The organism is Bacteroidota bacterium (assembly GCA_018692315.1).
Classification (GTDB): domain Bacteria; phylum Bacteroidota; class Bacteroidia; order Bacteroidales; family JABHKC01; genus JABHKC01.
The window spans coordinates 1-57671 of record JABHKC010000028.1 but is presented as its reverse complement, the minus strand read 5'-3'; the positions used below and the strand labels follow the sequence as shown (position 1 = coordinate 57671).

53 protein-coding genes (1 of these 53 running past the window's edge) are annotated in these 57671 nt (G+C 31.5%); 26 read left to right on the top strand and 27 right to left on the bottom strand.

All coding sequences use genetic code 11. The features are described from left to right. From HN894_02555 to HN894_02455, 21 genes are all read right to left on the bottom strand, one after another. Positions 1–975, bottom strand: partial view of a DUF2062 domain-containing protein gene (locus tag HN894_02555; protein MBT7142192.1) — the 5' portion only. The gene continues 198 nt to the left of window position 1, outside the view; only the first 975 of its 1173 coding nucleotides appear in the window; the start codon lies at positions 973–975; the stop codon falls past the left edge of the window. A gap of 1 nt (position 976) precedes the next feature. After that, on the bottom strand, positions 977–1339 hold the full coding sequence (locus tag HN894_02550; protein ID MBT7142191.1) for a 3-hydroxyacyl-ACP dehydratase: 363 nt from the start codon (positions 1337–1339) through the stop codon (positions 977–979). A gap of 5 nt (positions 1340–1344) precedes the next feature. Then, on the bottom strand, positions 1345–1977 hold the full coding sequence (locus tag HN894_02545) for a hypothetical protein (protein MBT7142190.1): 633 nt from the start codon (positions 1975–1977) through the stop codon (positions 1345–1347). Continuing rightward, positions 1940–2575 carry an outer membrane lipoprotein carrier protein LolA gene (locus tag HN894_02540; protein ID MBT7142189.1) on the bottom strand — a complete coding sequence of 212 codons (636 nt, stop codon included), beginning with the start codon at positions 2573–2575 and terminating at the stop codon, positions 1940–1942. Before HN894_02540 ends, HN894_02545 begins: the two co-directional genes overlap by 38 nt. A 58-nt stretch (positions 2576–2633) precedes the next feature. After that, entirely contained in the window at positions 2634–3392 is a 759-nt protein-coding gene (locus HN894_02535) for a polysaccharide deacetylase family protein (GenBank protein MBT7142188.1), read from the bottom strand. Beyond that, positions 3386–4435, bottom strand: coding sequence for a 3-oxoacyl-ACP synthase (locus tag HN894_02530; GenBank protein ID MBT7142187.1), 1050 nt, complete (start codon positions 4433–4435; stop codon positions 3386–3388). The genes HN894_02535 and HN894_02530 overlap by 7 nt, the downstream gene beginning before the upstream one ends. A gap of 5 nt (positions 4436–4440) precedes the next feature. Continuing rightward, complete coding sequence (locus HN894_02525; protein MBT7142186.1) at positions 4441–5634, bottom strand: beta-ketoacyl-[acyl-carrier-protein] synthase family protein; 1194 nt, start codon at positions 5632–5634, stop codon at positions 4441–4443. Positions 5635–5654: 20 nt separating this feature from the next. Then, positions 5655–5915 (bottom strand): acyl carrier protein, encoded by a 261-nt coding sequence (locus HN894_02520; GenBank protein ID MBT7142185.1) that lies wholly within the window; start codon positions 5913–5915, stop codon positions 5655–5657. Next, positions 5912–6523 (bottom strand): 3-oxoacyl-ACP synthase, encoded by a 612-nt coding sequence (locus tag HN894_02515; GenBank protein ID MBT7142184.1) that lies wholly within the window; start codon positions 6521–6523, stop codon positions 5912–5914. Before HN894_02515 ends, HN894_02520 begins: the two co-directional genes overlap by 4 nt. Further along, positions 6516–7640: a beta-ketoacyl synthase gene (locus HN894_02510; GenBank protein ID MBT7142183.1), complete on the bottom strand. Its 1125-nt coding sequence runs from the start codon at positions 7638–7640 to the stop codon at positions 6516–6518. Before HN894_02510 ends, HN894_02515 begins: the two co-directional genes overlap by 8 nt. 95 nt (positions 7641–7735) lie before the next feature. After that, the gene (locus HN894_02505) at positions 7736–8167 is read right to left on the bottom strand and encodes an acyl-CoA thioesterase (GenBank protein ID MBT7142182.1); all 432 of its coding nucleotides are present in this window, start codon (positions 8165–8167) and stop codon (positions 7736–7738) included. Positions 8168–8205: 38 nt separating this feature from the next. After that, the gene (locus tag HN894_02500; GenBank protein MBT7142181.1) at positions 8206–8850 is read right to left on the bottom strand and encodes a hypothetical protein; all 645 of its coding nucleotides are present in this window, start codon (positions 8848–8850) and stop codon (positions 8206–8208) included. Then, positions 8847–9410, bottom strand: coding sequence for a hypothetical protein (locus HN894_02495; protein ID MBT7142180.1), 564 nt, complete (start codon positions 9408–9410; stop codon positions 8847–8849). Before HN894_02495 ends, HN894_02500 begins: the two co-directional genes overlap by 4 nt. A gap of 217 nt (positions 9411–9627) precedes the next feature. Continuing rightward, positions 9628–9957 carry a 3-hydroxyacyl-ACP dehydratase gene (locus HN894_02490; protein ID MBT7142179.1) on the bottom strand — a complete coding sequence of 110 codons (330 nt, stop codon included), beginning with the start codon at positions 9955–9957 and terminating at the stop codon, positions 9628–9630. An 83-nt stretch (positions 9958–10040) separates the two neighbouring features. Further along, the gene (locus HN894_02485) at positions 10041–11108 is read right to left on the bottom strand and encodes an SAM-dependent methyltransferase (protein MBT7142178.1); all 1068 of its coding nucleotides are present in this window, start codon (positions 11106–11108) and stop codon (positions 10041–10043) included. Next, positions 11108–12007, bottom strand: coding sequence for a lipid A biosynthesis acyltransferase (locus HN894_02480; protein ID MBT7142177.1), 900 nt, complete (start codon positions 12005–12007; stop codon positions 11108–11110). The genes HN894_02485 and HN894_02480 overlap by 1 nt, the downstream gene beginning before the upstream one ends. 13 nt (positions 12008–12020) lie before the next feature. After that, complete coding sequence (locus HN894_02475; GenBank protein ID MBT7142176.1) at positions 12021–12263, bottom strand: acyl carrier protein; 243 nt, start codon at positions 12261–12263, stop codon at positions 12021–12023. A 12-nt stretch (positions 12264–12275) separates the two neighbouring features. After that, complete coding sequence (locus tag HN894_02470; protein ID MBT7142175.1) at positions 12276–13493, bottom strand: beta-ketoacyl-[acyl-carrier-protein] synthase family protein; 1218 nt, start codon at positions 13491–13493, stop codon at positions 12276–12278. Positions 13494–13503: 10 nt separating this feature from the next. Further along, a complete protein-coding gene (gene fabG / locus HN894_02465) occupies positions 13504–14232 on the bottom strand; it encodes a 3-oxoacyl-ACP reductase FabG (protein ID MBT7142174.1) in 729 nt (242 codons plus the stop codon). Positions 14233–14238: 6 nt separating this feature from the next. Continuing rightward, positions 14239–15783 carry an aromatic amino acid lyase gene (locus tag HN894_02460; protein ID MBT7142173.1) on the bottom strand — a complete coding sequence of 515 codons (1545 nt, stop codon included), beginning with the start codon at positions 15781–15783 and terminating at the stop codon, positions 14239–14241. A gap of 436 nt (positions 15784–16219) precedes the next feature. Next, complete coding sequence (locus HN894_02455) at positions 16220–20389, bottom strand: T9SS type A sorting domain-containing protein (protein ID MBT7142172.1); 4170 nt, start codon at positions 20387–20389, stop codon at positions 16220–16222. 251 nt (positions 20390–20640) lie between these two features. On the opposite strand from HN894_02455, the gene HN894_02450 reads away from it, so the two are divergent. Both HN894_02450 and HN894_02445 read left to right on the top strand, forming a co-directional pair. Further along, a complete protein-coding gene (locus HN894_02450; GenBank protein ID MBT7142171.1) occupies positions 20641–22548 on the top strand; it encodes a RecQ family ATP-dependent DNA helicase in 1908 nt (635 codons plus the stop codon). 34 nt (positions 22549–22582) lie between these two features. Then, positions 22583–22957: an endonuclease gene (locus tag HN894_02445; GenBank protein ID MBT7142170.1), complete on the top strand. Its 375-nt coding sequence runs from the start codon at positions 22583–22585 to the stop codon at positions 22955–22957. A gap of 51 nt (positions 22958–23008) precedes the next feature. Here the strand turns inward: HN894_02445 and recJ are convergent, their stop codons facing one another. Further along, positions 23009–24730, bottom strand: a complete 1722-nt coding sequence (gene recJ / locus HN894_02440; protein ID MBT7142169.1) for a single-stranded-DNA-specific exonuclease RecJ — start codon at positions 24728–24730, stop codon at positions 23009–23011. Between the two features lie 237 nt (positions 24731–24967). Continuing rightward, entirely contained in the window at positions 24968–26662 is a 1695-nt protein-coding gene (locus HN894_02435; GenBank protein MBT7142168.1) for an ABC transporter ATP-binding protein, read from the bottom strand. Between the two features lie 124 nt (positions 26663–26786). Here HN894_02435 and HN894_02430 point away from each other — a divergent pair, with 124 nt between their 5' ends. From HN894_02430 to HN894_02420, 3 genes are all read left to right on the top strand, one after another. Continuing rightward, complete coding sequence (locus HN894_02430) at positions 26787–27035, top strand: DUF4160 domain-containing protein (GenBank protein ID MBT7142167.1); 249 nt, start codon at positions 26787–26789, stop codon at positions 27033–27035. A gap of 2 nt (positions 27036–27037) precedes the next feature. Then, positions 27038–27265 carry a DUF2442 domain-containing protein gene (locus HN894_02425; protein MBT7142166.1) on the top strand — a complete coding sequence of 76 codons (228 nt, stop codon included), beginning with the start codon at positions 27038–27040 and terminating at the stop codon, positions 27263–27265. Between the two features lie 146 nt (positions 27266–27411). Then, positions 27412–28026 (top strand): ribonuclease HII, encoded by a 615-nt coding sequence (locus tag HN894_02420; GenBank protein ID MBT7142165.1) that lies wholly within the window; start codon positions 27412–27414, stop codon positions 28024–28026. A 42-nt stretch (positions 28027–28068) separates the two neighbouring features. Here HN894_02420 and HN894_02415 read toward each other — a convergent pair whose 3' ends face one another. Further along, a complete protein-coding gene (locus HN894_02415) occupies positions 28069–28548 on the bottom strand; it encodes a hypothetical protein (GenBank protein ID MBT7142164.1) in 480 nt (159 codons plus the stop codon). After that, on the bottom strand, positions 28545–32240 hold the full coding sequence (locus HN894_02410) for a GHKL domain-containing protein (GenBank protein ID MBT7142163.1): 3696 nt from the start codon (positions 32238–32240) through the stop codon (positions 28545–28547). Before HN894_02410 ends, HN894_02415 begins: the two co-directional genes overlap by 4 nt. An 86-nt stretch (positions 32241–32326) precedes the next feature. Between HN894_02410 and HN894_02405 the strand changes: the two genes are divergently transcribed. The 16 genes from HN894_02405 (at position 32327) to HN894_02330 (ending at position 48613) form a co-directional block, all read left to right on the top strand. Then, the gene (locus HN894_02405; GenBank protein ID MBT7142162.1) at positions 32327–33712 is read left to right on the top strand and encodes a hypothetical protein; all 1386 of its coding nucleotides are present in this window, start codon (positions 32327–32329) and stop codon (positions 33710–33712) included. 175 nt (positions 33713–33887) lie between these two features. Beyond that, positions 33888–34595, top strand: a complete 708-nt coding sequence (locus tag HN894_02400) for a hypothetical protein (GenBank protein MBT7142161.1) — start codon at positions 33888–33890, stop codon at positions 34593–34595. A 46-nt stretch (positions 34596–34641) separates the two neighbouring features. Continuing rightward, positions 34642–35739 (top strand): restriction endonuclease, encoded by a 1098-nt coding sequence (locus HN894_02395; GenBank protein MBT7142160.1) that lies wholly within the window; start codon positions 34642–34644, stop codon positions 35737–35739. 102 nt (positions 35740–35841) lie between these two features. Next, positions 35842–36579: an isoprenyl transferase gene (locus HN894_02390; protein MBT7142159.1), complete on the top strand. Its 738-nt coding sequence runs from the start codon at positions 35842–35844 to the stop codon at positions 36577–36579. Positions 36580–36618: 39 nt separating this feature from the next. Further along, complete coding sequence (locus HN894_02385) at positions 36619–37023, top strand: DUF4923 family protein (GenBank protein MBT7142158.1); 405 nt, start codon at positions 36619–36621, stop codon at positions 37021–37023. Positions 37024–37057: 34 nt separating this feature from the next. Beyond that, positions 37058–39526, top strand: coding sequence for an outer membrane protein assembly factor BamA (gene bamA, locus HN894_02380; protein MBT7142157.1), 2469 nt, complete (start codon positions 37058–37060; stop codon positions 39524–39526). A gap of 66 nt (positions 39527–39592) precedes the next feature. Then, entirely contained in the window at positions 39593–40111 is a 519-nt protein-coding gene (locus HN894_02375) for an OmpH family outer membrane protein (GenBank protein MBT7142156.1), read from the top strand. A gap of 43 nt (positions 40112–40154) precedes the next feature. Beyond that, positions 40155–40685 carry an OmpH family outer membrane protein gene (locus HN894_02370; GenBank protein MBT7142155.1) on the top strand — a complete coding sequence of 177 codons (531 nt, stop codon included), beginning with the start codon at positions 40155–40157 and terminating at the stop codon, positions 40683–40685. A gap of 63 nt (positions 40686–40748) precedes the next feature. Then, entirely contained in the window at positions 40749–41561 is an 813-nt protein-coding gene (murI, locus tag HN894_02365) for a glutamate racemase (protein MBT7142154.1), read from the top strand. A gap of 81 nt (positions 41562–41642) precedes the next feature. Continuing rightward, the gene (rsfS, locus tag HN894_02360; GenBank protein ID MBT7142153.1) at positions 41643–42005 is read left to right on the top strand and encodes a ribosome silencing factor; all 363 of its coding nucleotides are present in this window, start codon (positions 41643–41645) and stop codon (positions 42003–42005) included. A 77-nt stretch (positions 42006–42082) separates the two neighbouring features. Continuing rightward, positions 42083–44371: an ATP-dependent zinc metalloprotease FtsH gene (gene hflB / locus HN894_02355; protein ID MBT7142152.1), complete on the top strand. Its 2289-nt coding sequence runs from the start codon at positions 42083–42085 to the stop codon at positions 44369–44371. Between the two features lie 30 nt (positions 44372–44401). Continuing rightward, entirely contained in the window at positions 44402–45028 is a 627-nt protein-coding gene (locus HN894_02350; protein ID MBT7142151.1) for an LUD domain-containing protein, read from the top strand. An 11-nt stretch (positions 45029–45039) separates the two neighbouring features. Further along, entirely contained in the window at positions 45040–45240 is a 201-nt protein-coding gene (locus HN894_02345) for a DUF2007 domain-containing protein (protein ID MBT7142150.1), read from the top strand. Positions 45241–45242: 2 nt separating this feature from the next. Beyond that, on the top strand, positions 45243–46088 hold the full coding sequence (locus HN894_02340; protein MBT7142149.1) for a phosphatidate cytidylyltransferase: 846 nt from the start codon (positions 45243–45245) through the stop codon (positions 46086–46088). Between the two features lie 40 nt (positions 46089–46128). Continuing rightward, the gene (locus HN894_02335; GenBank protein MBT7142148.1) at positions 46129–46791 is read left to right on the top strand and encodes a phosphatidylserine decarboxylase family protein; all 663 of its coding nucleotides are present in this window, start codon (positions 46129–46131) and stop codon (positions 46789–46791) included. A 115-nt stretch (positions 46792–46906) separates the two neighbouring features. Then, entirely contained in the window at positions 46907–48613 is a 1707-nt protein-coding gene (locus HN894_02330) for a M3 family oligoendopeptidase (GenBank protein MBT7142147.1), read from the top strand. A 12-nt stretch (positions 48614–48625) separates the two neighbouring features. Here HN894_02330 and HN894_02325 read toward each other — a convergent pair whose 3' ends face one another. Further along, on the bottom strand, positions 48626–49189 hold the full coding sequence (locus HN894_02325; GenBank protein ID MBT7142146.1) for a rhomboid family intramembrane serine protease: 564 nt from the start codon (positions 49187–49189) through the stop codon (positions 48626–48628). Continuing rightward, the gene (locus HN894_02320; GenBank protein MBT7142145.1) at positions 49167–49469 is read right to left on the bottom strand and encodes a spermidine synthase; all 303 of its coding nucleotides are present in this window, start codon (positions 49467–49469) and stop codon (positions 49167–49169) included. Before HN894_02320 ends, HN894_02325 begins: the two co-directional genes overlap by 23 nt. An 18-nt stretch (positions 49470–49487) precedes the next feature. Between HN894_02320 and HN894_02315 the strand changes: the two genes are divergently transcribed. From HN894_02315 to HN894_02295, 5 genes are all read left to right on the top strand, one after another. Then, positions 49488–50582: a 4Fe-4S binding protein gene (locus tag HN894_02315; protein MBT7142144.1), complete on the top strand. Its 1095-nt coding sequence runs from the start codon at positions 49488–49490 to the stop codon at positions 50580–50582. A 104-nt stretch (positions 50583–50686) separates the two neighbouring features. Further along, positions 50687–51460 (top strand): AMP nucleosidase, encoded by a 774-nt coding sequence (locus tag HN894_02310; protein ID MBT7142143.1) that lies wholly within the window; start codon positions 50687–50689, stop codon positions 51458–51460. 175 nt (positions 51461–51635) lie between these two features. Then, positions 51636–54911, top strand: a complete 3276-nt coding sequence (locus tag HN894_02305; GenBank protein MBT7142142.1) for a helicase — start codon at positions 51636–51638, stop codon at positions 54909–54911. A gap of 9 nt (positions 54912–54920) precedes the next feature. Next, positions 54921–56381 (top strand): hypothetical protein, encoded by a 1461-nt coding sequence (locus HN894_02300; protein ID MBT7142141.1) that lies wholly within the window; start codon positions 54921–54923, stop codon positions 56379–56381. A 176-nt stretch (positions 56382–56557) separates the two neighbouring features. Further along, positions 56558–57583, top strand: a complete 1026-nt coding sequence (locus tag HN894_02295; GenBank protein MBT7142140.1) for a hypothetical protein — start codon at positions 56558–56560, stop codon at positions 57581–57583. The last annotated feature ends 88 nt before the right edge of the window (positions 57584–57671 follow it).

Sequence of the window (57671 nt, the reverse complement as noted above, 5' to 3'; positions counted from 1 at the left end):
CAAAATAAAAGGAATCATTGGAGGAAGGCTGATATTTGCAAAAACAAAAAATATGCTTTTATTCAATTTGAAAACATGTGCTAATGAAAATCCAACTGCCAATTGATAACCCCAGATTGGTACAATTCCCATAAAAACGCCGAATCCTATTGAAATTGCTATTTTGTGAATAGGAGAGTTTCCACCCAAAATATCCTCTTTGATTATTTGTTTCAGTTTTTTGTTTTTGTATTTACGTACCATGTTTTTTGGCAAAAAGTAAAGTAATCCCAAAAAAACAAGAACTGTATTAAGTACACTTATTCTAAAAAAATCTTTAAATGGTCTGAAATGAGAAACCCGTTTGTCTCTAGTAGGATAAAAAACGTCTATTGGCACTGAACGAACTTTATATCCTTTCCACGAAAGTCGTACAATAATTTCAATTTCGAATTCGTATTTTTTGCTAAAAAACTTCCTTTTATAGATTGGAGATAATGGATACAATCTATAACCTGATTGTGTATCGGGCAAAGAAATACCGGTTTCTATCTTGAACCAAAAGTTTGAAAATTTGTTTGCAAAATTGCTTCCTTTTGACAGATTTTTTTGATTCAACTTCCTTGCTCCAATTAAAATGGCTTCTTTTTCTTCTTTTAGTTTTTCGAGAAAAACGGGCAAATCGCTTGCAAAATGTTGTCCATCAGAATCAATAGTAATTGCATGTTTAAAACCATCTTCAAATGCATTTCTAAATCCGAGAAGTAGTGCGTTTCCTTTGCCTTGATTATTTTTGTAGCTAATACATTTAATAGATTCTTTGTATTTTTCTAACACAGAAAGAGTTTCATCTGTGCTTCCGTCATTAATTACATATACATCTTCGCAATAGTCTAAAACATCAGTGACAACTTGAACTATTGTTGTAGCATTGTTGTATGTTGGAATTATAACACAACATTTATTCTCCTTGAAGCTTTGTTTAAATTGAAGCATTTTATTGTTCACTAAATTCAGCCTTTAGTTTTAAGAAATTTTGCCTTTCAAAAAATAAAATAGCGTTTACTTTAAAAGTTTCATTTTCAATATGATTGTATGATATTGATGCTCGTATTTTATTTGTTTCAAAAGGATTAAGAACGGATAGAAATTTTATGCTTTTTGCCGTTTTTAATTGCAAATTCACATCTAAAAATTCATTCAAAATTTCTTTAATCATTAACACTTGACAAACACCGGGTACTACTGGAAATTCAGGAAAATGTCCAGCAAAAATAGAGTGTTTTTGATTTATCTCTATTTGTGCATTTATTTTTCCTTCTTCTTGTATATCAATAGAATACTTGTAAAATTCCTTCAATAACACTATTTCAATTTTATTAAGTTAAGATTTATGCCAAGTTTTATTCTTTTATGATAGATTTCTATTTTCTTTGGGATTTCATTATCATACTCATCAAATGTTATTTCAATATGTTTCAAGCCTTTGGTTTGTATAATTCTAATTGCTTCTTTTTCTTGATTAAAGAAATAATAATATCTATTAAGTTTTTCTTTTATTTTGACTAAAGATATTTGGCTCTTTGGGTTTTTATAAATAGATTTTTTATCATTATTTTTAGGTAAATCAATTAACAGTTTAATATCATTTTTAATAGCATTTAGAATAATTTTTTTATTCAAAAAATCCTTACAACTGATTAGTTCAAATGAATTGTTTTTATACTCATAATCAAGAAGATTCAAGCCAAATTCAGACATAAAAATAATTCTATATGATGATTCTGATACAATTTTGAAATAAATTAGCCCGGATATATGATTATTTTCAACATCAATTTTAGCTTTATACAGTGCTGTATTATATCCATTTTCTAATACAGTCGAAATTGGAAAAAATGATGTGTCTTTTTCTTTGTAGAAATTCTTTGTAGAAACACATCCACTTAGAAAAAATAGGCTAATTGAGAATAAAAATATTTGCCGGAACACTCTCATTTAATTTTCTGTTTGTAAAAGAAATTATGGTGTAATCATCTTCATTTTCAATCATTTTTACTTTTGAAATATTCAAGCTTGAAATATCGAAATACAATTCAATTTTATTCAAAATATTTTTCATTTCCTCATCTAAAGGAATAAGCGATACAAAATATGTTGTAGAGTTTTCAAAAGCATCTATTTCAAATTTGTCTTCCTCTAAAAGCGAACCTTTTACGGAACTGATTATTAAACTATTAACTTCTTGAAACGCTTGGTTTGAATTAATATCGAATTCGCTAATTTTCTCTTCATCTTTAATAATAAATTTACCACTGTTGATAACAATAATATATTCAAACGGACTTGTATATTCCCATCTTAATTGATTTTCTTTTTTGAACCAAAATTTCCCTTTCGTAATAATTGTATCATTCAAAAAAGCCAAATGTTTTTCTTGAATAAAATCGCTTTTAATCGTATTAATTTCAGCAGATTTAGCATTAAGTTTTTGCTCCAATTCTTTGATATTTTCTATTGGAATAAAATTGTTTTTTTTCTGTGAAAATAAATTTAAACTAATTAGAAGAAATAAAACTAAAATGTTGTGTTTCATGTATTTAAGAATTTGAAATGTGTTTTTTCGATTTTCGTTTTAGATTTTCATATAAACGTTAACTAAAAAGTTCATCAACTGTAACAGCTTTTAGTTTGTTTTTTTTTAAATATTTGAGTATTCCTTCTGTAAGCCAACAAACATGTACAGTTCTATCGTGCAACAGAATTATATCACCTCCTTTAAGATTTTTCGTAATACGTTTTAAAATAGATTCTTTACTTTTATTTGTTGTATCAAAAGACCTTATACTCCATCCAATAACTTTAAAATTGAATCTTAAAATTCCTTTGGCAACAAAAGGATTAGTAACTCCATAGGGTGGTCGAAAATATTGGTTTTCTTGAAAGGTAGTTTTTCTTATTTCTTCTTGAGCCTTTTCAAGCTCTTTCCTGATTCTGTTTGGTAATTTTAGCGGGAACAATTTACTGTGAAAATATGAATGGTTTCCAATTAAATGACCATCGGCAAATATTTTTTCTGCGATTTTTTTATTTTCTGAAATATTTGAACCTATTAAAAAAAATGATGCTTTTGCTTTGTGTTTTTTCAGTAAATCTAAAAGTTTTGGAGTGTTTTTTTTGTGCGGACCATCATCAAAAGTAATTGCAATTTTATCTTCAATATCATGATTTGAGTTGTAAGTTTTCAGAAACATCTGAGATTGAATATTATACACTCCCCAAATAATTGTACAAATAAATACAATAGTAGAAACAGATAATAGAATAAGTAATTGAAAAAACTCAAATACAAAAACTAAAGATAAAATCAAAAAAATGCAATAGGCAATTACTAAAATCCTGAATTTCAACATTTAGATAAAATTATAAAAGAATGTTTGTGTTCATTATTGTAATTATGGATTAAAATATTTTTAATAAAATTTCTTTTAGTACCATTAATTTTTAATGCTTCTGGAATTATTTGGCTTTGAAATATTTTCGTTCCTATGTACATTGCAAAACATGAAGCAGTATCAAATTCTCCAATCAAATGTTTGTATGCCAGATGAATACTAGTTTGAAATACTTTTTGAATAGAAGAATAATTTCTATCTTCATAAAAATCTCCATTCATTCCGGAAATTAAAACATCAATATCTGCAATTGAAACATTATTTTTTGAAAATAAAGCTTGGAGGTCTTCAAGTAAATTCCCATTATTGTCATTATTAAAAACAGAAACTCCTTTCAAACATGCAATATTTTTTTCAGAAACTATATTTGATAAAGTGAAAAAACCAGCTCCTTCTCCCGGAATATATCCCTTGGTTTTTGTAGTAAAAATATCATCAACTGGAACTTTCGTACAACCGACTTTTTCCATCAAAGAATAACTTGTCTCTGTAATTTCGTCTAATCCACCTAAAAGAATATTGCTCTCATTTTTTTCCTGAAGCATCAAAAATGCATCAATAAGAGCTGTCTCGAAAGAAGCTGCTTGTTGCGAAAAAGTAAAATTGTAGTTTTTACAAGTCAACAATAAAGCAATTTGCCCCGAAACAGTATTATGTGTCGATTGTATAAAAGGGGTTGGATTTAGTAAAGATTCATCATTTTCGATAATCTGATTCAAGAATTTTATAGTATCGTCAATGCAACCCAAACCTGTTCCAATAATTATAGCATCGGGTTGTTCAATATTAGCTTTTTGCAAAACTTGAATGGAACAAGCGACTCCCATTCTAACAATTTTGCTCATTCGCCGCAGCAATTTTGGATTAATGTAATTTTTATAGTTTGGGTTTAAACAGGTAAAATAATTTTTCTCAGGTTTCTTTAAATTTCTCAGAAATTCATTTGAATCAAATGTATTTTGAGCTGTGATAGCTTCTGTAGAGTTTATAAATACATTCATGTTACTTATTTTGAAAAGATAATTGATGAATTATTTCCTCCAAAACCAAACGAATTTGATAATACATTCCTAACATTTGCTTCTTTTAGCTCTGTTTGTGGTCTAATATTAAGTTCAGGAATGACAGATTCAAAATTCAGATTTGGGAAAATCATTCCTTTCTGTATCGACAAAACAGAAAATACGGCTTCAATTCCTGCTGCTGCCCCCAAACCATGTCCGGTATATGCTTTTGTAGAACTAAATTTTGGTAATTTTTCTTCAAAAACTCGCTTTATTGCAAGCCCTTCCGACAAATCATTATTTGGAGTTGCTGTGCCATGAGCATTAATATAATCTATTTCATTATATTGCAAATTACTCATTTTCAAGGCTGCACTCATTGCTATAAATGCTCCTTCTCCTTCCGGCGATGAGGCTGTTTGATGATATGCATCGTTTGCATTTGCATATCCTAAAATCTTGCATATAGCTTGTTTCCTCCTCTTTTTAAGAGATTTTTCGGATTCAATTACAAGAAAACCTGCACCCTCGCCAAGATTAAGCCCCATTCTATTTTTATCAAAGGGTTTACAAAATTCTTTATCTAAAATCATTAATGAATTAAATCCATTAAGAGTAAATTTTGATAATGCATCCACCCCTCCAACTATAGCTCTATCAATAATTCCATGCCTGATAAGTTTTATTCCATGAATAATGGCATTATTTCCGGAAGAACAAGCGGTGCTTATGGTTGTTCTGTAAGCATCAATTCCAATATAATCACAAATTTTATTTGTAGAATCGCCACAGGGATGCGTCAATAAAAAATCAGGGGTTGCTTTTTGGTCAGCAATTTCGATTTCTGTTTTATCCATTCCTCCGACTGTAGTGGCTGAAATTAATCCGGTTTTTAATTCCTCATCTTTTACGTCGATTCCGGAATTATTAACAGCTTCGTTTGAAGCAATTATTCCCAACAAAGAAGTTCTGGAATATTTTTTTATTTGAGAATGCGACAAACCTAATATATCTAATAGCTGATAATTAGTTAATTTGACTTCTCCTACTTTGATTTTATCTTTGTGTTTGGTTTGCAGAATTTCTATTGAACCCAAGCCAGACTTTTTGTTTCTAAGAGATTCAAAACATTGTTCAGTATTGTTTCCTATCGCAGAAATTATTCCAACTCCTGTTACAAAAATATCTTTTTGCATAAAGTGAAGCTTCAAATTTGTTATTTTCTCTCCTGATTTTTAGTAATGAACTTGCCTAAAGTTTCTATTGAATACATTATTTCTTTCCCATCTTTCGGATTTTCGATTTTTAAACCGTATTCTTTTTCCAAAAGAACAATAATTTCTAATGCGTCGATAGAATCTAAGCCTAAACCATCGCCAAAAAGAGGTTCAACTGTACCGATTTCATCGGATTCAATATCTTCTAAATTTAGCAGTTCGATTAACTGTATTTTTAAGTTTTCGAATAATTCATTCATGAGTTATGTGTTTTATTTAAATTGGTTTCATTAAATTCTAAATCAGTTTTACTGGTAGAAATTAAATACAAATCTGCTTGATATTCTTCATTTGCATTTAATTCTATCCATCCCGTAATGCAAAGTTTTGTGCTTGTATTTTCAAAAAGGGAATCTACATATTTGTAAATGAATTGAATATCAAATTTTTCTTGAATAAAAAATAACGATTCTCCTTTTATGTTATTTTTTATACAAATTTCGCCGGTAACAATATTGGGTAAAGTATATACAAAAACAGATGGACTTGGAATTTCCGAAATGGTTTTTTGATAATTTTTATCTGTGTGTAAAGAAGATGACGAATTAGCACAAATTATTGCTATGTCTTCAGGACTAAATTCATCAAGGTTTATATCTTGTAAAAGAATTTCGGCAGATAGAAAACCAAGTTTGCTTAATGCATCCATCTTGTAGAATTTGCGATATTTAATCTCATAATTTTTATATACTGATTTTGCAAAATTTGAAAATAATTCATTTTTATTCACTAAGAATATTTTTTCTAAATTTATAAAAACCGTATTGTTTACAAGCTTTATATGTTTTTGTATATATCGTTTATTCATGTTTTAAAAATAAGGCAGCTGCATTGCAACCACCAAATCCTGAGGCAAGTTTTAATAAGGAATTAAGTTTTTGATTTTCTGTTTTCAGGATAATATTAATTTTTTCAACGGTGCCTGGAGTAGTACAATTTGCGGTTTTGATTAGAGTATTATTTTTAATTGATTCGAGGCTGATTATAGATTCAATAAGCCCGGCTGCACCTAATGTATGTCCAAAATAACCTTTGAGACTATTGGTTGGAACCGATTGAAAACCAGCACGCGAAATTGCGTTTGATTCCATATCATCGTTATAAGGAGTGGCAGTGCCGTGTGCTGAAATACAATCAATATTTTTATAGTTTTTTGTTGCCTTATTTATTGCAATTAGCAAGCCCTCGCCTGTTCGCGAAGGACCTGAAATATGATTAGCATCGTTACTGGTGGCCCCATCTGCAATTTCAATATTGGTTTTGTTTTTTGTGAGAATAATTGTTGCTGAACCTTCACCCAAACTTAAACCATCTCTATTGATATCGAAGGGTTTGCAAGGATTTGTACTTAATGACAAAAATGATTGAAAACCCGAAACAACAAATTTTGAAAGCACATCTGTACCGTTAACTATTACATTATCATAATGTCCTTGATTGATTAATCTTTGACCTAAAACAATTGCTGCAACGCCTGAAATACAAGCATTTGAAACAATCATTGGAGGAATTTTTATCTTAAAAAAATCGGAAATTGTTTTTGCTGTAGTGAATAAATTTAGTCGCTCTTCAGGAAAATCCTCTGGTAAATTATTGTCTAACAATTCAATATTTCCTTTTGTTGTTGATAAAATAAAAAGGGTTCGAGAATCGGAAACTATTGCAGAAGAATTGTTAAGAGCTTCATTTACCGAAAGAATTGAAAGTTTTTCAAAACGTGTATATTTGGTTTTATTTTCGATGCTTTGAAAATTTTCATTTATTTTATAATTATCAATAAACGAAGCAGGAAAAGCTTTGGAGGACAAATGTTTATTTGTGCAAGTTTTTATACCAATTTCACCATTAAGAATATTATTGAAATTTTCATTTGTAGAAAATCCCAAAGAGGAAATTATATTATTTGCTTCAATAAATACCTTCATCTCTTGATGTTGTTTTGGAAAATTGTGCTAGCAAATTCGTCTGTCAGTATGACTTTTTTCAAAAAATCACTATTTTGCATCCATATATTTTTTCTTTATTTGATCAAGTTCCATTTTTTTTTCCATTCTAAATAAAATTCGGGGTTTGTAAGTTGAAGTTCTCCTTGTGTATTTAAAAAGACCTGAGTGCTGTTTGCGGCAAGTGCCAATATATTTGTAGCTGCGTTAATAATTCTGTAATTGAAAATTATTTTCGCAGCCTCGGTAGGAACATATTCCGTTTCAATAATTACTTTTTCTCCATATTTTATCATATGCTTGTAATTCATATTCAGCTTTACAATTGGAGTTGTAAGTCCAAATTTATAAACATCGAAATAACCAAATTGAAACTCATCTCCAAAAGATTCTCTACCATCTTCAAGATATTTTACATAATTTCCATGCCAAACAACCCCCATTGAATCAACCTCGCTAAAACGTGTTTTAGTTTCAACTCTACTTATAAGTTTTACCCTTTCAGTCATTTATTTATATCAAATATTTTGGCAGGCAAATATGCCTTTTAAAAACTAAAATCGACTCCTATTTGGATACCAGTGTAACTCAATTCAAATTCCTGATAATAAAAATTAGATTTATCTCTTGCTTTTATGTAATCGAAACTCACAAATGGTTGTAAAATATTTTTTCTGAAATTTAAATTCACCCCTGTTTGAAATTTCCCTCCCAAAGTATTTGCTTCAAATTCTTCAAATTTCAAGAAACTATAATGAACTCCCGGAGCCACGAATAATGAATGTTTGCCCGATCCTATTGGAATATGCAATTTCGCAACAATTCCGGGAGAAAATCTGTCAAAATGAAAATATATATCCTCCTCTCCAATCATTATTATATATTTTGGTGCAAAAGCATATTCGGCTATTGCAGATAAATCAAATGTTCTGTTTATTCGATAAGTCAGTAAAATTCGCCCGGCATAATTTGAAAACAAATCTGCAGTTCCTTCTGTCATGTAAAAATAATCTGTTTTTTCAAAAATATAATCGTTTACATCAACAGGGAAAAAAAATCCAAAACTGTATCCAACTCCAAAATATAAATGCTTATTTATTCTATTTTCTGTGATAATATTAGTTTGAGCCTGAGAACTTATTGACAGACTCATACTAATAATTATTAACGAAAGTGTTATTAGTCTTTTCATTTGAAAGCTTTTTTAGACAAATATTTTCCAATTTCTTTTCCGCATTTTGCATAAGCTTCAGTAATTCTCACTCCCGTATCCATATCGTTCATTCCGAGGGCTGTACCTTTATTGTTTTTAGAGCTAATTGACACAACAACATTTTCCGGATTTTTTGTTTCAACTATATCAATAATGACATTAATAACAGCAGGTTTTCTTGTTACGTAAACATTAAATCCAGGCTCTGTGAAGGTCGTTTTTACAATCATAGTATATTTTGCATCTGCGTTTTCTTCTGAAACATAAACTTTTGATGATTTCAAATATTTATTTATTAATTGTTCAAATTTAGGCTGAAATCTATATTCTCTATCATTTATCCATGCTTTTTTCCAACGATCTCCTTTGCCTCTTTCTTTTTTATTATAATCGCTTACTTTCTTTTTCAAATAATCTTCTTCTTTTTCAAATTTTCCAACTCCCATCGATGAGTAATCATATAGGATAAAAAATTCTTTTTGACCTTTCAGTTGATCAAGATTGCCTGATACTACTTTGATTTTTTGAGCACTAAGCATTCCTGAAAAAAGAATGCTAAGGCAGAAGATAGTTACAAATTTTAATGCTTTCATTTTTTTCAAATTTTAGTAAATAAATCAAGTGTGAAATGTACGAATTTTATATTTTGATGCAATGTTTGGTAATTTTTTTTAGAACTTTAATGAAACTCAAAAGTCTTTCAGACTATTTACGGTCTGTTCCAAATTTCACAATGTTGTAACATATTTTTGTTTATTAGTCTTCCAAAAATATCTTCATTTGACATTCGGCAATAATATTTTTATTTTGCCATACGAATCCGTTAATGAAGTTAACATTCATAACTTGATTTTCAATAGAAACTTCCGTTTCAATTTCTGAATTGGATTTTGGTAAATTGTATATTTTTAGATTGCTAATACCACCGATAAATCCATTTTTAATTTTTTCATTTTTTGAAATTGCATTGTAACCTGCCATTGCAGCTGCAGTTTGTGCAATATTTTCAATAATTCCTGATTCCTGAAGATTACCGTCAGCACAAAAAATATTATCATCAGTAAAAGAAAATTTTGTTATAGCCATTTTTTCATTGGCACTACAAATTTCAGAAACCATAACAAAAGGTTCTCTTTGTGGAATATAATCTGTTATTTTAGAATGGTTTATCAATTTTTTTTACATTTAAATAATGTATGACTTACCCCGATATCTTCAAAAGATTCTTCTATAAATAATCCGGCTTTTTCAATAAGTTTAAGCATATCTTCGGAGTGATACATTTGGCTGCAACCATTTGCAATATTCGTAAAATATAATGATGTAGCATGTAAACTATATGTTGATGCTTCAAATTTTTGTTTATCCCAGTATGTTTCTAAAATGAATAATGAGGCAGAATTATTCATGGCTTCTTTTGCTCTTAGTAATAGTTTATAAATATCATTTTGCGAAAAACAATCTAAAAATTGACTCATCCATAATACCTCACTATTTTTCGGATATGGTTTTGAATGGTCGAGCAAATTTATTGGAAAACAAGCAATTCGATTCTCCAAATCATGTTTTTTGATATTTTCTTCTGCCTTTTTCAATTGCCCGGGTAAATCTAAAATTGTTATTTTTACATTCGGATTGTATTCCGAACATTTTATCGAAAATTTTCCAGTGTTTCCTCCAATATCTAAAATACTTTTTGGGCTATTTCTAAATACAATGGGCATTATTTCAGGAAAGGCATAATCGGAATAAAAATGGTCGAAATTAAACCAACTTTTTTGTACATTTTCCGGCAAATGCGACAAACCCTCATAAACAGTATCCCAGTCTCCAAAAGTTTGCAAACCCGTTGGTTTTCCAGCTTTTACTGACTCTGAAAGAGAAAACATTCCTTGATAATTTACATCATTAGAAAAATCCATATTCACCCGAGTAAGATTATCTTTTAAAATATACCAACCGGTTTTTGTAATGAAAAATTTATCATCTTTAACTATCACTATTTCAAGACTTAAACCTGCCTCTAACAATACTTTAACTCCATAAACAGAAATGTCTAAGTTTTCGGCAATTTCTTGAATAGTTATTCCTTTTCTATTTTTTTTGATTATTTCTAGTATTCCTAAATCTCTAAGCGATTTTGCAGCCTGAAACATAATAGGGGCAAAAGCAATTTTCTGAGCATCGAATTTTGCTTGTAGTGCCGATTTTTTATCTGATCCGTAATTTAATGCCATTAATTATTTTTTTCTTCTTCCCAAAAAGGATAATAGTTGAACCACTGTAGTGGATATTTTTCAATTATTGATTCGAGAGATAAAACATAATCTTTTACCATAATTTTTAGTTCCTGTCTTCTCGTTTTAATTTTTGCAGGATAAGGATAAATTTTTCCTTTTGTTGCGTAAAAATGATAATGAGTTGCCGATTTTTTTAATGCGTAAACATACGAAACCGGAACATTATTTTTGCTTGCTAAATATAATGGTCCCGTCGGAAATTGAGCCGAACGATTCATAAAATCCATAATAACTGTGCTTGTGCCGGGCAAAAACCTGTCTCCGTGCATAACTACTATTTCGTTATTAAGGAAAGCGTCCTTGATTTTATATAAGTGCGAAAAATCATCTTTAATAGGAATGATATTAGCATTTTTTTTTACCATATTTTTCTCAAGCAACTCTTCTATTTTTTGATGTTCGGATTCATACAATACAATATTTATTTTTGTATCTAATCTCTCTAAAAGTTGTCCGGCAACTTCCCAATTGCCCATATGAGCACCAATAAGTAAACACCCTCTTTTTTCATTAACTATTTGTATCAGAAACTCTTCTCCATCAAAATCAAATGTAAACTTGTCTTTAAAACCAGCTAAAACGGAGATTTTATCAATAAGAACTTCGCCAAGAAGGCAGTAGTTTTTATAGATACTAACTATGGTTTTTAAGTTATTAAACGCTAAAATTTTTCGGAAATAATACTTACTAGATGTTTTGTCTGATACTATTAAAAAATACAATGCTACAAATTTTATAAAAAAATATGTAAGTCTAATGTTTGTAAATTTTAATAAAGCAATAAAAAATGTATAGCCGAATTTTCCGCCTCGCGATTTTCCAGACCAAGATGTCATATCAAAATATTATCTAATTCATATATTTTTCAATATAATCATAAAGATTATTAAGGGTTTTTACATCAGTTAGATCTTCACGTTTAACTTTAAAATTAAACTCTTTTTCTATAATCACAACAATATCAACAAAATCGAGACTTTCTATTCCCAAGTCTTTCATTAGATGAGCTTCACCAGTTATTTCATCTTCTTCGATTTCGAATTCATCGATTAAAAACTCATTAACAATGTTTTCTATATCAGTTCTATTCATTTTGATTTATATTTAATATTTTGAAATTATTAATGTTGAATTAGTTCCTCCAAATCCAAATGAGTTTGAAAGAAAAGTGTCAATTTTAGCAGTTTTTGTTTCTTTTAATAAATTCAGATTTTTTGCAGACTCATCAATATTCTCAAGGTTTATAGTAGGTACAATAAAGTTGTTTTGCATCATTAATAGAGAATATATTACCTCGCTTGCACCACCCATCCACATTTCATGTCCGGTCAATGATTTTGTAGAACTTATCGGTGGTTTGTGTTTTCCAAAAACGGTATCTAATGCTTTTGCTTCATTCATATCACCTACAGGTGTGGAAGTTGCATGAGCATTTACATAATCAATTTCTTTCAAAGATAGATGTGCATCTTTTATACATCGTTGCAAAGACCTTATAGGTCCTTCTACATTTGGTACAGATATATGATCGCCATTTGAGGAAAAACCATACCCTTTAATTTCTCCTATAATATTGGCACCTCTTCGTAAAGCCGATTCGAGACTTTCTACAACTACCGTTGCAGCACCACCACTTGGAACAAGTCCATCACGATCTCTGTCAAAGGGCCTTGAAGCTTTTGTGGGTGCATCTTCTCTAATTGAAAAAGCACTTAAACCATCGAAACTTCCCATTGATTCGGCATTTACTTCTTGACCACCTCCACAAATTATTATGTCTTGAAGCCCTTGTTTTATTAATAAATAAGCAATACCTATTGCGTGAGAACTGCTGGCACAAGCACCACTAATTGTGAAATTTATTCCTCTCAATTTAAGAATTACCGATAAATTCATTGTGATTGTAGAATTCATCGATTGAAAAATTGAACCAGAACCTATCAATGTTGTATCCTTTTTTTGTCTTACAATGTCTATTGCATCTATTACCGGGATAGAAGAACTGTCGTTTCCATACAAAATACCAACTTCATTTTTCTCTAAAAAATCCATATCAATATTTGCATTTTTTAAAGCTTCCATTGTTGCAACATATGCATATTTTCCTTGCTCAGAAAGTCCTATACGCATTCTTCTTGGGAGAATTCCTTTTAAGTTTGGCTCGTCAATAATACCTGTAAGCGAAGAACGAAAACCAAATTCTTTTCTTCTCGGGTCTATTCCAATGCCTGATTTCCCATTATATAGTGAGGTTTTAACTTCTTGCAAATTTTTACCAATTGTAGAATAAATTCCTGATCCTGTAATAACAACTCTATTCATCGTATTTTTTTTAACTATGCATTCCTCCATTAACAGAAATTATTTCACCGGTGATATACGAAGCCTTTACGGAAGCCAAAAAACTAACAACCTCGGCAACCTCTTCTACCTCACCAAATCTTTTCAATGGAATGAGTTTTTTTAATTCTTTTTCATCAAAATCTTTTGTCATATCTGTTTTAATAAAACCGGGTGCAACTGCATTTACTGTAACTTTTTTCTTCCCAACTTCCATTGCCAATGTTTTTGTTGCAGCAATTACTGCTCCTTTTGCGGCAGAATAATTTACTTGCCCCGGTAGTCCTTTCTGTCCTGATAGTGATACAACATTAACAATTTTTCCACATTTGTTTACAAGCATATTTTTCAAGAGCAAACGAGTTACAAAGAAAAAACTATCCTGATTTGTGGAGATTACACTTTTCCACTCTTCATCAGACATAAATACCATCAAATTGTCTTTGGTAATACCGGCATTATTTACTAAAACTTCTATTAATTTATCGCTATTATTTTCAAGCCAACTGCCTAAAACATTTTCAATGTCTTGAGGATTTGAAACATCAAACTGCAATAATTCTCCATTTCCGCCATTCAATTTTATTGTGTTCAAAGTGTCTGTGGCTTCTTCAATATTAGCTTTGAAATTTATTAAAACATAAAAACCATCTTGTGCTAATTTTATTGAAATTGCTTTTCCAATACCTCGTGAACCTCCTGTTACTAATGCGTATTTCATAATTAATTATTTTGGCAATTCAATTTTTGTTTCAAACAAATAATTACTTAATCTTTCAATTTCTTTGTATTTTGGTGAATCCTCAACAAATACAGGAACAATCTTTCTTAAAGAATTATAAATATTTGATGTGATTGATGACATTTTATCTTTGATTTTAAGATAATCAATAGCTTGAAGTATAGCAATTATTTGAATGGCTTGAACTTGAAAAGCATTGTCGATTACTTTTTTTGAGAGCAAAGCAGAGTTTGTCCCCATACTGACAATATCTTGATTGTCGTTATTAGTAGTTATACTATGGACATACATCGAATTTGATAAAGTTTGATTTTCGGCAACAGTAGATGTTGCAGTAAATTGAACTCCTTGCATTCCTAAATTTAATCCAAGTTTTCCGAGATTTACAAAGGGTGGAAGTTTTTCATTTAATCGTGGATTCATGAGAAATGCCAACTGTCTTTCGGCAAGCATAGAAATTCTTGTAGTAGCTAATTTCAATTTATCCATTTCTAAAGAAACATAATCGCCATGAAAATTGCCACCATGATATACATTTTCAGTTTCTAAATCTACAATAGGATTGTCGCTTACCGAATTTGTTTCATCAACAACTACTTTTTCAGCATGAATAATTGTATCGTGAACAGCACCTAATATTTGTGGCAAACAACGCAAAGAATAATACTCCTGGACTTTTCTTTTAAAAAATCTGTCTTCAATATTGTTGTTGTAAAAATGATCAACTCTTCGAGTAATAAGCCGGCTATCTTTTAAAATATTATTCAGAACTTTAGCTATGTATTGCTGACCGGTATGTTTTTTTATTTTGTTCAGTTCAAAACTAAAATGATCATCAAATGATTCTACAATTTCGTTCAACATGGCAGATGCCACTAACGACCAATTTAATAATTGTTTGGCTTTAATTATATTAATCAGACCAATACCGGTCATAACCGAAGTTCCATTTATTAAAGAAATTCCTTCTCGCAAATTAACAGTAATGGGTTTTAGTTTTTTTTGTTCGAATATTTCTTTAGATTGGTACAGTTTCCCATTGTAAGTAACCTCACCTTCACCTATCAAAACTAAAGCAAGATGAGACAATTGAACCAAATCTCCACTTGCTCCAACCCCTCCATGTTCGGGAATATGCGGATATATGTTTTTATTGATAAGTTCTTGAAGGAGTTTTACGCAGGAAGGATGTATTCCTGATTTACCCTGAACAATTGCTCGTAAACGAACTAACATAACTGCTTTAACATATAAATCAGGAATTTTTTCTCCTGCACCGGCTGCATGACTTCTTATTAAGTTATATTGAAGCTCTTTTAAATCTTTTGTGTCGATTTTGTATTGAGCCATTGGTCCAAAACCAGTGTTTATCCCATAAATAATTTTATTTTTGGAAAACTCAACAAGAAAATTATAACTGCTTCCTACATAATCCATAGATTCAGAGTCAATTTCAATTTTTTCATTATTGATTAAAATAGATTCTATATCTAAGATTGAAATATTTTTTATATAATTTATTATTTTCAATATTGATATTTTTATAAACAGTATTGTAATCTGCAAAAATAATATGAATTATTTATTTTCTAAATTAAATTCAATAATTCACACTGAATAGTATTTTTATATTAGTTTGGAAAAATAAGCTGAATTTTATAAATGAAGTAAATTTGAAAACTATATTTTGTGCATTACATGGCTTCGCCCTGTCAGTCCCATTTTGCTAACTTTAAAAAAATTTTCAGCAAAAATAAATAAATAATCAATATGGGATTTTTAAAATCCATATTTTTTTGAAAATGTTATAGGAAAACTTGCCTGTTCTACATTAGTATTCGATGCTCATATTAAACAAATATTTTATAATTGAAATGATTGGTAATAGACTTTCTATATATACAAACAACCCTATTTTTGCAAATAGGGTTGTTTGTAGCATTTACGAAATTAGATTCAAAAACACTTAGTTCAACAAAACAAGTTTTCCATTATAAATTTTGTTGTTAATGCTAAGTCTGTAATAATAGATTGCCGGATCAATTTTGTTGCCCGAATTGTTTTTGCAATTCCATGAAAATGAATGATCTTGCTTTTCTAAAGTTCGATTATTAAGAATTGTTTTAACTAATCGTCCTTCTATATCGAAAATTTCGAGATTTACATTTGCAGATTTTTTCAGAGTAAAACAAATTTTAGTTTCTTCTTTAAATGGATTTGGGAAAACAGAAACTATATTTTCATTTTTAATTAAATAAACTCCCGAATGAATTAGAAAATAAATGTCAGAAGTATCGGAATTACAACCTTCGGTGCTTGTTACAATTACATAATAATTTCCGGTTTCTAAGGTCGAATAATAAATATCATTAGCTCCCAAAATTTCGCCAAATTCGTTGTACCACTGATTTCCCGTAAGTGCACTTGAAAATAACATATCATCTGATTGATAAATTGTAGGTGTTTCAGGTTTTTCAACAACTGAGATTGTAATTGTTGAATTAATGATGTTCGTGCCATCGTCAACCAACAAAGTATAGTCTGTTTCAACAGAAGGACTTGCTGTAGGATTAGCAATGGTAGGATCGCTTAAGCCATATGCAGGTGTCCACAAATAGGTGTAATTACCTGTTCCGCCATCAACATAAGAAAGCAGTTGAGTTTCGTCTCCTAAGCAAATTTGTGTGTCGCTAGCACTTGTATTTAATGCCAAGGCTCCAAAAGTATAATTTATAGTAGGAAAAGTAATGTTATCGATCCAGGCACAATCAGAACCTTCGCTCACTGACCCATCTTTATGATAGTTCCATTTTAAAGTATGCATTCCTGCCGAAATTGTAAAGCTTTCGTAACTCCATGCAAGTTCGCCATCCCAACGTCCCTTTTCGTATCCGTCAATGCTAAATGAAAGATAATCGAAATTTGTATTGGCATCCCATTCGCTGGAAACTTTTTTGTAAAAGCTAATTTCTCCACCTGTCAAAACATCAATCTCTAAACTAAAATAAGAATCTTGATTATGTGAAATATAGCCAGAACGAACTGCATAAGTTCCTTCATAGACAGTATCTGTAGTTATGAACCAGAAAGAGTTTCCGCCAAAAACCCAATCGAATTGCGAGAAATCGGCAGTTTCATAAGTTTCACCTACCGATCCAACCATCAATGACAAGTCTTCGTTGGTTGTATATTGATTATTGCCTGTAACCAAAAGATTAAAATCAACTATATGCGAAATTGGAGTTAAGGCATCAGCACTAATATTAAAAGTTACAGTATCGTTTGTCCATCCATCTAATTCAATCAAGTTATCAGTGTTGTTGTTAATACTTATATATGGATCGTAGGTTGAGATTAGTGCTAATGGAGATATTAATTTGGCTCCCCCAGAATTATTAATTACTACTTTTATATCAGAAGTTTCACCCGGATCTAACATGCCATTTCCATAATCATCTACTATGATTGCCGTAGGGCTTATTTCAGGAGCATAAGCTAACATATTCAAAGTACTTTCGAAAGTATCCTGACTGGTAATTATTTGGGTATTAAATTCAATTTCATGATTATCAGGTATAAAATCGTCTATATCAAAGGCAAAAGCATTATTTAAATTTAATGTTGCCAAAGGCGAAATTGTTCCAATTGTTTCAAAACTATCAGTCATAGTAACAAACTGGTCGTTTGTTGTAACAATCATTTCTGCATTGGTAAATTCAACTGTTTCAATATTTAGAAGATCGATAGATAATTGTGCATTTTCACCAAATTCTATAATTTCATTATCTCCAGAAACTATTGAATAATTTGTAATTATGACATTGTTCATTCCAGAAGTCATAAAAAACATACTTTTTGTAGCCTCTATTCCATTATTATCAGTTGTTTTAAACATAATTTCGGTAGGCATATACTCTTGCAAAACTGTTCCTTCATAAATTCCATCGTGAGAAAGTTTTAACTCTATCGGAAATTTTGGAGAAATCAGCTTCACCATATAATTCGGACTTGGGCTAAATGTATTTGAGACATCAATTGTTTGATATATTCTTTTATCGCCTTTTGAAAGTCCGGCATACCAAATTTCATTGCTCGATAACGAAATATCGCCATAATAAAATTCTATATCTCCGGATGGAAAAAGTTTTGCAGCAAAATTCACCTCTGAACCAGATTGCCCGCTCACATAGGCATTCCATCTGAAAGTTGCACTATTTGAATTTCCTTCGTACCATATTCCGTTAGAGCCTGAATATTTCAGATCGCAAAAATACGGAGCAATACATTTATGAAATGTAAACATAAGTTCCAGGCTTTTATCATAAATCCACTCTATAGATTCATCTCTAAACATAATAAATCCATCATTGTGAACAAAAATTGTATCATATTTTTCTCCATAATAAGGAAATTCAAAATCAAGAACTTTCATTGCCCAACCATCATCGGTGCTACTTGTGCTTATTTGTTGAGAACTTATCATAGGAAAACTCTGAGTAGAATCAATTTCAGTAAATTGGTAATCTAAATCCCATCTGTATGGAGGAGTGCCTCCTGTAGCTGTCAATTGGTGAGAATATGGGTCGTTTACAACTGCTGCAGGAATTGTGCTGTCAGCAATTTCTACTTCATTATAATTTACTGAAGCTACAACAGACAAGCTGGTAAGATCATTCTCATTAAAAGGATAAAATGTGTTTGGGCATTCAGTTTCAACAACTCCATTAGTATAATCAATTACAGAAAAATTGTTAATCTGGCCTGTGCCATTATTTGAAGGATCATCTTCATCAATTAGAAGGAAATATTTGGCTTTTTCGCCGCTTCCAATTTCATTTAACAATGGCGTAATATCTAAGCCAAATTCCATAGTTTTGTCCGCTTCGGTGCTTCCTCCCAACATATGATAATCGCCACCAAAATAATTAAAGAAGGTAAAATCAAGAATATGTTCAGGCTCATTTGCAGTTGTATCTGAGGAAATTCCTGCAGATATTTTAAGTTTATTTCTGGAATCGTGCTTTATTGTAACTTTCATGGTTAATTGTGCTTCGCAAGTTTCTTTGCAGGTAATAACATGCACAACATTGCTCCAAATTCCGCCACTTAAATATGGCAAAGCTAGTGTTCTGTACATTACATATGCAAAGCCTTGATTTGCCCAAGAATTTCCGCCTGGATTAGAATAAGTATTTGCAATTATTACTCCTCCAATTTCCCAGTCTTTCATATCAACATTTCCATCACCATTCTGGTCAATATCGTTGGTATAAATTCCATCATTATTATAATCGTGTCGAATAGAATCATTATATCCGACTATAACCATTCCATGATTAGATGAGCTCCAATTTGTAATTACCCACTTGCCAGCTTCTTCTGTTCCTGCCGGCAAAGTACTCATAGAACCAGTTCCCTGATAAGTTGAATAAAAGTTAGCAACACCACCTGCAGAGGATCCATTTGCATGGTCATAGAGCCACGATTTCAAATCTTCTAATCCTGATTCTGAATCAACATTTATTGCATACATATCAAGAATTCGGTTTCTCATTGCATTGTAATACATTTCATATCCTGATACCCAAATTTTATTAGTTTGACTGCTGGTGCCTATGTGCATTCCACCATATTCATCTACAGTAGGTGTGCCGAGTTGTTGTAGAATTTCCCAACTATCAAAATAGCTTGCTCCTTCGTAAGTTTGTCCATTATTATGAAAATTGTAAACAAAATGTGTAGGATATTGATTTTGAGTAATATTCCCTGGTACGTTTCTCGTAAAATTCATTTCGTAAGTAAAAAGAACTCCTACTCCGCTACCCTGCCCACATTCGAAAGCAACATCATTGAACAATGGTCTGAAAAATATTTCCTGAGAATTATCAACCGAATATGGAAGAGTAGTTTTCAGATTTCTGTATGCTTCAGATATTTCCAACTTTGGAATACTGCCTAATTTTATAGAATCTAATTTTGAAATTTTCCATGTTTTAGCCGGTGAGTTTTCTTGGCTTAAATCCAAAGAACTTTCTTTAGCTTGCTGAGCAAAACTGCTTAAAAATGTCGGTAGGATAAACAAAATCAAAACGATGGGACTTAATAATTGTCTGTTGAAGAATGATATATGTTTCATAATCTGCATTTTAATTAATAATTAATTCAAATTTTTCAAATTCAATAATATTTCCAATAATAGTCAAAATTACAGAATAGTTCATTCAAGTTCGTATTGAAATTTTGGAATAGAATTAGATTTGCGCTATTTAACACCCAATTAACAACAATTCTTTCTTGAAATAGACTACATTCACCAGCTCTAAACTAATATTCAAGATTTGAACATTATTTTTATAAATTTGTATTAGAGAAAAAAATGAAAATATTGTGGATTATTATCAACAGATACTGACAAAATACTGGGGGTATTCCGTTTTTCGCCCGCTTCAGGAAGAAATTATAAAATCTGTAATGGCCGGAAATGATACTCTGGGTTTGATGCCAACCGGTGGAGGAAAATCAATAACTTTTCAAGTTCCTGCTCTTGTAAAAGACGGTATCTGCGTAGTTGTTACACCTTTGATTGCCTTAATGAAAGATCAGGTTGAGGAATTAGAAAGAAAAAAAATCAAGGCTTTATACATAAATTCAGGCATGACCAAACGCGAAATAAATTTTGCCTTAGATAATTGTATTTTTGGGGATTATAAATTTTTATATGTTTCGCCCGAGCGGCTAGTTTCTGAACTTTTTCTGACAAAACTGCAAGAAATGAACGTCAATTTGATTGCAGTGGACGAATCTCATTGTATATCGCAATGGGGATATGACTTTCGACCCTCATATCTGCGAATTGCCGAACTTCGAAAAACTATTCCAGATATTCCAATTCTTGCTTTAACAGCAACTGCCACGCCAGAAGTTGTGGATGATATTCAAGAAAAACTTTCATTCAAGAAAAAAAATGTACTTCAAAAAAGTTTTGAACGAAAAAACCTGATATATTTAGTAAGAGAAGTTGAAGATAAATTGAAATATCTTCTAAAAATCATGAACAACTCTAAAGGCAGCGGTATTGTTTATGTTAGAAGTAGAAAGAAAACCAAAGAAATTGCCGACTTTTTGAAATTGAATAAAATCTCTGCAGAACACTATCATGCAGGACTTGGAATTGATACAAGAAACTACATTCAACATCAATGGAAAAACGACCAAATTAGAGTGATGGTAGCTACCAATGCGTTTGGAATGGGAATAGACAAAGCCAATGTTCGCGTTGTGGTTCATATGGATTTGCCTAATTCGCTCGAAGAATATTTTCAGGAAGCTGGCAGAGCAGGACGAGACACTCAACGGGCATATGGTGTTTTACTGTTTAACAATTCAGATAGCGTTCAGGCAAAAACCCGATTGGCTAAAAGTTTTCCATCGTTTGAAAAAATAAAAAGTATTTATAAGGCTCTTGGAAATTATTTCCAAATAACGATTGGTGGAGGCAAAGATTTAGCATTCGATTTTAATTTGTTTGAGTTTTCGAGCAATTACAAACTTGATATGATTGCTGTTTACAATAGTTTAAAAATTCTTCAGGGAGAAGGATATTTTGAATTTACGGAAGAGTTGAACAATCCGTCTAAAATTCATTTTTTAGTCAAACGAGACGATTTATATAAATTTCAAGTACAAAACATAAATTTCGATGGTTTTATCAAACTACTTTTGAGGTCATACACAGGTGTTTTTAGTACATTTGTTAGAATTGACGAAAAATTTCTTGCAAAAAGAGCCAGTATTAAACAGCAAGAGGTTTATAATTTTTTAGTAAATCTGCAAAAGCAAAAAATAATTGAATTTATTCCTCAAAAAAAGACACCGCAGGTTTTTTATCTAATGGAAAGGGTAAATGAAAATGAACTATTTCTCTCGCAAGAAAATTATCATTTCCGCAAAGAAAAATATTCGAAAAGAATAAATGCAATTCTAAACTATTCTTCCAGCAACAACAAATGCCGAAGTCAGTTACTACTGAATTATTTTGGAGAAAAAGATCCCGACCGCTGTGGCAAATGCGATGTTTGCAATCGCCGCAACGAACTTGAGTTGAGCAAATACGAATTTGACAAAATTCTGGAAGTTGTAAAAAATATTCTTAAAAAAGAAAAAACAACTATGGATACACTTATTGATAATGTTTCGTATTCTCATGAAAAAGTCATTAAAGTAATTGATTGGTTATTAGATAATAAAAAAATTAAAATTTACGAAGATGGAAATCTGTCGTGGTTAGTCAATTAGTCAAAAAGCTATATTTGTAAAATAAATACAAGTTATGACATCAGAACTATTAAAACACAACGAACTTGGAGCAAAAGGAGAAGAAATTGCATTCTTTTACCTAATAAAAAACGACTATAAGGTACTCGAGAAAAACTGGAGATTCAAGCATAAAGAAATTGATATAATTGCAACAAAAGACAATTTGCTAATTATTGTTGAAGTTAAATCACGCTCTAATGATTATTTTGAACAGCCGCAAGATGCTGTGAATAGGAAAAAGCAAAAATTTATTATCGATGCTACAAATTCATATATTGAAAAATTCGACATCGACATGGAAGTCAGGTTTGATATTATTTCGGTTATCTTTAAGGATGGAAAACACAAAATTGAGCATATTGAGGATGCTTTTTATCCTTTGGTTTGAATTTATACGGGGTTTTTATCTTCCGCAGATTAAGCTGATTTTATTTAAAGATTAAAAATCGTATTTAATATCTTTTATCATCAACTGAATGTTTGTTTTTCCTCTAAATTCGTTTTCGTCGATTGAATAAACTATGCTAAACGGGATTCTCTGTTTTATAATATGGAAATGTTCTGCTTGTTGGAAAGCAATGGCAGGAATAACGCAAGTCGAATTATCGTTTTCCATCAGGTCAAGTTTCATATGAGTTTCATCTTTCCCAACTTTTTTTCCTGTTCCGAAATCCGAAACATTTTCGGACAGAAATACCGGCGACATATTCCCGGGACCAAAGGGTGCAAACTGTTTTAATATTTTGTAAAATTTTGGAGTAATTTCGTTTAACCTTAATTCTACATCAATATGTATGATTGGGGTTTGTTGTTCCAATGTAATGTTTTTGCTAACATACTGGTTGAAACGGCGTTCAAATTCCGATATATTTTCAATTTTCATAGTGAGCCCGGCTGCGTACATATGCCCGCCAAAATTTTCTAACAAATCGCTGCAATTTTCAATTGCCTGATAAAGATCGAATCCATCGACTGAGCGAGCCGAGCCAGTAGCAAATCCATTCGATTCGGTTAAAATAACTGTTGGACGATAATAGTGTTCGGAAAGTCGCGATGCAACAATTCCTATTACTCCTTTATGCCAAGTAGAATTATATAAAACTGTTGATTTTTTACTTTTTAACAATTGATCGTTTTCAATTGTATTTATTGCATTTATAGTAATTTGCTGGTCTAATTCTCTACGTTCGTTATTTATAGAATTAATATTAAAGCCATATTGTTTTGCCGATGTATCGTTTCCTGCAACGAGAAGTTCAACCGATTTTGTACCTGTAGAAATTCTTCCGGCAGCATTTATTCTTGGACCAATTTTGAAAACTATATCGCTGATTGTGATGTCTTTGTTTTCTAAACCGGCAAATTTTATTATTGATTTTAAGCCAGTACTGGGATTTTCATTAAGTTGTTTCAATCCATGAAATGCCAAAATTCTATTTTCACCAATTATAGGAACTATATCCGATGCAATACTCACTGCAACTAAATCAAGAAAAGGCTCTAATTTATAAAACGGAACTTTATATGCAATAGAATAGGCTTGAAGAAATTTAAAGCCAACTCCGCATCCCGAAAGTTCTTTAAAAGGATATTCGCAATCGACTCTTTTCGGGTCGAGCACTGCCACTGCATTTGGAATATCAACACCCGGGTTATGGTGGTCGCAAATTATAAAATCTACTCCCTGCGATTTTGCATATTCAATTTTATCTACCGCTTTTATTCCACAGTCAAGAGCAATTATCAACGAATAATCATTCTTTTTTGCAAAATCTATTCCTTCTGTTGAAATTCCATATCCTTCTGAATATCTGTCAGGAATATAATAATCAACATTCTTATGAAAATCTTTTATGAAGAGATAGACTAAGGAAACAGAAGTTGTGCCATCTACATCGTAATCACCATAAACAAGTATTCTCTCATTGTTTTCAATTGATTTTTGTAATCGTTCTACTGCCAAGTCCATATCCTTCATTAAAAATGGATCGTGCAGATGATTGTATAAATTTGGTCTGAAAAATTGTTTTGCTTCGTCGTAAGTTTTTATTCCTCTTTGCAATAATAAGTTTGCCAAAACCTCTTGTATGTTCAATGCCTGAGATAGATATTTCAATTCTCCTGCTTCAGCATAATCTCTTATTCTCCATTTTTTCTCCATCCTATATCCGGCTGTATATCAGTGCAATACAAAAACAAAATTCACTTTAGTCAATTAACAAAAAAAGCAAAATTAATCAATTATATAAGAAATGTCTCAATTATCTTTTTTAATTTTGTCGTAATTGCTTTTTGGAAAAGGCGAACATCTTTGTAATAATAACTTAAATGGGATTTTTTGATTAATTTCAAATTTGAGTAAAAAGTCAAGTTTGCTCCTAAGTTTGCAAATTGTGATTTACAGTTTTGGTATAGATTCAATCAACTTTTTAGTATATGCTTTGATTGGGCTTTTATAAACAGAATCTGCTTCTCCGATTTCTTCAAGCTCTCCTTTGTTCAGTACAATAATTCTATCCGACATGTATTTTACGACAGACAAATCATGTGAAATAAAAATATAGGTGAGATTGAACTTTTTTTTCAGTTCGTTCAGCATATTCAAAACTGTCGCCTGAACTGACACATCAAGGGCTGAGACCGATTCGTCGCAAATTATCAATTCGGGCTTTAGAGCCAAAGCTCGGGCAATTCCAATTCGTTGCCTCTGACCACCGGAAAACTCGTGAGGATATTTATAGAAATGTGCCTCATCAAGTTTTACACTTTCCAATAATTCATAAGTTAGCTCAATCCTTTCCTTTTTGTTTTTGCCAATCCTATGAACTTTCATTGGTTCAGAAATTATTTCTCCAATAGTTTTTCTCGGATTTAAAGATGAATAAGGATCTTGAAATATTATCTGAATTTTTCGCCTCAGCTTTCGCATTTCTTTCGTCGAAATAGTTCTCAGATTCTGCCCTTTATAAATAATTTCACCATCACTTGCCTCTATCAATTTCAAAATAGTTCGTCCAAGAGTTGTTTTACCACAGCCCGATTCACCAACCAAACCAAGTGTTTCTCCTTTGAATAAGTCGAAACTTACATTATCGACCGCCCGAACCTGACTTTTATTTTTGCCAAAAATATTTCCTCTTATTTCGAAATATGTTTTAAGATTTTTGATTTCGAGAATTGGCTCATTTTGATAAATGTTTTTATGAACAGTTTTTCTTTCATTTTCGGTAATAAAATCAATTGTCTTTTTTTCACTTGAATCGATAAAATTGGAAATTGAAAACAGCCTTTTTGGACGTTCATTTAAGGGAGGACGGCAAGCGAGCAAGGCTTTGGTATATTCGTGTTGCGGATTTTTTAGAATCTCTGAACAATCGCCCTGCTCAACAATTTTGCCTTTATACATTACAAGCAGTTTTTGAGCAATATTTGAAACCACGCTCAAATCGTGAGAAATGAATAAAATTCCCAATTTGTATTTTTTTTGTAGGGATTTTAGCAACTCAATAATATTTTTTTGAACGCTCACATCGAGTGCAGTTGTTGGCTCGTCGGCAATAATGATTTCAGGATTGCAAGACAATGCTATGGCAATCATTATTCTTTGACGTTGTCCGCCCGACAATTGGTGCGGATACGATTTCATAATTTCTTTAGGTCGTGGAATTTGAACATCCTCCAAAAGCTTCAAAGCAATTTGTTTGGCTTTTTTCGAGCTCAAATTTTGATGCTGAACAATGGCTTCAACAATTTGCTCACCACATTTCATCACAGGATTTAGAGAAGTCATAGGTTCCTGAAAAATCATAGAGATTCTTTTTCCCCGATAATGTTGTTTTTCTATTTCGCTAAGTTTTAGTAAATCAACAGGATTATTATTTTCATAGAATAATATTTCGCCTGACGAAACTCCGGCCTTTTTTGGCAACAATCCAATTATTGATAAAGCAGTGATAGATTTTCCAGAGCCTGATTCTCCAACAATCCCAACAACTTCACCACGGTCCATTGAAAAATTTAAAGATTCGGCAACGGGTTTTGTGCCGTTTTCTGTTTTGAAAGCTATGTTTATGTTTTTTAGTTTTAAAAGCATTCAGCATTTTTTTTTGCAAAAGAAAGAAATAGATGGGACAAAGTAAAAAAAATGTTATGTTTGAATTATGAAAATATTTAAACAAAATATTAACGATTTATGTAGTTTTTGTAAAAGTTAAACCATGCCCACAATACTATCAATATTAGGTTGGAGATTATTCTTTTATTCCAATGAGAATAATGAACCCATCCATATTCATGCACAAAAAGCTGATTCTGAATGTAAATTTTGGATAAAAGAAACAGAATTCGACATTGTGGAAGCTTATTCATACAACCTAAGCCCGCAACTTCGAAAAGAAATAAGGAAGATTATATTTCAGCACTTTGATTATATTGTTGCCGAATGGAATAAATATTTTAATAAATAGACATGTATAAAACTTATGCTATAAATAATGTAGAAGTAACAAATGATTTACTAATCTTAATGATTGACTCAAAAGAGTATAGATTTAAATTGAAAGAAATATCTGAACCACTTTCAAATGCAACTATCGATGAAAAATCAGAATTCATCGTTTCTCCTTCCGGATATGGAATTCATTGGCCAAGAATTGATGAAGATATATCAATTCATGCTCTACTAATGAAGAAATAGCGAATTAATTTCATTAGCATTAATTGTAGCGATAAATGACTGAGTTTGCTTTACAAATCACAATTTATTTATATTGAACAAAAGAACTCATTTTGTTGGATTGTGTTTTGCATTCACAATCAGGCAATGGCTAAATTACTTTAAATTTGGGAAATCCCCTAAAACCATACTACAAAAAAGACCTAATCGAAGCAGGATGCGACGAAGCCGGACGTGGCTGTCTGGCAGGACATGTTTTCGCAGCAGCGGTAATTCTTCCAAAAGATTATATCAATCCTTTGCTAAACGACTCTAAAAAACTTTCGGAAAAAATCAGGGAAAAATTAAGATTTGAGATTGAAAAAGAAGCAATTTCGTTTTCAGTTGGAATTGTAGAAAATGAAACTATCGACAAAATAAATATTCTCCAGTCTTCATTTCTGGCAATGCACAGAGCAATTGACGGACTTTCTCAAATTCCAGAATTTCTGATAATTGACGGAAACAGATTTTTGAAATACAAGGATATTCCTCACAAATGTATAATAAAAGGTGATGGCAAATATTTATCGATAGCTGCCGCATCGGTGCTTGCAAAAACCTACAGGGATAGTTTTATGAAAAAAATTGATTTAGAATTTCCGCAATACTTTTGGAGCAAAAACAAAGGATACCCAACAAAACAACATCGGCTGGCAATTCAAGAAAACGGCATCACAAAATATCACCGCAAATCTTTCAAATTACTTGAAACTCAGCTTGAATTTGATTTCGGAAAATAGGATTTCTGAACATGGCAATTTTCCTGAATCATAGTTTATTGGCTATTGTATTATGCATGCATCTTCTCTAATATATGCAATTGGAAAATAATTATTAATTGAATCAAATTCTAAAATATACATTGTATAACAACCCCCTAAATATTCATAACTAGTAGGAGGAGCGCCACAGCCGCAATATACCATTTCAGAATATTGATTTGAACCAGATGAGATTTGAAAATAAATTTCAGCCGAGGTGTTTATTACTGATTCTTTCGAAGTTGTATCACTATCTCCAATATTGTAATAAACCAATTTATCAATCTGACCAAATGAAAATTGAATACACAAAGTATCTATTGTATAACCCGTAGAGTTAATCGTAATTATTGTTGCTCTTTTATCTCTTTCTTCCTTATCACAAGCACTTATTAAAGAAAAAACCAGAAGAAGAATAAACATCCTCAAAAACAGATCCATATATGGTTTGGCAATCATCTTACAAAATAACGATTTATAGTTTTGCCTATTGTTTCTCAAAACTCATAATTCAATAAAGGCAATTCCACATAAAACGAGCTTCCCATATTTTCCACGGTTTCGAAGCGGATTTCTCCATTGGCATTTTCAACAATTTTGTTTGCAATAGCAAGCCCCAAACCCATTCCGCTGGTTTTTGTCGTAAAATTCGGAACAAACAATTTGTCTATAAGGTGGCTTTCGATTCCTTCTCCATTGTCGGCAATTTTTACAACAACTTTGTTGGTTTCAACATAAACTCCTACAGAAATAAATCCGGTTCTGCCTTCAGGAATCGACTGAACAGCATTTTGAATGATGTTTATAAAAACACGAGACAATTGTTCGGGATCGGCAAAAACCTGCAAATCGGAGTTCTCCGGGAAGCTGGTTTTTATGCTAATGTTTTCAAGGTTTTTATAAAGCTGTATTACTTTTTCCAAATTTTCAATTATGTTTAATTCTGCATTTTTCGCCTTAGGCATTTTTGCAAAATTCGAAAAAGAAGTTGCTATAGAAGAAAGATTCTCTATTTGTTCAATAATTGTATTACAGATTTTGTTCAATCGTTCGTCGAAATTAGGAACTTTATCAATCCAGGCTTTTTGCAAAAACTGGACATTCAGTTTCATTGGCGTAAGTGGATTTTTAATCTCGTGAGCAATTTGTTTTGCCATTTCGCGCCAAGCTGTTTCCCGTTCCGATTTTGCCAGCAGGCTGGCACTTTTTGCAAGCTCCTCAACCATTCGATTATAATCTTTTATTAAATTCCCAATTTCGTCATTACTTTCATAATCAATAGGTTCGTTGGGTTTGTCTAAACTTGTGTTTCTAATTTTGTCTTGAATCAATTGGAGTGGTTTAGTAAGTTTGTTCGACACGAAAACCGTAATTGCAATAGTCAATAAAATAAGTATTACGTACATATTTACTACTGCAACCACCAAAACCGAAATTTCCTTTTTCAGCACCGACTGTTTTGTAAAATATGGCAAATTCAGATAGGCAATTATTTTATTGTTGTTGTTTCTGAAAGGAACATATGCCGACAAAAAATTCAATTTCCCGATGTTTTCGCTATGAATGAATTTCGCTTTTTTGTTGATAATTAATTCTCTGTAGGCATCAGGATTTATTTTTCTGCCAACCAAAAATTTATTGAAAATCTCGGAGCGAGAGGATGAAAATAAATTCCCTTCCAAATCGTAAACGTTTATATCAGAATAAAATACATTAGAAAATTTTATTAGATAATAGGTCAAATATTCATAAATTTCATCGGAAAATTCTGTCTCGTTTGCCAATTTGTGCTCAACCTCAATTAAAACAGATTGTATTTTTTCGCTAATAATTTCGTGATGTTTTTCTTCAAACTGCTTGATATTGTAATAGATAGTCCCTCCACCAATCAATAGCAGGGAAAAAATCAATATCGAAATCATAGTAAGCTTAATTTTATTTTTCAAATCGAAACTATAACTCGAAATTCCAACTTTCGAAAATCTGTTTGATGAAACTTTTATGAAAGACAAAAGTGTAACGAGCAGATGATAGAATACAAAAATATACGATAGAGAAATTAGGATATCTAAAATTTTGAATGCGGGCTTGCTCAAAATTATAGTATTCTCATTATCAATCTTATAAACCAAATGGTCGAAATCGTCGAACTTTGTGAAAAAATACTCCTCATCGGGCAAAACATAAGTTTCGCTATTCAGGCTATATGGGAAATTTCCGGCTTGTGTTACCAGTTCGTTGTTTTTGTATTTTGCGTAAGAATATTCATCTATGCTTGAAAGTTTGCTCAATTTTTCGTTCAGCAACAATTCGGGGTAGCCCAGTTCCTGACTTACCAATTTTGAGTTTAGTTCAAAATAAACAGTAAAATAAGCAGAATCCGATAGATTCGGAAATTTTGAATATCCAAGATAACTAATTCGCTCGCTCACATTATTCAGATAATAGAAATTTGTGTTCTCAACTATTATTCCGTGATTATCAATTAGTTCGCTAAAAAAATTTATGCAGTGCCTGTTTTCGTTTTCAGGTTCAACAATCAAGCTGTCAGTTTCGCCGCAAAGATAAATCTGAAAATTGTATTTGCCCCAAAATCCATGAAAATAGTTGCGTTTCAAATGATTATAAATTTCCTCTTCCAACTCATAAGGACTTTCCAAAAATTTTGTCATTTGAGTATCTGATTTAATTTTTCCTTCGAAATCGACCAACAGAAGTTCTGCAACCACATCGTGCTGGTTAGAAATGTTCACAGCCAAAACTTTCTGAATTTCTTTTTCTTTTTCAGAACTCGTATTTATTATTAAAAGAACTGTGAATGAAGATACTATCAAAAGAATTAATACAATTGTTGAATACTGAAATTGAACTTTTTTGTAATGAAAAACAGAAATTGTTACAACAAAAACATAAAAAAACAAGATGGAAAAATGCCGAATTTCATATCCGGCAAAAAATGAAATTACAAAAACCGGAATGCTCGTTGCCACGAAAATAATTAGAAAACCACTATATTTAGACAGATTTGAAATAATTTTTAGAGCAAAATCAACAACGAGAAATAAAGTTAAAATTAGTGATGCGAAAATCAGATATGCGAAAAAAGTGAATACATTGATTTCGAATATTTGGAAAACGTATAAATTAACAGTTGAATTTAAAATGATGCTTTCCATCAAATAATTTATTGATAGAAAAACCAATTCGATAAAAACTAACAAAACAAAAATTATTATTACACTCTTCCGATTGTCGCTATTTTGGATTTCGAGTTTGTTTTTAAAATTAAATAATAGAAAAACACCATAAAGCAGGAATATTGAGTTTATGAAAAAATCACCCAACGATTTGAACCAAAACGATTTGCCAAAAAGCTGTGGGTCGAAAAGTTGGTGTGAGTAACAAATTGCAGGAAAACAATATTTTATCATTAAAAACCTAAGAAACAGCAGAAAAACTATTATCGAAGCAAAACAAAGAATTTGCGATTTGCAATTTCTGAAAACCATTTCCTTCACAAAAAGAAGAAAAAAGATGATTGCAAGAAAAAAGAATATTATTGATGTCAGATTTAATGAATTTTCGTTGCTAAAATTTCTTGATCGATAAAGAGAAAGCAAATATTTGCCAGATTCGTCATATATATTTATATTATTTCCCGATTCCGACAATGAAATATCATAAGCTGAACTTAGCTCAAAATCATTCTGAAATTTATTTTCAAGAAATTTATTTTCGTAAGAATATTTGTGTTTCAAAAGAATTAATCCAACGATCGTATAATCGTCAAATTGCTCCGAAAGCGAATAATACCATGCATTTGACAAAAACAAAACTTGCGAGGCATTCAATAATTTCTGAATATTTTCATCAATAGGAATGGAATTGTCCGACCAAAAAACCAAACTATCTGTTCGAAATATCAGAATTGCACAATTGTCTTCAATCAAATCTTCAATCAAATTCTGTGAATTGCTTATCACAAATTCTTTAAGGGATCTTCCACTCAAGTTCAATGAAACTTCATCTACAATTTGTTCCAACTGCTTTTCCTTTTTGAGTAAAGTTGTTCGAAATTTTTCTGGTTCGACCGATGGATTATTTTTTTCGTTTGTCAAAAAATCTGACAAATACGATAAAATAACGAAAACGATTGTCAATAAAAAATACCTTATTAGCGGCAGATACTTCATAATTATATAGAATTAAATCTGTTCAAAGATAAATTATTTTGATATTTTTGTCTCTGAAAATAATTTCATAATATAATTATAAAAATATGAAGTCTATAAAAGTTTTAAGCATTTTAATATTTGTAGGAGCATTTATCTCTTTTTCTAATTCATCTTTTGCTCAATCTCCTGCCGGAATAGCCAATTGTAGTTCTGCCGGTTTCGATAGCCAAAGTTATATTGACGCAAATTTCGGATTATCGAAAATAGGAGACCAAACCTATTTTGGATTCAGGTTCCAACCGGAACTTGCTATCGGAAAAGTTGGCTTCGGATTAGATGTCCCACTTATGTTCAATATTGAAGATGGATCAATAAGAACCGAAGAATTTAAAGGCGGTACCGGAGCTTTACGTTTAATAAGATATGTTCGCTACGGGCGGAAAAAACAAGATCCTATTCATGTGAAAGTTGGCGACCTTACCGGCTCATATATAGGTTTCGGGATATTGGTAAATAACTATTCAAACTCAATTAGCTACGAAAAACGTAAAACAGGAATTAGCTACGATATTCTAATAAAAGACAGATTCGGAATTGAAGGCCTATACAGCGATTTCGATGCAAGTTCGCTGAATTTGCTTGCTGTTCGCCCATATTTCAAACCGTTTGGTCATACCTCCATACCTATTGTAAAAACCATTGAAATAGGTGCTACTTATGTAACTGACCACGACCAAACAGCCTCCGGTTATGATTATCCAACCAATAGATTTTTGGAAGATGGTTTTGATGCTTATTCTGCAGATATAGGTCTTTTCTTTCTAAACACATCGTTTATTGATTTGACAGGATATTGCCAGTATGGATTGTTAACGAAAAACAAATTATTAGAAAATGAGCTGGCAAAAATTTATTCTCCATTATTTCAAAAATACGATAAAGGCGATGGAATTAGCGTAGGTTTAGCTTCGCGAATGAATATTATTGGAAATGTTTTTGTATTAAATGCCAGAATAGAACGTCTTTGGTATTCCGACTGTTTCATACCTCAATTTTTCGATGCAGTGTATGAAATCAATAAAGATGCAAAATTGTATAGTCTTGCTTCTTCCGAAAAACTTCAGGGAATTTATGGATCTTTGTTTGCAACTTTAATCGACAAAATACATGTTGGTGGTAGCATATTATTGCCCGACAATGTAAGCGAAACATCGCCGGCACTGCTCCAACTTAGCGCCGAAGCTCCCAATTTAATTCCAAAATTTATGCTTAGCGCACACTACTTGAAAGGCAATATTGCAGATTTAAGCGATGCACTTGTTATCGACGAAAACTCAATAGCAACAGTTAGGGTTGCTTACAAAATTCTCCCATTTTTGCTTGCAGGAGTCGATTACAAATGGACATTCTTAACTACAGAAGATGGTTCATTTGAAGCCGACCATACAATTATGCCTTATGTTGGCTTGCATTTTCCTTTGAATTTCTAATGAAAAAATCCAAATCAGAATAACTTTTTTTCAAATAAATAAATATTACTTTTGCAGCTTTTTGAAGCTAAATATAAATAGTTATTTACTAAATAATTAGTGGTTAAAAATTGTTAATGAATTACAATTTTTTTGTACTAATTATGTTTTTTTGCAAAAACGTTTAGGATTTTATATGAAGAAAAGCTTGATAATAGTTCTTGTTGTGTTTGCACCTTTTTTTCTGAAAGGGCAAAAAAATGGCGATATTGGTCTTATGGCAGGAACCAGCTATTATCTTGGCGATATAAATCCAACATATCATTTTCAATCTATTCATCCTGCTTTCGGCTTGATGTATCGTCATTCCTTCGATTTTCGATATTCGTTAAGAGGGAGTTTGGTTTATGGCCAACTTTCGGGCGACGATCTTTTATATAATAACAATTATCAGGAGTTGCGTGCTGCAAGTTTTTCTACACCATTTTTAAATTTTGCGTTTCAGTTAGAATTCAACTTTTTGCCATATATAACCACGAGCGACAAACACAGGTTGGCTCCGTATGTAACTGCCGGCTTAAATTGGTTTTATACACCCGATGTTAAACTGCAAATGGGAATTCCTTTTGGTTTAGGTTTTAAATTTTATATTACCGAAAAGCTAAGTATGGGCTGTGAATGGGGCTTAAGAAAAACATTCACTGACGAAATAGACGGACTTGGAGAATACGATGGAAATCCGCTAATTGATGATATTTTTGACAATGAGAAAGATGAATATAGGCAACTTTCAATAAAAAATCATAACGATTGGTTTTCATATGCCGGAATTTTCATAACATATAAATTCTTTTATAAAAGAATAAAATGTCCTGCTTATGGCGAATTAGATATGTATGAATAAAAGGTAAGTGTACAATGATATTTATTAACAGTAAAACATATTAATTATGGAAATTCATAAAAGTTTAGAAAACCTTAGTACTAGAGTTTTGGATTTAAAAGAAAAAATTCTTACAGAGGAAGCAACAAAGAATGCTTTTGTAATGCCATTTATGCAACTTCTAGGATATGATATTTTTAATCCACTTGAAGTAATACCTGAGTTTGTTGCAGATATAAGCAATAAAAAAGGTGAAAAAGTGGATTATTGCATAAAAAAGGATGATGAGCCAATAATTATTATTGAATGCAAACATTGGAAAGAAAATTTGGATTTACATAATACTCAGTTAGAAAGATATTTTAGTTTTACAAAAGCAAAATTTGGCATATTAACAAATGGAATAATATATAGATTTTACACAGACATAGATGAAGAAAATAAAATGGATAAAAAACCATTTTTAGAATTTGATTTAGAAAACATTAAAGAAAATATCGTTGGTGAACTTAGTAAATTTCATAAAAATTCGTTTGATGTAGAAGAACTGTTTGATGTAGCAGGTGAGATGAAGTACTACAGTGCAATAAAATCTGCTTTTTACAAAGAATTAGATAATCCATCAGACGAACTTGTTAAATATTTTGCAAGTAAAGTATATTCAGGAAGATTTACAGAAAAAGTCATTCTTCAATTTCATAAAATAGTTAAAAAAGCACTTAATCATAAAATTAATGAAACAATAAACGACCGATTAAAATCTGCTCTTACAAAAGAAGAAAAAAAACAAATAGAAACAATTGCAGAAACAGATAATACAAGCCTAGATCCTCGTGAAATAATTCTTTTCAAAGACGAGGAACGAGGAATAATTACAACCCAAGAAGAAATGAATGGGTATGAAGTGGTTTTAGATATTTTAAACCCCCATTTTGAAAAAGAAAGAATCGCATACAGAGATACCAAATCATATTTTGGCATATTGCTTGACAATAATAATAGACAGCCAATTTGTAGGCTTCGATTTGATACTAAACAAAAATATCTCAGCATAATTGATGAAGAAAAAAATGAAAAAAAATATCCGATAGACAAAATAGAACATATCTACAAATATTCAAATGAAATAATAAACTCAGCTATGCGCTATTCTGAAAATATGTAATTTTTCTTATAACAAAATTTAAAATAACATTAAGATGTACATAATTTGCAGAAAAAATATTCCTAACAATGTAAGGAATATTTATAATTTATTTTAATCCAAATGCTTTATAAAGAAAAAATAGATACTACAAAACTACCCAAACATGTTGCCATAATAATGGACGGCAATGGTCGCTGGGCCAAAGAAAGAGGCAAACAAAGAGTTTTCGGTCATAGAAAAGGAGCCGACTCTGTACGGAATATTGTTGAAGCATCGGGCGAAATCGGAATTGAATATCTTACTTTATATACTTTTTCGACAGAAAATTGGAACAGGTCTGAGGCAGAAGTTAATGCACTTATGTCTCTATTAATCACAATGATAAACCGTGAGGTAAAAAATTTAATCGAAAATAATGTTCGTCTGCTTGCAATCGGCAATTTAAATCGTCTTCCAAAAAATGTGAGTAGCAAATTAAATAAAGCCATTGCCAACACATCAAAATGTACCGGCTTGTCGCTAATTTTAGCCTTGAGCTATAGCTCGAAATGGGAAATTGTCGAAGCCGTTAAAAACATCGCGAAACAAGCTATTAATGAAAATATTTCAATTGAGAATATTGATGAAAACTTACTAACAGAAAATCTTTCAACAAAAAAGTATCCAGATCCTGAACTTTTGATTCGCACCGGTGGAGAATATAGAATTAGCAATTTCTTGCTTTGGCAAATAGCATATTCAGAACTATATTTTACAAAAAAATATTGGCCCGAATTTGGAAAAGAAGAATTCTATGAAGCCATTTTCGAATACCAATCAAGAGAACGCAGATTTGGTAAAACCAGCGAACAGATATAATATATTCTAAAATCCAATGACGCTATGAAATGTTTTCAGTTGAGAATCGCAAAATATGTTTTAATATTACTTTTATTCATTTTCATTTCTTGCCAAAATAATGATAGTACATTTTTGCTAAAAAAATGGCAAATAACAGGGATAGAAAGCCTCGAAAAAGAAGATAAAAACGATAAGAAAAAACAATTCAGAATGGCTTATTTAAATCAGATATTTGCTTTAAAAACCTATGAATTTGATAAAGACAATAAATATCAAGCCATAATAAAAGATCACAAAACTGTAAATGGCACATTTGAATATAATAAAAACGACAATTCATTAGTTCTAAAAGCCAATAATAAAAAAGAGGAATATATTGTGATACATCATACAGATACTACTTTGCTTTTAGAATTTGTTGTGGAACCTTTGCTAATGAAAATGAAAGTAGCAAAAGAATAATTTTAGAATTTGAATTAATAAAACAAAATAAATAATGCTCAAAAAAATATTTCTATTAACCATACTCATCTTAATTCAACTACTATCTTTTTCGCAAATTTCGCTCAATTCGGGAGTAGAAGGAATAAGCTATGCAAGCCCCAAAGAATATGAGTTGGGTGGTGTAACAGTTTCTGGAATAAAATATTTAGATGGTGACGTGCTTGTGCAAATTTCAGGGCTTGCTGTTGGTCAAAGATTGAAAGTGCCGGGCGAAGAAATTTCAAAAGCCATTGAAAAACTTTGGAAACAAGGGCTTTTTTCCGATGTGAAAATTAGTGCTATCAAAATTGTTGGCGACAAAATATTCCTCAACATTCATTTGCAAGAGCGAGCTCGATTGTCGAAATGGTCTTACGAAGGAATTAAAAAATCGCAAACCGAAGATCTAAACGAAAAATTAAATTTACTCAAGGGAAGCCAACTAACTGCCAACGTTTTAAATAATTCAATAAATAAGATTAAAGATTATTTCATTGACAAAGGATTTCTAAATACCGAAGTAACAATCACTCAAAAAAACGACACAAATCTTATCAATCATGTCATTCTGAAAATACATATCGACAAAAAGGAAAGAATAAAAATTCAAAACATAAATATTGAAGGCAATACAGTTTTTTCTGATAAAAAACTAAGAAAAACACTAAAAGAAACAAAGCAGAAAACCTGGTACAATATTTTTAAATCATCGAAATATATTTCAGAAACTTATAAAGAAGACAAACTTAAAATAATCGATAAATATAACTCTGAAGGTTACAGAGATGCAAAAATTGTCAGCGATTCGATATATGTAAATGATGAAAAAACCATAAAAATCAATATTAAAATCGAAGAAGGGAATAAATTTTATTTCCGAAATGTTTCTTGGATAGGAAATTCTAAATACTCTAACGAGCAATTAGATGCAATTTTGGATATCAAAAAAGGAGATTTGTTTGACCAATCGGTACTCGACGAAAAATTATATATGGACGAGCGAGGAATTACCTCAATATACATGGACGATGGTTATCTTTTCTTTAATGCAAATCCGGTAGAAGTTAAAGTTGAAAACGATTCTATCGATATTGAAATTAGAATATATGAAGGCAAACAAGCCCGAATAAACAAGATTACTGTAACAGGAAATACAAAAACAAACGACCATGTCATTCGGCGTGAAATTAGAACTAAACCAGGCGAACTTTTCAGCCGTTCAGATATAATCAGAACACAGCGAGAATTAGCACAACTTGGCTATTTCGACCCAGAAAAATTAGGTGTAAATCCAACTCCAAATCAAGTTGACGGTACAGTAGATATCGAATATGTTGTAGAAGAAAAACCTTCAGACCAAATAGAACTTTCCGGAGGTTGGGGAGCCGGAATGATAGTAGGAACCTTAGGGCTATCATTTAATAATTTCTCTGCCAAAAATGTTTTCAAAAAAGGTGCATGGAGACCATTGCCTGCTGGCGACGGACAAAGACTTAGCGTAAGAGCACAATCAAATGGAATATATTATCAAGCATATAATCTTTCGTTTGTTGAACCATGGCTTGGCGGGAAAAAACCTAATAGTTTTACAGTTTCGTCATATTATACTATACAATCGAACGGTAGAGACAAAGACGACCCCGACAGAACATCAATGACAATTACAGGACTTGCTCTCGGATTAGGAAAACGATTGAAAGCTCCTGACGATTTTTTCACACTCTACAACGAACTTAGCTTCCAGCACTATGATTTGAACAAATGGAGCTATTTCATTTTTCAAACCGGAACATCAAAAAATTTAAGCATTTCTTCAACTTTTGCCAGAAACTCTATCGATCAACCAATTTATCCTCGTCGAGGATCACTGTTTTCATTAAAACTACAGGTTACACCTCCATATTCATTATTGAACAATAAAGATTATTCACAAATGACAGATCTTGACAAATATGAATGGATTGAGTATCATAAATGGAATTTCAAAGCTTCCTGGTTTTCGAGAATTGCTGGCGATTTAGTTTTGAATACGAAAGCAGAATTTGGATTTTTGGGATACTTCAATTCAGATATTGGGCCCTCGCCTTTCGAAGGATTCAATGTAGGAGGAGACGGACTTTCCGGATACAATTTGTATGGAAGAGAAACAATAGCCTTACGAGGATACGACAATGGAGCACTTACACCTTCAAGTGGAGGAAACATCTATAATAAACTCACAATGGAATTAAGATATCCGCTCTCGTTGAATCCGCAAGCAACACTTTACGGTCTGGCATTTCTCGAAGCAGGAAATTGCTGGTACGAATCCCGTAATTTTAATCCTTTCGATGTGAAACGTGCGGCAGGTATCGGTGTTCGTATTTTTCTGCCAATGTTCGGAATGCTTGGTGTTGACTTCGGATATGGCTTCGACGAAATTGAAGGAAAATCGGGAGTGAACAAATGGCAGCCACATTTTATTATAGGCCAAAGATTTTAATGACTTATCAATTTTTGGAATAATAATTGATGATGAAGCGAAATTATTAATTTAAAATATAGAACAATGAAAAAAATAGGATTGTTATTATTAACTGTAATTTTCAGCACAAGCATTGGGTTTTCTCAAAAATATGCATATGTCGATACAGAATATATATTAAATAATGTACCAACATATGAGTCGGCTCAAGACCAATTGAACCAATTATCTATCGAATGGCAAAAAGAAATTGAAGAAGTTTTTGCCGAAATTGACAAAATGTATAAAGATTTTCAAGCAGAAAAAGTTCTTCTTACCGAAGAAATGAAAATAAAACGTGAGGATGATATTATAAAAAAAGAAAAAGCAGCAAAAGAATTACAAAAAAAATATTTTGGGAAAAGTGGAGAATTATACAAAAAACGTCAAGAATTAATCAAACCAATTCAGGACGACATTTTCAATGCAGTTAAAGAAATTGCCGAAGAAGGAAACTATGCCGTAATTTTCGACACCGCAGGCAAAGGACTAAGCATGCTTTATACGAATCCAAAATATGACAAAAGCGACGATGTTTTAGAAAAAATGGGGTATAAAAACTAATAAATAATATATCTTTGCCACCAAATTAATATTAATAACAATTATGAAGAATCTAATAAAATTATTTTTTGTAGTAGCATTTGTTTGTTCCATTACTACTAGCTTTGCACAGAAAAATGCAAAATTCGGACACATCAATTCGCAGGAACTAGTACTTCTAATGCCCGAAAAACAAACAGCCACTACTGCTTTGCAAGAACATACAGCACAATTGGAAAATCAACTTATAGAAATGAATAAAGAAATTGAAGATAAATATGCTTTATTTATGCAACAAAGAGATACATATTCCGATTTGATAAGACAAACAAAAGAAAAAGAGATAGTAGATTTACAAGAAAGATTACAAAATTTTCAACAAACAGCTCAACAAGATATTCAACAAAAGGAAGCCGAACTTTGGCAACCGGTAATTGATAAAGCAAACAATGCAATCCAAGAAGTTGGTAAAGAAAATGGATTTACATACATTTTTGATGTAAGTGCCGGAGTAGTACTTTACTTTTCGCCAGAAAGTATTGATGTCCTGCCACTTGTAAAAACAAAATTAGGTATTACAACAACAACAGAATAAATATATTTGATCAATCAGAAAGACCATCTTGAGTTTTCAGGATGGTCTTTTTAATTTAATAAAATGAACTCAAAAGCAAAGCAAGCAATAGGAATTTTCGATTCTGGAGTTGGCGGACTTACAGTTGCTTCTGCTATCAAAAATTTGTTGCCAAGCGAAAAGATGATCTATTTTGGCGATACAGCCCATCTTCCTTACGGCGACAAATCTTCCGATTCAATAAAATATTATTCAAAAAAAATCACGGAATTTTTACTCGAACAAAATTGTAAAATTATTGTAATTGCTTGTAATTCTGCTTCCTCAAATGCCTATTTGACAGTAAAAGAATTGGTTGGAGACAGAGCAATTGTAATTAATGTAATTGATCCTGTAATTGATTTTGTTTTGCAAAACAAGCAACTTTCAAAAATTGGTGTTATCGGAACCAAAAGTACCATCGACAGTGGGACATATCAACGAAATATTAAATCGCAAAACAGTGATATAGAATTAGTTCCACTATCAACCCCTTTGTTTGCCCCAATGATAGAAGAAGGATTTATTTTCGATGATATTTCAAATGCAATAATCCGTTCGTATTTATCATTCGAGAAATTTAATAATATTGACTCATTAATATTGGGCTGTACACATTACCCAATTATCAGAAATCAAATTAGGAAATTCTTTAATTTTAATGTAGAAGTTATCGATTCGGCAAATGTAGTTGCAAGATATTTGCAAGATTTATTGATAGCAAAAAACTTACTGAATAGCTTACAAAATCCGCAACATAAATTCTATGTCTCAGATTATACATTATATTTTAAAAAAATTGCAGAAATGTTTTTCGATGGCGAAGTAATCCTATCAAAACTTAATTTCTGGAAATAAATTCAATCAAAAACATCCAATCAAAAACATTCAACCAAAAATAATCAATCAAAACCTTTACCTTTGCACTTTAAATAGAAAATAAAAATTGTGAATAATACGAAACCGCTTGTAGAAGCCATAATAGATGGTGTTAGAAAAATTAAAGGAATCAATATTGTCAATTTAAATTTGTCGAAACTGACCGATCCAGTATGCGAAAGTTTTATTATTTGTCATGGAGAATCGAACACGCAAGTTTATGCTATTGCCAATTCAGTAGAAAAAACAGTGAAAGAAACTATAGGTGAAAAAGCCTGGCACAAAGAAGGACTCGAAAACGCCCAATGGATTTTGATTGATTATGCTAATGTTGTAGTTCATATATTTCAAAAAGAATATCGCGACTATTACAAATTGGAAGATTTATGGGCAGATGCAGAAGTTATTAAAATTGAAAGCTAAAAAGTAATAAATCTAACATACTACCAGTAAGATATATTTTGAATAATAAACCCAAAATCATTGTACAGGAAATAAAAATGACAGACGAGAATAAAAATATAGCCGAAAAAAACGAGAACGATAAAAAAGAGGAGAGTAGAGATAAAAACACACAAAATCAGAGTGGCAAAAATAGAAATAAACCCACTGGTTTTCTGCAAAATAGTGGTAAAAATAATGGACAAAAAAAATTCAATACCTATTGGATTTATGGAATAATAGCCCTTGCTTTTCTAATTCTTCAGTTTGTAAATTTAGGAAGTAAAGCTGTTGAAATTACTCGACATAGGTTTGAGAACGAACTTCTTAAAGATAATGATGTAAAAGAAATCATAGTTGTAAATCGCGAAAAAGTAGAAATTTTCTTGCATCCTGAAATAGCCAATTCCGGGAAATATATAGAATTAACCGGAAATGAAATGCAAACAAATATGGCAAATGGTCCACATTTTTACTTTACAATTGGCTCCGTAGAAGTTTTCGAAAATCAGTTTAACGAAATACAAAAAAATACTCCTGCACAATATAAAGTATCATTAAAATACGAAAACCGAACCGATTTTTTTGGAGAAATAATTGGCTGGCTTTTCCCTGTTTTAATTTTTGTTGGGATTTGGCTTTTTGCTATTCGCCGAATGAGTGGTGGAGCTGGTCCCGGTGGAGGTATTTTCAATGTAGGAAAATCTAAAGCTCAACTATTCGATAAGAATTCTACAGTTAAAGTTGATTTTAAAGATGTAGCCGGATTAGAAGAGGCAAAAATTGAAATAAAGGAAATAGTAGATTTCTTAAAAAATCCAAAGAAATATACTGATTTAGGTGGGAAAATTCCGAAAGGAGCATTACTTGTAGGACCCCCCGGAACAGGAAAAACACTTTTGGCAAAAGCTGTAGCCGGAGAAGCACATGTTCCATTTTTTTCAATGTCGGGGTCAGATTTTGTTGAAATGTTTGTAGGAGTTGGTGCCTCTCGGGTAAGAGACCTTTTCAGGCAAGCTAAAGAAAAAGCACCATGTATTATTTTTATTGACGAAATTGATGCTATTGGTAGAGCTCGCGGTAAAAATGTAAATTTTGGCTCGAACGACGAAAGAGAAAATACGCTAAACCAACTTCTTACCGAGATGGATGGTTTTGCCTCCAACACCGGAGTTATTATTTTGGCTGCAACAAATCGTGCTGATATTCTTGACACTGCTTTAATCAGAGCAGGTAGATTCGACAGGCAAATTCATGTTGAACTTCCAGATTTGCAAGAGCGTAGAGAAATATTTGAAGTTCATCTGAAACCAATTAAGATTTCTAAAGAATTGAATTTAGACTTTTTTGCAAAACAAACCCCTGGATTTTCAGGTGCTGATATTGCAAATGTTTGTAACGAATCTGCATTGATAGCTGCCCGTAAAAATAGAAAAGAAGTTGGCAAACAAGATTTCCTTGATGCAATAGATAGAATTATTGGTGGCTTGGAAAAGAAAAATAAAGTAATTACACAGAGCGAGAAAAAAACCATAGCATATCACGAAGCAGGACACGCAACAATTAGTTGGCTGTTAGAGTACTCAAATCCGCTGGTTAAAATCACAATTGTTCCAAGAGGAAAAGCCCTCGGTGCTGCATGGTATTTACCAGAAGAGAGACAAATTACTACTACCGAACAAATATTGGATGAAATATGTTCTACCCTTGGCGGACGAGCAGCAGAGCAAATAATTTTTGGAAAAATCTCTACCGGTGCTCTTAACGACCTCGAAAAAGTTACGAAACAAGCCTATGCCATGGTTTCATATTTTGGGATGAGTAAAAAAGTTGGAAATATATGCTTCTACGATTCAAGTGGACAAAACGAGTATTCCTTTAACAAGCCGTATAGCGAAAAAACAGCAGAAATTATTGATACAGAAGTAAATGATTTGATTGAAACAAGCTATCAGCGAGCATTAGACCTATTATCTAAAAATAGAGATGGCCTTGAACAACTTGCAAAACTTTTGATAGACCAGGAAGTTATTTATAGCGATGATCTTGAAAAAATATTCGGAAAACGAGAGTTCGGGCAAACACGATTAGAGGAAATTGAAGAACTCAATAAAATACGAAAAGAAAAACTTTCGAAAAAATTAGAAGAAGAAAAATTAACAGAAAGCAAAAAATCCGAAGAAAAAAAATCCGAAGAAAAAGAAATTGAAGAAAAAAAGGAAATTGAAGAAGCGAAAGAAGATATTCCTAATCCCGAAAATTTGACAGCCCTCGATAAACTAAAACAGCGAATTGAGAAAAAAATGAAGAAAATGATGGAAGATATGGAAAAAAATAAAAAGAAATAACCCTTGCTGATATTTTAAAATTCTTTCAATTTGAACTCAAAACAACAAATATTATCTAAAATAAGTAACACTCTTGAAAAAAGAGAAAAAGGCATAATTCCTACAACAGATTTCGAAAGCCCGATTTATCACGAAAGTGAAGTTTCAGCATTGACGATTTTCGAGAATGAGCTAAAGAATGTTGATGGACAATTTTTTTTGTGCGAAAACGAAAACCATCTAGTAAAAGAAATTGAGGATTTTATAAAATCTAAATCTCTCAATAATATATTTTGCATTGACCCTGAAATACAGTACTGCATAGACAAGTCGAATATTAATTACTCTTCAGACAAGGACTCTTTTCTGCACATAGATTCTGCAATTACTTCCTGCGAATATCTCATTGCCCGTACCGGAAGTGTGATGGTTTCTTCAAAGCAAACTGCTGGAAGAAAACTTAATGTTTTTCCTCCAATTCATATTGTAATTGCACGAAAATCGCAATTAGTTTTTGAAATTTCAGAAGCCTACGAAAATATTATGAATAAATATAAAAATGTCGTACCTTCGATGATTTCAATTATCACAGGACCAAGTAGAACCGCAGACATTGAAAAAACATTGATATTAGGGGCACATGGTCCAAAAGAATTTATTGTTTTTCTGCTAAATTAAAAAAACATAGAATGGAAAAAGATTTAAAACTGGTTTATTCAACTAACAAAAATTATCAAGCAATAATAATTCGAAATTTGCTGATTGACAATAATATAGATTCGAAATTACTCAACAAAAAAGACTCATTGATACCAACTATAGGCGAACTTGAAGTATATGTGGACAAAAAGGACGAGAAAAAAGCGAAATCTATAATAAAAGAATTTTAGCTTTGAAAGATATTGTCCTACGATCAATTACGGGATTGATTTTCATTTCTCTCGTTATTGGCAGTATTTTGTTTAGCAGCCATACCAACGGGTTTAGCTTTGGTTTTCTTTTCTTACTATTCACTATTTTAGGAACTGTAGAATTTTATCAATTGTTAAAAAAACAAAAGATTTATCCCCAAACAACAATTGGAACAATTCTTAGTATCTCGATTTTTACAATAAACTTTTTGTTTGCTTTTCGCTTTTTTGAAAATTCCACTATATTTCTTCTCCTTTTTCCAATAATAACAAGCATATTTATTTTTGAACTGTATCGCAAACAGAAGCAGCCCTTTCTAAATATTGCCTACACTTTTCTTGCACCTGTTTTCATAGGAATACCATTTGCTATTCTCAATTATTTAGTTGCAAATTTCAATGGCCAAGAAATAGTGCATACACCAAATATTCTTGTAGGATTCTTCATTATTTTATGGATATATGATTCTGGAGCTTATGTTTTTGGCGTAAGTTTTGGAAAACACAGGTTGTTTGAGCGAATATCGCCAAAAAAATCGTGGGAAGGATTTATTGGAGGTAGCATAGTTGCCATTTCTGCAGCTAACGTGATTTCGGTTTTTTTTACTGAATTAAGATTATTCGATTGGTTAATAATTTCTGCAATAATTATAGTTTTTGGCACATTTGGAGATTTGGTAGAATCCCTGCTAAAAAGGGAACTAAACATTAAAGATTCTGGCAATATTTTACCTGGTCATGGAGGAATATTGGACAGATTCGATGGTATTTTTCTTTCAGTTCCAATAATTTTTGCTTATTTGCAGATTGTTAGAATTGATATTTGAAATAACTTATTTTATCTGCGAGTTTCTAAAAAATAGATAAATGAAAATACATAAAGAAGGCTACAATATTTTGCTAATTTTTTTCATAATAATTTCTATAATTGATTTGCTGTTATTTTATTTTGTGCCTAACGAGATAATTGTTGTACCCATTATCATTACTGTTATTTCAGCAATTTTCTATTTTTTCTGTATCTATTTTTTCAGAGTTCCTGATAGAAAAATCGAAGCCAACGACAATCTAGTAACAGCACCCGCCGATGGTAAAATTGTTGTAATAGAAAAAACCGACGAGCCTGAATATTTCAAAGAAAAAAGAGTACAAGTTTCTATTTTTATGTCTCCCTTGAATGTTCATATAAATTGGTTTCCGATAAGTGGAATTGTGAAATATTGCAAATATCACAAAGGAAAATATTTACTGGCATGGCATCCTAAATCTTCAATACTGAACGAAAGAAACACCGTTGTTGTTGAGAATAATTCAGGTAAAGAAGTTTTGTTCCGCCAAATAGCTGGCACAGTTGCACGCCGTATTGTTTGCTTTACTAAAGAAAATCAGAAAGCAATTCAAGGCGATCTGTTCGGGCTAATAAAATTTGGTTCCAGAGTAGATATTTTTCTTCCGGAAGATGCAAAAATAAAAGTCGAAATAGGACAAAAAGTTAGTGGGAATAAAACTGTGATTGCAAATTTCGAATAGCAGTTTTTTATCTTTTTTTTCAATATCTTATAAGTATTTTCTGATACGAAAATATCAATAATTGCAAAAATCCTGAAACTTTTGCTTCAAGTAGGTTTATAAAATAAACAAAAACATGACAAACAAAAAGAATCGAATCTTCATTTCAAAAAATCTAATTATTGATTCATGGGATAAATTAGAACCATACTTTTTAGATTTAAAAGAAAGAAAAATTGATAGTAAAAATAGTATCGAAAAATGGTTAGCAAATCGTAGCGAATTAGATGCTGTTCTCGAAGAAGACCTTGCCTGGAGATATATAAAAATGAATTGCGATACCACAAAAGAAGAGCTTTCCGATTCGTTCAAGTTTTTTATTTCAGAAATTGAACCAAAAGTTTCGGAATGGTCTAATGTGCTCGACATTAAATTTTTAGAATCGTCTCCAGAAAATTCTTTAAAAGAAAAAAAACATAAAATTCTGATAAGAGCAATTCAGAAGAAACAGGAAATTTTCAGAAAAGAAAATATTCCGGTAATAGCAAAAATGCAAGAAGAGGAGCAAGAATACGGGGTAATTGCTTCGAAAATGACAATTGAATACGATGACGAAGAAATGACTTTGCACAAAGCTGCTAACTTTTTGAAAAATGTCGATAGAAAAATTCGTAGTAAGGTGTACGAATTGATAAACAATAGAAGATTGCAAGACTCTGAAAACCTTAATAAATTACTGTCTCGTTTGATAAATAAAAGGCAAACAATTGCAAAAAATTCAGATTTCTCTGATTATGTAAATTATAAATTTGCTGAATTAGGAAGATTTGATTATTCGATTGACGATTGTCTGAATTTTCATAAATCTATTGCAAAAGAGGTGGTTCCAATAATAAATTCTTTGCACAAAAAACGTAAAGAAACTTTACAACTTGATAAACTTCGTCCGTATGACTTGGATGTTGATGTCAATCTTCAACCAGCTTTAAAGCCTTTCGAAAATAGCAATGAACTAATAGACAAAACCATTAATTGTTTTTCCGAAATAAACCAAAAATTTGGTGAATACATCCGAATAATGAAAGAAAATCGGTTTTTAGATTTGGAGGCACGAAAAGGAAAAGCTCCAGGCGGTTTCAATTATCCTTTATATGAAAGCAATATCCCTTTCATTTTTATGAATGCTACCGGAAACATTCGCGACCTTGAAACTATGGTTCACGAAGGAGGACATGCAATTCATTCATTTTTAACAAAAAATCTGGAACTTGTCGATTATAAATCTTTGCCATCAGAAGTTGCCGAATTGGCTTCAATGTCGATGGAGCTGATTTCTATGGAATTTTGGCATCATTTTTTCGACTCTCACGAAGATTTGAAAAGAGCTAAACGTACCCAATTGGAAGGAATTATCTCAGTCTTGCCATGGGTAGCTACTGTCGATAAATTTCAATCTTGGCTTTATCAAAATCCAAATCATAGCTTCGAAGAAAGAGAAGAAAATTGGACTAGAATTTTCAAAGAATTTGCCGGAACTGAAATTTCATACGATGGGTATGAAAACTTCCAGTCGAATCTTTGGCAGAAACAATTGCACATTTTCGAGGTGCCATTTTACTATATCGAATATGCAATTTCACAGCTTGGCGCGATTGCCATTTGGCGAAATTTCAAAAAAAATCCGAAGCTTGCATTAGACAAATATCAAGAAGCCTTAAAATTAGGATATACAAAAACTATCCCTGAAATATATGAAACTGCTGGAATAAGATTCGATTTTTCGGCCGAATATGTGAGAGAGCTTATGGAATTTGTAAAAAGTGAACTTGAGAGTTTAGGATAGTGATAAATAGGCTCATTCATTACTGTCTGCATCAAGCTCTTCATTCTTAAATATATAAGCCAAAATAATCCCAGCAATTGCTCCAAAAAGATGTCCTTCCCAGGAAATACGAACTTTTGTGGGAAAAATACCCCAAAACAATCCGCCATAAAAAATTACAATTGCCACAGCAATTACTATAGATTTGAAATTCTTGCGGAAAAATCCATTTGCAATTAAAAAAGCTGCAAGACTGTAAATCAGTCCACTGGCTCCTACATGATAAGACGAGCGGGCAAAAATCCATACTAAAATTCCACCTCCCAAAATTGATAGAATCACAATTTTTGGAGCTACGTTTTTATAGAAAATAAGCATAGTTAGCAAAAGGAAAAACACCGGCAAAGTGTTAGACACTAAATGAAAAATATTGGCATGAAGAAATGGCGAAAAAAATATTCCAATTATTCCTTTCGCTGTTCGGGGGGAAATGCCAAATCTGGTTAATTCAAATGGCAAAATGAAATCAATTAGCCAAATTGCCCATAAAACTACAATAAATAAGAACGAAAATTTAAGATTTTGCTTTAAGTTCATCAATCCATAAATTTAGTTTAGAAATAAAAATATCATTCATTTTTTTATTACAGCCCGACAATTCTATGTAGGTTTTGTTTTTCTCCGGAAAAGTATGAATTGCAAGATGACTTTCAGCTAATAGCCACAAACCAGTATATCCTTGTGGTTTGAAATGATGATCGACCTGTGCTAAAATATTATATCCTGAAGCGTTAAGAATAGAATTAAGTTTTGTGTTTAATAGCTCAGGTTCAATTACTTCAATCCATTTTGTATAATTAAATATCAATTTATTCATGTTTCAAAAATAATAAAAATGGGAATAAGAAATGTCCTAAATCTTAGTATTTTTGCTTTTGTGAATATGAATGTAGTCAAATATCGGAAGATTATTGTTTTCTATTTTTCGGGAACAGGAAATGCGAAACGAACATCGCAATGGATAGTTGAAAAAGCAAAAAAAATTGGCATTGAAAGCAAGCTCATAAATATTGCAAACTTCACTGAAATTAAAAAATTAAGCTTTTCAGAAAACACAATTATTGGATTTTGTTATCCAACCCATGGATTCAATGCTCCTCCAATAGTCTTGAAGTTTTTAGTAAAGTTCCCAAAAAGCAATACAGATATTTTTTTGATTAACACACGGGCAGGCATGAAATTGCATAAAATTTTCACTCCCGGAATTAGTGGGTTTGCTATAATTTTACCTGCAATAATACTTAAATTGAAGGGCTACAGATTAATTGCATCTCGTCCACTTGATTTGCCTTCAAACTGGATTTCCTTTCATCCTGGTCTAAAAGAAAATGTTATTCGTTCAATTTTTGCAAGATGCCATAACATAATTGACAAATTTGCTGATAAAATTTTTACAGGCAAAAAGATTTATCGTGCATGGTTCGATTTGCCTATAGATATTCTGATTTCACCAATTTCTTTAGGATATTATATTATTGGTCGGTTCGCTCTTGCTAAAACATTTTTTACAAATGATGCCTGCAACAAATGTGGCATCTGTGCTGAATTTTGTTCGACAAATGCCATAAAACTTATTGATAATCGTCCGTATTGGACATTCAATTGCGAAAGTTGCATGAAATGCATGAATAGTTGTCCGAAAAGAGCTATTGAAACTGCTCATATATTTACATTTTTCCTTTGGTGGATAGCATTTTCAGTTGCTCCATTATATGTTTTTAAATTTATTAAAAATGTCCTTAATTTTAGATTCCATTATTTAATTAGTGAGATAATTTATTGTATTGTTGGAATTATTATTATTTGGTTGAGCTATTATTTCTTGCATTTTTTGCTTAGATATAAATATTTCAATAAAATTTTTCAATACACAGCATTAACAAAGTACAAATTTTGGAGACGTTATAAAATTCCTAAAAATATTGAATAAACTAATTGTAATTATGAATTAATTATGCATTTCTATTTTCAAATCTCCCAATCCTCAAATCCTCATATCTTTTTATTATTTTGCAAAAAATTAAATAGCTGAAGATGAAAACAAAAAATGAAATTGTAAAAAACTGGTTGCCACGATATACCGGAATTCCAATATCAAAATTTGGAAAATATATTTTACTAACAAATTTTCAAAGATATGTCGAATTGTTTGCTTTATGGAAGAATGTCCCGATAGACGGTATAGACAAGGCAATGCCAAATGCAACTTTTGAAGATATTACCATTATCAATTTCGGAATGGGAAGCCCAAATGCTGCAACAATAATGGATTTGTTAAGTGCCATACCTCCCAAAGCCACGCTATTTCTTGGCAAATGCGGAGGCATTAAGAAAAAAAACAAACTTGGCGATCTCATTTTGCCAATTGCAGCCATTCGTGCCGATGGAACTTCCAATGATTATTTGCCACCTGAAGTGCCGGCACTACCAGCATTTAGTTTGCAAAGGGCAGTTTCATCAACCATTAGAAATTACAAACGAGACTATTGGACAGGAATGGTTTTCACTACCAACAAACGAGTTTGGGAATACGACGAACGTTTCAAAAAATATTTGCATAAAACTCGATCAATGGCAGTTGATATGGAAACTGCCACTATTTTTAGTGTTGGCTTTTACAACGAAATTCCGAGCGGGGCGCTTCTTCTTGTTTCCGACCAACCAATGATTTCGTCCGGAGTAAAAACTACCGAAAGCGACAATGAAGTTTCACGAAAATTTATACAAGACCATTTGAAAATAGGAATTGACTCTTTGCTCCAAATTTCCCAAAACAAAAAATCTGTTAAGCATTTGAAGTATATGTAATTAACGAAAAATTGATATTTTTGTATTATATTTATTTTCATAGAAAAATTAGGTTTATTCCAATTATATAATGAAGAAAAGAGATTGAATTACAATTTATCCAATCAGCAATAATTACGGACTCGGAGAACCTAAATTATTTAAAAGACTGACTAAATGAAACATTAAAGACTTTATGAGCACTAAATTTTTTACAAATAACAAGGACAATACTATTTTTCAGAAATTCAAAGGAATTTTTGTAAACATGAAAGACATTTATGCATTTCATGCGGTTGTTGGATATTTTAGGTCATCTGGATATTTTGCACTTCAAGAATATTTGAAAGAGATAGAGGACGTTAAAATTTTGGTGGGCATTAATGTTGACCAAATGTTTGCCGAAGCTCAAAGAAAAGGACTTTTATATTTTGGAGATGAAGAAAAAACTAAAACGGAATTTCTAAAATGGTTTATTCAGGATTTGAGAGAAGCAAAATATTCTGAACAAGTTGAAAATGGAGTTTTAGATTTCATACAAGACTTGATTGATGGCAAAATAGAAGTCAGAGCTCATAACTCAAAAGCAATTCATGCAAAATTTTATCTGTTCCTACCAGAGAAATACACTGAACATTCAGATGGTTGGGTTATCATGGGTTCTTCAAATCTTACAGAAGCTGGATTAGGAATAAAGAAATCGCCAAACTATGAACTAAACATTGCACTGAAAGATTATGATGACGTAAAGTTTTCAAATGGAGAATTTGAAAAACTTTGGGAAGAATCTACTCCAATACTACCAGCAGACATACAGGACTTCAAAAAGAAAACACATATTGGACAGGAATTTACACCATTTGAAATATACATGAAATTACTAATTGAATATTTTGGAGGAAATATTGATTATGACCCTGATACTGTTGGTGATTTGCCAAAAAGCTACAAAAAATTGAGTTATCAGGTTGATGCTGTAAATCAGGGCTTTCAGATGTTAATGGAACATAACGGATTTTTCCTTGCAGACGTGGTTGGATTGGGGAAAACGGTTGTTGCCTCAATGATTGCTAAAAGATTCTTAATTGCAAATGGTTCATTAAACACAAAAATATTAGTTGTATATCCACCTGCAATTGAAAAGAATTGGAAGAGTACTTTTAGGTTGTTTGGAATTGACAGGCACACTAAATATATTACGAATGGAAGTCTTGAAAAAATATTAAAAGGTGATGACTTGAATTATTGGGCAAAAGAAGACTATGACTTAATCCTTGTAGATGAAGCCCACAAATACAGAAATCATACTTCAAAAAGTTTTGGGTTTTTACAAAGAATCTGCAAAGCACCAAGAAATGGAGATGGATTAGTGAAAGCTAAAAACAAAAAAGTAATGTTAATTTCTGCAACACCTCTAAATAATAGACCGCAGGATTTATATTATCAATTACTTTTATTTCAAGATGCTCGTAAGAGTACTTTACCAGTTACAAACTTACAGTCATTTTTTGGTCCTATTATTCGAGAATATAGAGATATTATTAGAGAAGACGAACCTAATATCAAACAGATTAGAGAATTATACAATACAATTAGAGAAAAAATAATATCACAAATTACTGTACGTAGAACAAGACGAGATTTAAAAAATTACCCGAAATATATTGATGATTTAAAAGATCAAGGAATAATCTTTCCTGAGATAGCACCTTTGAAACCTGTTATTTACAATTTAAATACAAAATTAAGCAAGCTATTTTATCATACAGTTTTCTATTTAACCGATAGAATAAACTATTACAGATATCAGGCAATACGATATTTGAATGAAGATTTAAGAGATACATATTACGACCAAGCTGTTTTGGTTTCAAAATCATTGGCAGGTATTATGAAAACGCTTATGATTAAAAGGTTGGAAAGTAGTTTTTTCGCATTCCGAAATACCCTTAAAAATCTTTTGACTTCAACAGAACGAATGATTGAAATGTTTAATAATAACAAAGTTCTTATTGCCCCAGATTTAAACATAAATGAACTTATTGAAAAAGGATTTTCGATGGAGGACATTGAAAACATGATTATTGAATTGAACACAGAGAATCCAAAGAACAACATATTTGCATCAGACGACTTTGAGCCTGAATTTTTAGATAATTTAATTAAAGATAAAAAGTTACTGCAAGAGCTATTTAATGAATGGGAGCAAATTAAGGAAGATCCCAAATTAGACACATTGTTTGCAGAAATTGATAATGAATTGTTTAATAAAGACATTAATCCAACTGGTCAATTAATCATATTTACCGAAAGTAACGACACTGCAAATTACCTTGCTGAAAAGTTAGAAGATTATAAAGGAAAAGGAATCTTAAAAATCTCATCAAAAAACAGAAAGAAAATATTTGAAACAATTCAAAAGAATTTTGATGCTAATTATATCGGTAAAAGAGAAGATAAGTATCAAATTTTAATTACTACAGATGTACTGGCAGAGGGCGTAAACCTACATCGTGCCAACGTTCTTATAAACTATGATACTCCCTGGAATGCAACACGATTGATGCAAAGGACAGGAAGAATTAACAGAATTGGTAGTGTTGCTGGAGTTGTTTATAATTTTAATTTTTATCCATCTCAGCAAGGTGATGAAGAAATAAAACTACAAGGATTTCATTCTGCTTTGGGAGAAGATGCACAAGTATTTACTCATGAAGAGTTAGTTGAACAGTTTGAACTGTTTAAAGAAGGAATACCAGATGAAGAAGACAAACGCTTACTATATTTACGTTTCATTAGAGAATTTAAAGACAATAATCCAAAAGAATTTAAGAGAATTCAAGAGTTTCCTTTAAAAGCAAGAACTGTTAGGAGTAATAAATTCGCCAAAGATGATGAAACAAAAAATGCTTCTTTGATTTTCTTAAAATCTCCATATAAAATGGAATTTTATAAAGTGGACGAAGAAGACAAAGTTTCATCTTTAACATTTCTTGAAGCTGCAAATCTTTTTGAAGCAAAAGCAAGCGAACAAGGATTAGATATTCCAAAGATTCATTATAAACACGTTCAAGCTGCCTTAAACGAATTTGAGCAAGACTTTTTAGGTTCATCAGACGAAATGGTTACCACTACTGATAAGGCAGATGCCATTTCGGCACAGGCTAAAAAGTTTTTACGTGATTTTAAATCAATTACCCGTAAAGAGATAACAAAAAATGCAAGTACCGCTTTGATGGACCTGATTGATAAAGGAACATTCACACCGCTTCCAAATGAAATTAGAAAGCTAAAAAGAAAACTTGATAAAAAAACGGTTTCATACGGACAAGCGGACAGCCTAATTATTGCAATAGCTCAAAAATATGAGGCATTTGAAGACGAAGAGCAAACAGAAACTTTCAATATAGAAATTGAAACAAATATTGCACCTGAGATAGTAATAACAGAAACTTTTATTAATCTTGAATAACAATAAATAATGAAAAATTGGATTGATAAAGCAGTTAATTATTTAGATAAAAGTTTGGGGAAAGTACCTCATGAGCTAAATGAGATAGACTGGAAAGAATCGTTATCGCCGAATAATAGAAAATTAAAACAGCATATCTGTGCATTTTCTAACTTGCCGGGTGGTGGTTTTTTAATATTTGGAGTTGATGATAAAAAAGTTGCTCCTATTGGAGTAACACAAAGAGATGCTAAAGCAATCGTTGAAAAATTAGCATCTCTTTGTCGTAATGGTGTTGAACCTCTTGTAAGTATTGACCATAGTGTAGAAGCTTATAATAATGTTCAATTACTATTTGTTTATATTAAAGAAAGTGCAGAAAAACCAGTGCATATTTCTGGGAAAACGATTGAAGAGTCATTTATTAGAAGTGGAGGAACTACCCGAATAGCTTCTCGCCAGGAAATTGGTGCATTAATGTTAAATAGCAAAAATCCAACTTTTGAAGAGCTTCATGTTTCAAAGCTTATCAATGAAATAGAAGTTATTACCTTATTGGCCTATGATGTTATTTTAGAACTACTTAAGAAGCCTATCCCTACTGATATTAATGAAATTGTACTCTGGCTTGAAGATGAGAAAATGATTAAGAATGTTGACGGTAAAGGATTCTATATTACTAATTTTGGTGCTCTTTCAGCAGCTAAGAATATTAATAAATTTGATGGCCTAAGCCGCAAATCAGTTCGTCTCATTAAATATGAAGGAAAAACTAAAATATTCGAGAGTAAAGAATATCCAGGTTCAAAAGGTTATGCTGTGGGATTTGAAGCTTTAATCAAATTTGTAAAGGGCTTATTACCAGGGAGCGAAGTTGTGAAACACGCACTTAGAGAAGAAACTTCTGTTTATCCGGAAATTGCTTTACGAGAATTAATTGCAAATGCTCTAATTCATCAAGACTTTACTATTCGAGGCACAGGACCGATGATAGAGATATTTGAAGATAGAATAGAATTTACAAATCCGGGGAGACTCCTACCAACTAAGAAAATTGATAGGTTGATAAGAACAACACCTGAATCTCGAAATGAAATTTTAGCAGCAGCTTTTCGCAGATATAATATTTGTGAGGAAAGAGGCTCCGGTTTTGAAAAAGCAGTTACTGCGATTGAATTGTTTGGACTTCCTCCACTTAAATTCGAACAAGGAGAGAACTATTTTAAAGTTACTATGTATGCACTTAGGACTTTTGCAAAAATGACCAATAACGAAAGAATAGAGGCTTGCTACCAGCATAGTATTATTCAGTATTATGGCAATGAAGGCTTTAACAATGCTTCACTTCGTAAAAGATTTGGTATGCACGATAAACAAGCACCTCAAATTTCGAAGCTTATTAAAGAAGCTATTGATGCCGGAAAAATTAAAGTAAAAGATCCCGAAAGTGAATCCAAAAAATTTAGTTTATATATACCTTACTGGGCTTAATGTTTTATTTAATTCAAAAATGAAAAAAATGTTTATCAGGTTGATTATCAATACGTTTTTATTTAACTCGGATTCGGAAAGATATAAGAGTTTAATTAATTACAATTTCGAAAACAATCTTATCGTCCTGAGTATCAATGCATTTTTATTTAACTCGAATTCGGAAAATTAAAATTATGGACAAAAAATATTTATATAAAATTTTCTCCAAAGCTTTTTATCAATTGGAATGGATAAAAGTTTTAAAAGATGTGTTTGGAGCAAGTCAATTACTGGTACAGCCAAATCATATTATGCTGCCAAGTAATGATAGAGCAAAAGCAGCTTATGAACTTGGTAACTTCACTACTTCTGATGATAGAATTATAGGTTTATACAAAATTGAACTGAATGAAGATGTTTGGTTAGAGCGTAATAAAGTTGGTTTGCGTGAATTACTCCGAAAGGTTTATGACTATGATGTTGATGGTGCAATTATCGTATTTGAGCAAAGTAAAAAATGGCGTTTATCTTTCGTATCGGAAATCAAAATCTTAAATGATGAAGGCGAAGTAATAAAACAAGCTACCGAACCCAAACGATATACTTATTTGCTTGGCGAAGATGAAAAAGTAAGAACACCATCGGATAGACTTAGCAAACTTGTAGGCAAAACACTTACTTTAAACGATATTCTTGAAGCCTTTAGTGTTGAAGCCTTAAACGAAGAATTCTATAAAATAATAGCTCACTATTTCTATCAATTGATTGGTGTCAATATTGGGAAAGGCAAAAAAGCTACTGATTTTGGAGATGGTATTTTGCACTTGCCAAGTGTACCCAAAACAAATAAGTTAGTTTATCAGGAATTTGCAGTAAGATTAATTGGTAGAACAATTTTTTCGTGGTTTTTGAAAATGAAAAAATCTGATGCCGGCAAGGAACTTTTACCGGAGGATTTGCTTTCTTCAAAAGCTGTTAAAAACAATTCAAACTATTATCACAGCATCTTAGAACGGGTTTTTTTCCAAACCTTAAATACTAAAATGGAAAATAGACTTGGTGGATTGCCACAGGGCTGTGAAATGATTCCTTTTTTGAATGGTGGCTTATTTGAACCTGATTATGACGATTATTACAAACCAAACAAAGCAACAGGTATTTCAGAAAATTTAACCTGCATAATTCATAAAAACAAGCAAAATGATGTTAATATTCTGTAATACAGACAAATGCAAGCTTTGATAAAAAACATTAATTTTTTAAATAAAAATGGAGTTCATGTATATTTTTTTCCAATAAGTTACTATC

Bases quoted from the DNA above. Each gene is read 5' to 3' on its own strand.
- HN894_02500 (MBT7142181.1), bottom strand. From the start codon at position 8,850: ATGAAAAGACTAATAACACTTTCGTTAATAATTATTAGTATGAGTCTG.
- HN894_02295 (MBT7142140.1), top strand. From the start codon at position 56,558: ATGGACAAAAAATATTTATATAAAATTTTCTCCAAAGCTTTTTATCAA.
- fabG (MBT7142174.1), bottom strand. From the start codon at position 14,232: ATGAAATACGCATTAGTAACAGGAGGTTCACGAGGTATTGGAAAAGCA.
- HN894_02485 (MBT7142178.1), bottom strand. From the start codon at position 11,108: ATGGCATTAAATTACGGATCAGATAAAAAATCGGCACTACAAGCAAAA.
- HN894_02540 (MBT7142189.1), bottom strand. From the start codon at position 2,575: ATGAAACACAACATTTTAGTTTTATTTCTTCTAATTAGTTTAAATTTA.
- HN894_02535 (MBT7142188.1), bottom strand. From the start codon at position 3,392: ATGTTGAAATTCAGGATTTTAGTAATTGCCTATTGCATTTTTTTGATT.
- recJ (MBT7142169.1), bottom strand. From the start codon at position 24,730: ATGGAGAAAAAATGGAGAATAAGAGATTATGCTGAAGCAGGAGAATTG.
- HN894_02300 (MBT7142141.1), top strand. From the start codon at position 54,921: ATGAAAAATTGGATTGATAAAGCAGTTAATTATTTAGATAAAAGTTTG.
- HN894_02425 (MBT7142166.1), top strand. From the start codon at position 27,038: ATGTATAAAACTTATGCTATAAATAATGTAGAAGTAACAAATGATTTA.
- HN894_02390 (MBT7142159.1), top strand. From the start codon at position 35,842: ATGCTTTATAAAGAAAAAATAGATACTACAAAACTACCCAAACATGTT.
- HN894_02315 (MBT7142144.1), top strand. From the start codon at position 49,488: ATGGGAATAAGAAATGTCCTAAATCTTAGTATTTTTGCTTTTGTGAAT.
- bamA (MBT7142157.1), top strand. From the start codon at position 37,058: ATGCTCAAAAAAATATTTCTATTAACCATACTCATCTTAATTCAACTA.
- murI (MBT7142154.1), top strand. From the start codon at position 40,749: ATGAACTCAAAAGCAAAGCAAGCAATAGGAATTTTCGATTCTGGAGTT.
- HN894_02475 (MBT7142176.1), bottom strand. From the start codon at position 12,263: ATGAATAGAACTGATATAGAAAACATTGTTAATGAGTTTTTAATCGAT.
- HN894_02435 (MBT7142168.1), bottom strand. From the start codon at position 26,662: ATGCTTTTAAAACTAAAAAACATAAACATAGCTTTCAAAACAGAAAAC.
- HN894_02495 (MBT7142180.1), bottom strand. From the start codon at position 9,410: ATGCTTAGTGCTCAAAAAATCAAAGTAGTATCAGGCAATCTTGATCAA.
- HN894_02330 (MBT7142147.1), top strand. From the start codon at position 46,907: ATGACAAACAAAAAGAATCGAATCTTCATTTCAAAAAATCTAATTATT.
- HN894_02305 (MBT7142142.1), top strand. From the start codon at position 51,636: ATGAGCACTAAATTTTTTACAAATAACAAGGACAATACTATTTTTCAG.
- hflB (MBT7142152.1), top strand. From the start codon at position 42,083: ATGACAGACGAGAATAAAAATATAGCCGAAAAAAACGAGAACGATAAA.
- HN894_02455 (MBT7142172.1), bottom strand. From the start codon at position 20,389: ATGAAACATATATCATTCTTCAACAGACAATTATTAAGTCCCATCGTT.
- HN894_02545 (MBT7142190.1), bottom strand. From the start codon at position 1,977: ATGAGAGTGTTCCGGCAAATATTTTTATTCTCAATTAGCCTATTTTTT.
- HN894_02445 (MBT7142170.1), top strand. From the start codon at position 22,583: ATGACATCAGAACTATTAAAACACAACGAACTTGGAGCAAAAGGAGAA.
- HN894_02410 (MBT7142163.1), bottom strand. From the start codon at position 32,240: ATGAAGTATCTGCCGCTAATAAGGTATTTTTTATTGACAATCGTTTTC.
- HN894_02395 (MBT7142160.1), top strand. From the start codon at position 34,642: ATGGAAATTCATAAAAGTTTAGAAAACCTTAGTACTAGAGTTTTGGAT.
- HN894_02515 (MBT7142184.1), bottom strand. From the start codon at position 6,523: ATGAATAAACGATATATACAAAAACATATAAAGCTTGTAAACAATACG.
- HN894_02505 (MBT7142182.1), bottom strand. From the start codon at position 8,167: ATGACTGAAAGGGTAAAACTTATAAGTAGAGTTGAAACTAAAACACGT.
- HN894_02530 (MBT7142187.1), bottom strand. From the start codon at position 4,435: ATGAATGTATTTATAAACTCTACAGAAGCTATCACAGCTCAAAATACA.
- HN894_02490 (MBT7142179.1), bottom strand. From the start codon at position 9,957: ATGGCTATAACAAAATTTTCTTTTACTGATGATAATATTTTTTGTGCT.
- HN894_02345 (MBT7142150.1), top strand. From the start codon at position 45,040: ATGGAAAAAGATTTAAAACTGGTTTATTCAACTAACAAAAATTATCAA.
- HN894_02335 (MBT7142148.1), top strand. From the start codon at position 46,129: ATGAAAATACATAAAGAAGGCTACAATATTTTGCTAATTTTTTTCATA.
- HN894_02480 (MBT7142177.1), bottom strand. From the start codon at position 12,007: ATGACATCTTGGTCTGGAAAATCGCGAGGCGGAAAATTCGGCTATACA.
- HN894_02405 (MBT7142162.1), top strand. From the start codon at position 32,327: ATGAAGTCTATAAAAGTTTTAAGCATTTTAATATTTGTAGGAGCATTT.
- HN894_02510 (MBT7142183.1), bottom strand. From the start codon at position 7,640: ATGAAGGTATTTATTGAAGCAAATAATATAATTTCCTCTTTGGGATTT.
- HN894_02525 (MBT7142186.1), bottom strand. From the start codon at position 5,634: ATGCAAAAAGATATTTTTGTAACAGGAGTTGGAATAATTTCTGCGATA.
- HN894_02430 (MBT7142167.1), top strand. From the start codon at position 26,787: ATGCCCACAATACTATCAATATTAGGTTGGAGATTATTCTTTTATTCC.
- HN894_02325 (MBT7142146.1), bottom strand. From the start codon at position 49,189: ATGAACTTAAAGCAAAATCTTAAATTTTCGTTCTTATTTATTGTAGTT.
- HN894_02470 (MBT7142175.1), bottom strand. From the start codon at position 13,493: ATGAATAGAGTTGTTATTACAGGATCAGGAATTTATTCTACAATTGGT.
- HN894_02520 (MBT7142185.1), bottom strand. From the start codon at position 5,915: ATGAATGAATTATTCGAAAACTTAAAAATACAGTTAATCGAACTGCTA.
- HN894_02400 (MBT7142161.1), top strand. From the start codon at position 33,888: ATGAAGAAAAGCTTGATAATAGTTCTTGTTGTGTTTGCACCTTTTTTT.
- HN894_02310 (MBT7142143.1), top strand. From the start codon at position 50,687: ATGAAAACAAAAAATGAAATTGTAAAAAACTGGTTGCCACGATATACC.
- HN894_02370 (MBT7142155.1), top strand. From the start codon at position 40,155: ATGAAGAATCTAATAAAATTATTTTTTGTAGTAGCATTTGTTTGTTCC.
- HN894_02320 (MBT7142145.1), bottom strand. From the start codon at position 49,469: ATGAATAAATTGATATTTAATTATACAAAATGGATTGAAGTAATTGAA.
- HN894_02375 (MBT7142156.1), top strand. From the start codon at position 39,593: ATGAAAAAAATAGGATTGTTATTATTAACTGTAATTTTCAGCACAAGC.